This window comes from Chryseobacterium angstadtii (assembly GCF_001045465.1).
Lineage (GTDB): Bacteria > Bacteroidota > Bacteroidia > Flavobacteriales > Weeksellaceae > Chryseobacterium > Chryseobacterium angstadtii.
Genome location: NZ_LFND01000004.1, coordinates 230,686 through 288,356 on the forward strand (window position 1 = coordinate 230,686; position 57,671 = coordinate 288,356).

At 38.2% G+C, this 57,671-nt stretch carries 54 protein-coding genes and 1 riboswitch (2 of these 55 only partly in view); of the genes, 21 read left to right on the plus strand and 33 right to left on the minus strand.

What is annotated here, in order from left to right; translation table 11 throughout:
• Nucleotides 1-1,453, minus strand: partial view of a SusC/RagA family TonB-linked outer membrane protein gene (locus ACM46_RS14375; protein WP_048507370.1) — the 5' portion only. Its footprint begins 1,259 nt before the window's first position; the window shows 1,453 of its 2,712 coding nt (coding positions 1-1,453); the start codon lies at nucleotides 1,451-1,453; the stop codon falls past the left edge of the window.
• 326 nt (nucleotides 1,454-1,779) lie between these two features.
• Here ACM46_RS14375 and metG point away from each other — a divergent pair, with 326 nt between their 5' ends.
• Nucleotides 1,780-3,819: a methionine--tRNA ligase gene (gene metG / locus ACM46_RS14380; protein WP_048507371.1), complete on the plus strand. Its 2,040-nt coding sequence runs from the start codon at nucleotides 1,780-1,782 to the stop codon at nucleotides 3,817-3,819.
• Between the two features lie 85 nt (nucleotides 3,820-3,904).
• Entirely contained in the window at nucleotides 3,905-4,501 is a 597-nt protein-coding gene (locus tag ACM46_RS14385) for a hypothetical protein (protein ID WP_048507372.1), read from the plus strand.
• A gap of 169 nt (nucleotides 4,502-4,670) precedes the next feature.
• Here ACM46_RS14385 and ACM46_RS14390 read toward each other — a convergent pair whose 3' ends face one another.
• The 8 genes from ACM46_RS14390 to ACM46_RS14425 all read right to left on the minus strand — a co-directional run bounded on the left by ACM46_RS14390 (nucleotide 4,671) and on the right by ACM46_RS14425 (nucleotide 15,348).
• Nucleotides 4,671-5,375: a class I SAM-dependent methyltransferase gene (locus ACM46_RS14390; protein ID WP_048507373.1), complete on the minus strand. Its 705-nt coding sequence runs from the start codon at nucleotides 5,373-5,375 to the stop codon at nucleotides 4,671-4,673.
• A gap of 342 nt (nucleotides 5,376-5,717) precedes the next feature.
• Nucleotides 5,718-6,530 (minus strand): siderophore-interacting protein, encoded by an 813-nt coding sequence (locus ACM46_RS14395; RefSeq protein ID WP_048507374.1) that lies wholly within the window; start codon nucleotides 6,528-6,530, stop codon nucleotides 5,718-5,720.
• 104 nt (nucleotides 6,531-6,634) lie between these two features.
• Nucleotides 6,635-8,848 carry a TonB-dependent receptor gene (locus ACM46_RS14400; protein ID WP_048507375.1) on the minus strand — a complete coding sequence of 738 codons (2,214 nt, stop codon included), beginning with the start codon at nucleotides 8,846-8,848 and terminating at the stop codon, nucleotides 6,635-6,637.
• Between the two features lie 174 nt (nucleotides 8,849-9,022).
• Nucleotides 9,023-10,615: a hypothetical protein gene (locus tag ACM46_RS14405; RefSeq protein WP_048507376.1), complete on the minus strand. Its 1,593-nt coding sequence runs from the start codon at nucleotides 10,613-10,615 to the stop codon at nucleotides 9,023-9,025.
• A 242-nt stretch (nucleotides 10,616-10,857) separates the two neighbouring features.
• Entirely contained in the window at nucleotides 10,858-11,970 is a 1,113-nt protein-coding gene (locus ACM46_RS14410; protein ID WP_048507377.1) for an HlyD family secretion protein, read from the minus strand.
• A gap of 25 nt (nucleotides 11,971-11,995) precedes the next feature.
• Complete coding sequence (locus ACM46_RS14415; RefSeq protein ID WP_048507378.1) at nucleotides 11,996-13,306, minus strand: TolC family protein; 1,311 nt, start codon at nucleotides 13,304-13,306, stop codon at nucleotides 11,996-11,998.
• An 89-nt stretch (nucleotides 13,307-13,395) separates the two neighbouring features.
• Nucleotides 13,396-14,241 carry a helix-turn-helix domain-containing protein gene (locus tag ACM46_RS14420; protein ID WP_048507379.1) on the minus strand — a complete coding sequence of 282 codons (846 nt, stop codon included), beginning with the start codon at nucleotides 14,239-14,241 and terminating at the stop codon, nucleotides 13,396-13,398.
• Nucleotides 14,242-14,280: 39 nt separating this feature from the next.
• On the minus strand, nucleotides 14,281-15,348 hold the full coding sequence (locus ACM46_RS14425; protein WP_048507380.1) for a DUF2891 domain-containing protein: 1,068 nt from the start codon (nucleotides 15,346-15,348) through the stop codon (nucleotides 14,281-14,283).
• 150 nt (nucleotides 15,349-15,498) lie between these two features.
• On the opposite strand from ACM46_RS14425, the gene ACM46_RS14430 reads away from it, so the two are divergent.
• On the plus strand, nucleotides 15,499-16,392 hold the full coding sequence (locus ACM46_RS14430; RefSeq protein WP_048507381.1) for a DUF4349 domain-containing protein: 894 nt from the start codon (nucleotides 15,499-15,501) through the stop codon (nucleotides 16,390-16,392).
• Between the two features lie 74 nt (nucleotides 16,393-16,466).
• Here the strand turns inward: ACM46_RS14430 and ACM46_RS14435 are convergent, their stop codons facing one another.
• From ACM46_RS14435 to dnaA, 6 genes are all read right to left on the minus strand, one after another.
• On the minus strand, nucleotides 16,467-16,844 hold the full coding sequence (locus tag ACM46_RS14435) for a hypothetical protein (protein ID WP_048507382.1): 378 nt from the start codon (nucleotides 16,842-16,844) through the stop codon (nucleotides 16,467-16,469).
• Nucleotides 16,845-17,036: 192 nt separating this feature from the next.
• Nucleotides 17,037-18,836 (minus strand): lytic polysaccharide monooxygenase, encoded by a 1,800-nt coding sequence (locus ACM46_RS22840; protein ID WP_173426489.1) that lies wholly within the window; start codon nucleotides 18,834-18,836, stop codon nucleotides 17,037-17,039.
• Nucleotides 18,837-19,493: 657 nt separating this feature from the next.
• Nucleotides 19,494-20,192 (minus strand): SAM-dependent methyltransferase, encoded by a 699-nt coding sequence (locus ACM46_RS14445; protein ID WP_048507383.1) that lies wholly within the window; start codon nucleotides 20,190-20,192, stop codon nucleotides 19,494-19,496.
• 1 nt (nucleotide 20,193) lies between these two features.
• A complete protein-coding gene (locus ACM46_RS14450) occupies nucleotides 20,194-20,697 on the minus strand; it encodes a Cif family virulence factor (RefSeq protein ID WP_048507384.1) in 504 nt (167 codons plus the stop codon).
• Between the two features lies 1 nt (nucleotide 20,698).
• The gene (locus ACM46_RS14455; RefSeq protein ID WP_048507385.1) at nucleotides 20,699-21,148 is read right to left on the minus strand and encodes a low molecular weight protein-tyrosine-phosphatase; all 450 of its coding nucleotides are present in this window, start codon (nucleotides 21,146-21,148) and stop codon (nucleotides 20,699-20,701) included.
• 136 nt (nucleotides 21,149-21,284) lie between these two features.
• Nucleotides 21,285-22,739, minus strand: a complete 1,455-nt coding sequence (gene dnaA / locus ACM46_RS14460; protein WP_048507386.1) for a chromosomal replication initiator protein DnaA — start codon at nucleotides 22,737-22,739, stop codon at nucleotides 21,285-21,287.
• Nucleotides 22,740-22,875: 136 nt separating this feature from the next.
• Between dnaA and ACM46_RS14465 the strand changes: the two genes are divergently transcribed.
• The 5 genes from ACM46_RS14465 to ACM46_RS14485 all read left to right on the plus strand — a co-directional run bounded on the left by ACM46_RS14465 (nucleotide 22,876) and on the right by ACM46_RS14485 (nucleotide 28,310).
• A complete protein-coding gene (locus tag ACM46_RS14465) occupies nucleotides 22,876-23,286 on the plus strand; it encodes an acyl-CoA thioesterase (protein WP_048507387.1) in 411 nt (136 codons plus the stop codon).
• 92 nt (nucleotides 23,287-23,378) lie between these two features.
• On the plus strand, nucleotides 23,379-24,227 hold the full coding sequence (gene pheA, locus ACM46_RS14470; RefSeq protein ID WP_048507388.1) for a prephenate dehydratase: 849 nt from the start codon (nucleotides 23,379-23,381) through the stop codon (nucleotides 24,225-24,227).
• A gap of 380 nt (nucleotides 24,228-24,607) precedes the next feature.
• A complete protein-coding gene (locus tag ACM46_RS14475) occupies nucleotides 24,608-25,330 on the plus strand; it encodes a hypothetical protein (protein WP_048507389.1) in 723 nt (240 codons plus the stop codon).
• Nucleotides 25,331-25,442: 112 nt separating this feature from the next.
• A complete protein-coding gene (locus ACM46_RS14480) occupies nucleotides 25,443-27,656 on the plus strand; it encodes a DUF2339 domain-containing protein (protein WP_048507390.1) in 2,214 nt (737 codons plus the stop codon).
• A gap of 213 nt (nucleotides 27,657-27,869) precedes the next feature.
• Nucleotides 27,870-28,310, plus strand: coding sequence for a hypothetical protein (locus ACM46_RS14485; protein WP_048507391.1), 441 nt, complete (start codon nucleotides 27,870-27,872; stop codon nucleotides 28,308-28,310).
• A gap of 153 nt (nucleotides 28,311-28,463) precedes the next feature.
• Here the strand turns inward: ACM46_RS14485 and ACM46_RS14490 are convergent, their stop codons facing one another.
• Entirely contained in the window at nucleotides 28,464-29,741 is a 1,278-nt protein-coding gene (locus ACM46_RS14490) for a replication-associated recombination protein A (protein WP_048507392.1), read from the minus strand.
• A 102-nt stretch (nucleotides 29,742-29,843) separates the two neighbouring features.
• Between ACM46_RS14490 and yidD the strand changes: the two genes are divergently transcribed.
• Both yidD and lgt read left to right on the plus strand, forming a co-directional pair.
• A complete protein-coding gene (yidD, locus tag ACM46_RS14495) occupies nucleotides 29,844-30,095 on the plus strand; it encodes a membrane protein insertion efficiency factor YidD (protein ID WP_048507393.1) in 252 nt (83 codons plus the stop codon).
• 423 nt (nucleotides 30,096-30,518) lie between these two features.
• Nucleotides 30,519-31,385 (plus strand): prolipoprotein diacylglyceryl transferase, encoded by an 867-nt coding sequence (gene lgt, locus ACM46_RS14500; RefSeq protein ID WP_048507483.1) that lies wholly within the window; start codon nucleotides 30,519-30,521, stop codon nucleotides 31,383-31,385.
• A 192-nt stretch (nucleotides 31,386-31,577) separates the two neighbouring features.
• Here lgt and ACM46_RS14505 read toward each other — a convergent pair whose 3' ends face one another.
• Nucleotides 31,578-33,095 (minus strand): bifunctional ADP-dependent NAD(P)H-hydrate dehydratase/NAD(P)H-hydrate epimerase, encoded by a 1,518-nt coding sequence (locus ACM46_RS14505; protein WP_048507394.1) that lies wholly within the window; start codon nucleotides 33,093-33,095, stop codon nucleotides 31,578-31,580.
• A gap of 242 nt (nucleotides 33,096-33,337) precedes the next feature.
• Between ACM46_RS14505 and mscL the strand changes: the two genes are divergently transcribed.
• Nucleotides 33,338-33,718, plus strand: a complete 381-nt coding sequence (gene mscL, locus ACM46_RS14510) for a large conductance mechanosensitive channel protein MscL (RefSeq protein ID WP_048507395.1) — start codon at nucleotides 33,338-33,340, stop codon at nucleotides 33,716-33,718.
• A 52-nt stretch (nucleotides 33,719-33,770) separates the two neighbouring features.
• On the opposite strand, the gene ACM46_RS14515 is transcribed toward mscL, so the two are convergent.
• Nucleotides 33,771-34,730 carry a D-2-hydroxyacid dehydrogenase gene (locus ACM46_RS14515; protein ID WP_048507396.1) on the minus strand — a complete coding sequence of 320 codons (960 nt, stop codon included), beginning with the start codon at nucleotides 34,728-34,730 and terminating at the stop codon, nucleotides 33,771-33,773.
• A gap of 99 nt (nucleotides 34,731-34,829) precedes the next feature.
• Nucleotides 34,830-35,234 (minus strand): LNS2 domain-containing protein, encoded by a 405-nt coding sequence (locus ACM46_RS14520; protein ID WP_048507397.1) that lies wholly within the window; start codon nucleotides 35,232-35,234, stop codon nucleotides 34,830-34,832.
• 459 nt (nucleotides 35,235-35,693) lie between these two features.
• On the opposite strand from ACM46_RS14520, the gene idi reads away from it, so the two are divergent.
• The 3 genes from idi to gcvT are packed head-to-tail and all read left to right on the plus strand — an operon-like array spanning nucleotide 35,694 to nucleotide 37,763.
• Nucleotides 35,694-36,203, plus strand: coding sequence for an isopentenyl-diphosphate Delta-isomerase (gene idi / locus ACM46_RS14525; RefSeq protein WP_048507398.1), 510 nt, complete (start codon nucleotides 35,694-35,696; stop codon nucleotides 36,201-36,203).
• Between the two features lie 3 nt (nucleotides 36,204-36,206).
• The gene (locus ACM46_RS14530; RefSeq protein WP_241486019.1) at nucleotides 36,207-36,677 is read left to right on the plus strand and encodes a hypothetical protein; all 471 of its coding nucleotides are present in this window, start codon (nucleotides 36,207-36,209) and stop codon (nucleotides 36,675-36,677) included.
• 9 nt (nucleotides 36,678-36,686) lie between these two features.
• Complete coding sequence (gene gcvT, locus ACM46_RS14535; RefSeq protein ID WP_048507400.1) at nucleotides 36,687-37,763, plus strand: glycine cleavage system aminomethyltransferase GcvT; 1,077 nt, start codon at nucleotides 36,687-36,689, stop codon at nucleotides 37,761-37,763.
• 54 nt (nucleotides 37,764-37,817) lie between these two features.
• Here the strand turns inward: gcvT and ACM46_RS14540 are convergent, their stop codons facing one another.
• Nucleotides 37,818-38,006 carry a hypothetical protein gene (locus ACM46_RS14540; protein ID WP_048507401.1) on the minus strand — a complete coding sequence of 63 codons (189 nt, stop codon included), beginning with the start codon at nucleotides 38,004-38,006 and terminating at the stop codon, nucleotides 37,818-37,820.
• A gap of 181 nt (nucleotides 38,007-38,187) precedes the next feature.
• Here ACM46_RS14540 and ACM46_RS14545 point away from each other — a divergent pair, with 181 nt between their 5' ends.
• Nucleotides 38,188-39,939: an alkaline phosphatase D family protein gene (locus ACM46_RS14545; protein WP_048507402.1), complete on the plus strand. Its 1,752-nt coding sequence runs from the start codon at nucleotides 38,188-38,190 to the stop codon at nucleotides 39,937-39,939.
• A gap of 251 nt (nucleotides 39,940-40,190) precedes the next feature.
• Here the strand turns inward: ACM46_RS14545 and ACM46_RS14550 are convergent, their stop codons facing one another.
• Nucleotides 40,191-40,547, minus strand: coding sequence for an arsenate reductase family protein (locus ACM46_RS14550; protein ID WP_083997417.1), 357 nt, complete (start codon nucleotides 40,545-40,547; stop codon nucleotides 40,191-40,193).
• 99 nt (nucleotides 40,548-40,646) lie between these two features.
• Between ACM46_RS14550 and ACM46_RS14555 the strand changes: the two genes are divergently transcribed.
• The 4 genes from ACM46_RS14555 (at nucleotide 40,647) to ACM46_RS14570 (ending at nucleotide 45,194) form a co-directional block, all read left to right on the plus strand.
• Complete coding sequence (locus ACM46_RS14555) at nucleotides 40,647-41,114, plus strand: acyl-CoA thioesterase (protein ID WP_048507404.1); 468 nt, start codon at nucleotides 40,647-40,649, stop codon at nucleotides 41,112-41,114.
• A 57-nt stretch (nucleotides 41,115-41,171) separates the two neighbouring features.
• A riboswitch (Fluoride riboswitch) is annotated at nucleotides 41,172-41,239 on the plus strand.
• Nucleotides 41,240-41,270: 31 nt separating this feature from the next.
• Nucleotides 41,271-42,575, plus strand: a complete 1,305-nt coding sequence (locus tag ACM46_RS14560; protein ID WP_173426490.1) for a voltage-gated chloride channel family protein — start codon at nucleotides 41,271-41,273, stop codon at nucleotides 42,573-42,575.
• A gap of 221 nt (nucleotides 42,576-42,796) precedes the next feature.
• Nucleotides 42,797-43,675 carry a LysR family transcriptional regulator gene (locus tag ACM46_RS14565; protein ID WP_048507405.1) on the plus strand — a complete coding sequence of 293 codons (879 nt, stop codon included), beginning with the start codon at nucleotides 42,797-42,799 and terminating at the stop codon, nucleotides 43,673-43,675.
• A 583-nt stretch (nucleotides 43,676-44,258) separates the two neighbouring features.
• Nucleotides 44,259-45,194 carry a YeiH family protein gene (locus tag ACM46_RS14570; protein ID WP_048507406.1) on the plus strand — a complete coding sequence of 312 codons (936 nt, stop codon included), beginning with the start codon at nucleotides 44,259-44,261 and terminating at the stop codon, nucleotides 45,192-45,194.
• An 80-nt stretch (nucleotides 45,195-45,274) separates the two neighbouring features.
• Here ACM46_RS14570 and ACM46_RS14575 read toward each other — a convergent pair whose 3' ends face one another.
• From ACM46_RS14575 to ACM46_RS14615, 9 genes are all read right to left on the minus strand, one after another.
• Nucleotides 45,275-45,472: a hypothetical protein gene (locus ACM46_RS14575; protein ID WP_241486020.1), complete on the minus strand. Its 198-nt coding sequence runs from the start codon at nucleotides 45,470-45,472 to the stop codon at nucleotides 45,275-45,277.
• Between the two features lie 275 nt (nucleotides 45,473-45,747).
• Entirely contained in the window at nucleotides 45,748-45,933 is a 186-nt protein-coding gene (locus ACM46_RS14580; RefSeq protein ID WP_048507408.1) for a hypothetical protein, read from the minus strand.
• A gap of 144 nt (nucleotides 45,934-46,077) precedes the next feature.
• A complete protein-coding gene (locus ACM46_RS14585; protein ID WP_048507409.1) occupies nucleotides 46,078-47,319 on the minus strand; it encodes an MFS transporter in 1,242 nt (413 codons plus the stop codon).
• A gap of 76 nt (nucleotides 47,320-47,395) precedes the next feature.
• Complete coding sequence (rny, locus tag ACM46_RS14590) at nucleotides 47,396-48,964, minus strand: ribonuclease Y (protein WP_048507410.1); 1,569 nt, start codon at nucleotides 48,962-48,964, stop codon at nucleotides 47,396-47,398.
• 236 nt (nucleotides 48,965-49,200) lie between these two features.
• Nucleotides 49,201-49,488 carry a cell division protein ZapA gene (locus ACM46_RS14595; protein ID WP_048507411.1) on the minus strand — a complete coding sequence of 96 codons (288 nt, stop codon included), beginning with the start codon at nucleotides 49,486-49,488 and terminating at the stop codon, nucleotides 49,201-49,203.
• Nucleotides 49,488-49,790 carry a hypothetical protein gene (locus ACM46_RS14600; RefSeq protein WP_048507412.1) on the minus strand — a complete coding sequence of 101 codons (303 nt, stop codon included), beginning with the start codon at nucleotides 49,788-49,790 and terminating at the stop codon, nucleotides 49,488-49,490. The genes ACM46_RS14595 and ACM46_RS14600 overlap by 1 nt, the downstream gene beginning before the upstream one ends.
• 140 nt (nucleotides 49,791-49,930) lie before the next feature.
• Nucleotides 49,931-50,713 carry a type IX secretion/gliding motility protein PorT/SprT gene (porT, locus tag ACM46_RS14605; RefSeq protein WP_048507413.1) on the minus strand — a complete coding sequence of 261 codons (783 nt, stop codon included), beginning with the start codon at nucleotides 50,711-50,713 and terminating at the stop codon, nucleotides 49,931-49,933.
• A gap of 3 nt (nucleotides 50,714-50,716) precedes the next feature.
• Nucleotides 50,717-51,448, minus strand: a complete 732-nt coding sequence (ubiE, locus tag ACM46_RS14610; protein WP_048507414.1) for a bifunctional demethylmenaquinone methyltransferase/2-methoxy-6-polyprenyl-1,4-benzoquinol methylase UbiE — start codon at nucleotides 51,446-51,448, stop codon at nucleotides 50,717-50,719.
• A gap of 3 nt (nucleotides 51,449-51,451) precedes the next feature.
• On the minus strand, nucleotides 51,452-52,021 hold the full coding sequence (locus tag ACM46_RS14615) for a hypothetical protein (protein ID WP_048507415.1): 570 nt from the start codon (nucleotides 52,019-52,021) through the stop codon (nucleotides 51,452-51,454).
• Nucleotides 52,022-52,122: 101 nt separating this feature from the next.
• Here ACM46_RS14615 and ACM46_RS14620 point away from each other — a divergent pair, with 101 nt between their 5' ends.
• Entirely contained in the window at nucleotides 52,123-53,190 is a 1,068-nt protein-coding gene (locus ACM46_RS14620; protein WP_048507416.1) for a 3-oxoacyl-ACP synthase III family protein, read from the plus strand.
• 67 nt (nucleotides 53,191-53,257) lie between these two features.
• Nucleotides 53,258-54,463, plus strand: coding sequence for a metallophosphoesterase (locus ACM46_RS14625; protein ID WP_048507417.1), 1,206 nt, complete (start codon nucleotides 53,258-53,260; stop codon nucleotides 54,461-54,463).
• A 454-nt stretch (nucleotides 54,464-54,917) separates the two neighbouring features.
• Here the strand turns inward: ACM46_RS14625 and ACM46_RS14630 are convergent, their stop codons facing one another.
• The 3 genes from ACM46_RS14630 to ACM46_RS14640 form a co-directional block, all read right to left on the minus strand.
• Nucleotides 54,918-55,670 carry a polysaccharide deacetylase family protein gene (locus ACM46_RS14630; protein ID WP_048507418.1) on the minus strand — a complete coding sequence of 251 codons (753 nt, stop codon included), beginning with the start codon at nucleotides 55,668-55,670 and terminating at the stop codon, nucleotides 54,918-54,920.
• A gap of 81 nt (nucleotides 55,671-55,751) precedes the next feature.
• Nucleotides 55,752-56,720: an NAD-dependent epimerase/dehydratase family protein gene (locus tag ACM46_RS14635; protein ID WP_048507419.1), complete on the minus strand. Its 969-nt coding sequence runs from the start codon at nucleotides 56,718-56,720 to the stop codon at nucleotides 55,752-55,754.
• 106 nt (nucleotides 56,721-56,826) lie between these two features.
• Nucleotides 56,827-57,671, minus strand: the 3' portion of a protein-coding gene (locus ACM46_RS14640; protein WP_048507420.1) for a TonB-dependent receptor plug domain-containing protein. Its footprint extends 2,011 nt past the window's final position; only the last 845 of its 2,856 coding nucleotides appear in the window; its start codon lies beyond the right edge, outside the window; its stop codon occupies nucleotides 56,827-56,829.

Sequence of the window (57,671 nt, forward strand, 5' to 3'; positions counted from 1 at the left end):
ATCTTCCGAAGAAGGCCTGTAAATTAACATCCGGTTTAGAATCGGGATTATAGAAATTATTATCAGGATCCAGTCCGTACAAGAGGGTATTACCTGAGGATGAACTTACTTTATGATAGTTCTGGTACTCATATCCTCCCATCGCTTCGATGTTGAATTTTCCAAAAGTTCTGTTGTAGTTCAACTGCACGTTGGCATTTTTGTTCAAGATGCTTTCATCAGAATAGGAATCTTCTCCGTAGAAATCGAATATATTTTTAACGGAATAGTATCCGTTTCTAGAATACTTATTGGTAGTCACATGCCCATCCAGTTCTTTACTGTCCAGACCTGCATTGACAATCAATCTCATCTCCGGAAGGAAATGGAATTTGTAATCCATATTGATGTTTCCGAAAAATCTTTTGAAATTCTGAACATCATGTTTGTTCACAAGCATACTGACAGGGTTCGCAGTACCTGTTGGTCTGTTGGTCCCGGCAATCCATTCTCTGTATCCTCCGTAAGGGGAATTTGCATCATATACTGCCTGCGTCGGGTCATAAGAAAGTGCATTCTTTATAGCATCCTCGTTGGCTTTATTCTGAAAAGTATAGGAGTAAGTTCCTGTAATATTAAATTTAAGATGATCATCAAAGAAATTAGGACTTAATGCAAAATTGGCCGTAGTTCTTCTGAATCTGGAAGTCATCAGCAATCCGGAATTATCCATATTATCTACGGAAAAACGGGCCGGAACTTTTCCAAACAGGCTTCCTGACACGGAAGCATTAATATCTGAAGTTACTGATGTTCTGAAAATTTCTCTTTGCCAGTCCGTATCAGAATTTCCCAGTAAGTTAGCCTTTTCCGGGGCATACTGGTTGATGATACTTCTGAACTCATCTCCGGAGTACACTTTGATTTTTTTGGCGAGGGTATTTACCGTAGTAAACGCATTCAGTGAAACACGAAGTCTCTTACTTCCTTTCTTTGTTGTGATAAGGATAACCCCGTTTGAACCTCTGGAACCATAAATGGCTGTAGACGCTGCATCCTTCAGAATGGAAAAAGACTCAATATCATTTGGGTTGATTGTGGACAACGAGACTCCGTCCAGCGGTAAACCATCCACTACCAAAAGCGGATCATTGTTGGCATTCAGAGACGATCCTCCCCTGATCCTTATCGTAGCTTCATTTCCGGGTGTTCCCGACTGAGTAATCACCAAACCTGAAGATCTACCGTTGATGAGACCTTCCGCAGTAGTGACTGCCCCTTTATTAAAATCTGCTGTAGATAAAGCAGTGATGGAACCGGTTAAGTCTGTTTTTTTCTGTTTTCCATATCCAATCAGAACAACCTCTTCAATCTTTTTCTCCTTAGTTACAGAATCTTGTGTCTGCGCATGTATTATTGAACTGGCCAATAAAAAAGCAGGCGCAATTTTTAATACCGTAGTAAAATTTTTCACAATATCGTTTTTTTAGTTTCGTTTTAAAAAGCTGTGTTAACAGTTTTGCAATTTATAAAAAAATTAGAATTATTATAATATTATTGAAAATTTGGATAATTTTATGTAAATTATTTGACTATTTAAAACGAAACTTCTGTTTTACAGATCATTACACCAATATATGCTAAGCATAATACATGCTGAATATTAACATTTTGTTAAACATTTGTTTAACTAAACTTAACATGAAACCCTCTCATTACGGCGAAAAACTTATTATAAGGGAAGTTTAGACAGTTTTCGTGAGATAATGCTTATCTTTGCAGTTAAAACTTTACTATAAAATGTCAAACAGAAAGATGATTACGGCAGCTTTGCCTTATGCAAACGGACCGGTTCATATAGGACATTTGGCAGGTGTATATATTCCTGCGGATGTCTACGCAAGATTTCAAAGAAGATTAGGAAAAGAGGTAGCGTTTATCTGCGGATCGGATGAGCACGGGATTCCTATTACCATCAGAGCAAAAAAAGAAGGGGTAACACCTCAGGATATCGTGGATAAGTACCATGAAATCATTAAAAAGTCTTTTTCAGATCTGGGAATTTCCTTTGATGAATATTCCAGAACAACCTCTAAAAAGCATTACGAAACCAGCCAGGATTTCTTCAAAGTCCTTTATGAGAAAGGAAAATTTACGGAAGAGATTTCCGAACAGTATTTTGATGAGCAGGCCGGAGAATTCCTGGCAGACCGATATATTGTAGGAACATGCCCGAACTGCGGGAATGAAAATGCATACGGAGACCAGTGCGAAAAGTGTGGATCTACTCTATCCCCTTCAGAACTGATTAATCCGAAATCTATGTTGAGCGGAAATGTTCCGATCCTTAAAGACACCAAAAACTGGTATCTTCCTTTAAATGAATATGAAGATTTCCTGAACGAATGGATCATTGAAGGCCACAAAGACGACTGGAAACCTAATGTTTACGGTCAGGTAAAATCATGGCTGAATGACGGCCTGAAACCACGTGCCATGACCAGAGACCTGAACTGGGGAGTTCCTGTTCCGCTTCCAAATGCGGAGGGGAAAGTGCTTTATGTATGGTTTGATGCTCCTATCGGATATATTTCATTTACCAAAGAATGGGCAGAGAAGAACGGAAAAGACTGGAAAGATTACTGGCAGAGCGAAAACAGTGATCTGATTCATTTCATCGGAAAGGATAATATTGTATTCCACTGTATTATTTTCCCTGCGATGATGAAGGCTCACGGTGATTACATTATGCCGAAAAATGTTCCTGCATTCGAATTCCTGAATCTTGAGAACGATAAAATATCAACGTCGAGAAACTGGGCGGTATGGGCACATGAATATGTAGAAGAATTCCCGGGACAGCAGGATGTTTTAAGATATGCACTTCTTTCATCTGCTCCGGAAACAAAGGATAATAATTTTACATGGAAAGATTTCCAGACTAAAAATAATTCTGAGCTGGTAGGTATTTTCGGGAACTTTATCAATAGAGTTGCTGTTTTAATTAATAAAGACTTTGAAGGAAAAGTTCCTGAAGGTGATATTAATGCTCCTGAACTTGAAGAAATTAGTAAAAGAGCATCAGAGGTAAAAAATTTCCTTGAAAATTATGAATTTAGAAATGCTTTATCAGCATTTATGAATTTAGCTAGATTTGGGAATCAATATCTTCAAAATGAAGAACCTTGGAAAACAATCAAAGTTGATGTTGAAAAAACTAAACATACATTATTTATTGGGGCTCAAGTTGCAGTTGCATTAGGAAATTTAGCGGAACCATTCCTTCCTTTCACTGCTCAAAAAATCTACGATATATTCAATGTTGAACAACTAGATTGGACTTCATTAGAAAACTCGAAAGTTCTAATTGAAGCAGGACATCAGATTGTAGAGAAAGCACCACTTCTTTTCTCAAAAATTGAAGACAGCGTCATTGAAGCTCAGATTGAAAAACTAGAGCAGACCAAACAAAACAATAAAAAAACAAACCCTAACGCCAACCCTATGAAAGAAGAGATTTCTTTTGATGATTTTGCTAAAATAGACCTTAGAACAGCTACTATTCTGGAAGCTGAGAAAGTAGAAAAAGCTGATAAATTACTCAAATTTAAAGTAGATACAGGTGTTGATATCAGAACGGTTGTTTCAGGGGTTGCAGAAAGCTTCACTCCGGAAGAACTGATCGGTAAGCAGGTAATGATCTTACTGAACCTTGCTCCGAGAAAAATCAGAGGAATTGAGTCTCAGGGAATGTTCTTATTAACGACCAAACCGGACGGAAAACTATCTTTCGTAACACCGGATGACAGCAATGTAGAAAACGGTATTGAGATAGGATAAATAACAAAAAGTGAAATTATTTTTACCAGGTTTCCTGTTGTTGATTTTTTCTTTTATAAATGGTCAACAATCCGATGAAATTTGCATGCACTATCGCTTTGACGGCGATAGTGCTGTAGTTTATAGAGCAACGTATGATACTTCTTTCACGAATTCTCCACAGATTAATTTTTCAACTGAGAAAGATTCAATTAAGATATCTTACGGATACAAACTGATCAATCACCATACGGAAGATCCTTTAAAAGTAAGCTATTTCACAGACTTAGCTGAATTTAAAACTGATCAATTTGGAAATAAGCCGGTGAAAAAAGATTCTCTGAGTTTTGTTGAAAAACTATTCAATGTCAATCTTTTTCTGCCGGAATACAGCAGTAAGTGTGTAAAACCCGGAGAAACATGGACAACGGAGAATGATCTACATTCTCAATTGTACAGGAAAATCAAAAAGCAGTACCAGCTTATTGAATTTAATCAATCGGAGACTAAAATTAATTACAGTGTAAGCTATTATAAAGATGATGAAAATAATCCTGATAAGATGATAACAGGAATTTATACCATAGACACCAACAGTGGACTTGTAAAGGGAGCTGACTTCAATGTGAATCATCCCACAGAAGATTATCAATACAAAATGATTATTGAAAGAATTTCAAAATCTGAACCTGGAGTGAAGTAACATTTACGCAATTTATACATCAAAAAAAGACACATTATTTTATGTGTCTTTTTTATTTCTGGTGTGTTCTTAAAAGCTTGGTGTAAAATTTAATGTTAATATAAACCATTAAGAAAGAGTTTAGTTATTAAGAGATTGCTTCGCTTCGCTCGCAATGACGAGGGAGAGTTTACTTTTTGGTCAGTTTTGCCAGGTAAGAATCTTCATCCTGCATCACTTTTTCAACCTTAAAGCCGTTGTTTTCCGCGGCATTTTTCAGGGTTTTATAATCAAGATAGAGCCATTTAATAGGATCTTCGGATTCCCCTTTATAATGAACAATATAATCCAGTTCGCCATAATAACCGCCTGCCGGAATATATACACCGCCATCTTCATCACGGTCGAACATGTATAGAATGTCTGTACTGTCAATCAGGATTTGTCCGTTGTCATTCACTAAAGAATGCAGTTTCTGAAGATAGGTATCTATTTTTTCCAGGCTTTCAAAAATTCCTGTTCCGTTCATCAGAAGCAGAACGGTATCGAAGGTTTCCCCGGAAAAATTCAGCATATTTTCACATACTGCTTCTTTAAGTCCTCTCAGCCTGCAGACTTCAATAGATTTGGGTGAAATATCCAGTGCCAGTACTTCAAGACCTCTTTCATTCTGAAGATACAAGGCGTGAGAGCCGGCTCCCGCCCCAATGTCCAGCACTCTTCCCCGAGCCTGCTCAAGTGCTTTCTGCTCAAGATCGTTCATCTCATCAAAATCTCTGAAAAGATAGTCTACCGGAAGCTCATCCAGCTCCGAAATTGAAGTTTCAGTCTGCAGATCCTCAGGATTTTCATGGTGAAAATAATCCCAGACTGCCCTGCCCATTAAATCTTTCATTCTTGTCTTTAAAAGTGCAAAGATACGGGTTTCTGTGGGAAGGGTCAAGAGTTTCGGGGTCAGAGCGTTGGAGGGTTTTAGAGTAAATGAGTTTGAAAGAGGTTTTTAATTGCTCGTTTTTTAGTTGATCGTTGCTCGTTTGTAGTAATTAAGTTAATGAATTCAGTGTCTGATGTCTGATGTCTGAAATCTCATATCTATTATAAAAAATTCACTATTCACTTGCAAAGCAAAATTCACCATTGACATCTATCCCGTCTACAATCCACATAAAAAACCAAAGTTTAAACTACGGCCTACTCCCTGCAACCTGCTACCTATTATCTGCCACCTAAAACCTACCTACCCCATCGAATCTTTCTCCTTATGTCTATCCTTTTCCGACTCGTTTTCCGCGACCCCGGCTTTCCAGTAAGAATAGGCATTCAGTTCCTGTGAAGTCCAGTTTCTATCTTTTCTCAGGTACGTACGGATTTCTTTAACACTTGAAAACTCCGCTGCAACATAACCGAATTTAGTAGTATCCGGAATATTTATCCTTTTTACGGTATCTGCCATTTCACTGTTGAGATGTGGGGTCGCATTATGGAGCCATTTAAATTCAATATCTGCATTGGTTTTCAGGGGCTGCTCGTCTTCCTTTCCATGAACTTCAATGATGCAGACTCCTTTTGCGGTTTCGGGAAGGGTTTCCAACATGGCTCCCAGAACAGGGATTGCAGTAGCATCTCCTACAAACAGGTACCATTCAGCTTCGGGGTACATTTCTTTCGCCTCGGTCCTCATCATAATTCCCAGTTTTGTTCCGGCTTCTGCATCTCTTGCCCATTTTGAAGCAGGACCGCCGTCTCCGTGATCTACAAAATCAATGATCAGCTCATTTTTCTCAAGATCAATTCCCCGGTGGGTATAGGTTCTTACAGCCGGTGCCACTTCTTTCGGAGGATAAACCCACTGCCGGTTTTCATCCAGAGTCGGAAAATGGATCTCATCTAAACCTGCAGGAGGAACAGCAATTTTATTATTATCGCCAATCGTGGTATTTTTAAACAAGTGGGCTTCAGGAGAATACAGATACACCCTGATGTAATGATCCGTGATATACTCTTTTCTGGTCATTTCCGCTACAATGCGGCCTGTCTGAATTTTAGCCATACTGAAATTTTTAAGTTTGAATCCGGCCTCAGTTGATAATCAGAAGCCGGATCTGTTGTTATATGATGAATTTAAATCAAGGCTAAAGTGCTTTATTTAAATTATTAAAAATCAAATGTATAAGAAAGGTTGAATGTTCTTCCTCTTCCTTTATAATTAAACAATTCAGGAAGTCCGTAAGTAGAATATAAAACCTGGGAACGCTTGCTCCATATGGTCTGATAATCTGTATTGAACAGGTTCTGAATTCCTAAATTGAATTTCCCCCAATTGAAACGGTATCCTACCATCAGGTCTGAAGTGTTGTAGCCATCAATTTCATTTTTCAGATCATCCGTCAGCTTGAAATTCTGCAGGGACTGGAATCTGAATGACCAGCTTTTAACATTATACCCAATATAAGTCACCAATTTTGAAGGAGAGGCATTATAAATTTCCTGTTTCTTCCATTCGCCATTGTTGTCAACTTCTGATTTGATCAAAAGGCCACTGGCCCCGAAATAAACGCCATTGTTCATAGAGTAAGAAACCTCAGCTTCTATCCCCATATTTCTCAGCTTAAGGTCATTCACAAGAATCTGGAATGTCTTCCTGTCAACGGTAACCGTTTTATCCGAATTACTTAAGAAACCTGCGATCTGTCCTCTCAATCCGCCTTTATTGATACGATAACCCACTTCAAACTGGTTGGTTTTGATGGCTTGTAACGGCTGTTCTTTTACATTGATACTTGAAGTGACATCCCAGTTTGCCCCGTTCAGCTTATAAACACCAATTCCGTAATATTTCGAAGGGTCTGCCAGACTTACTCCCTGAGAAAATGTACCCCAGGCCTGATGCTGTTCGTTGAATTTGTACAGTAACCCTGCATTGGCCAGTGTTACATTGTAGGAACTTTCTCCACCCGGAATCGGAGAAGCAGAATTTCCGTACCCCATCGCTACCTGCGTCTGCTGCACCGAACCTACAAAATCATCTACCTTTACATTGATATTCTGATATCGGATTCCTCCGCTTAACTGAAGTTTGGGAAGGATATCATATTTGGCCTGAACATATCCCGCATAACTCTGCGAATGGTTGGTAGGATATCTTCCCAAGCTGTATTGGGTTTCGCTTACCAATCCACCGCTTGACATGGTTTTTGCCACATTATATACCGATTGGGTTCCTTCAAATTTTTCAAGATCAATGTCTACTCCATACGTAACATTCAGGTTTCTCCATGATTTGGATAATAAGGCTTTCAGACCGGAATAATAGGTATCCTGCTGTGAAGAAGACATGTAAGCGATACTTTTTTTGTCCTGTAAAGTAACATTTCCGGGGAAAGGGTAAAATCCTAACTTCTCGCCTCTTGTCGCTAACTGTACATACAGATCCTGACCGCCTAAAATATTGTTACCGTTATAAGCAACCGTTCCCATAAAGCGTTCGGTTCCAATGTTTTTATCGGATGAAAAACCGTCACGCATTTCAAGAAGCCCTGCATTTTTTGTTGTAAAAGCACTTAGATTCTCGCCCAGATAAAGGCTTCTGTCTCCGTTAAATTTAGAATTGTAATACTGAAGGGATGCCGTAATCTTATGCTTATTATTAAACTTATATCCTCCTGTTGCCAGTACATCAATTGACTGGTTGTACTGAAGATCGGTTTGTGTAATATCCGTTAAAACCTGTTTTTCATCGGCTCCGTACACTCCACCATTCTGCTGGTAAGCAATTCCCAGTCTTCCGAAAAACTTCTCTCCTTTTACTGCAATGGCCTGAGCTGCACGGAAATCATGATCATCTTTACCCATAAATCCGGTTCTTACACCCAGTTCTGTTTCACCGCTGATTCCTTTTTTAGGAGGTATTTTAGTGATGATATTAATGATACCGCCGGTTGCATTTCCTCCGTAAACAGAGCTGGCTCCGGAAAGCACTTCGATTCTTTCGATGTTAAATGGATCTATAGCGTCCAGCTGGCGGCTGATGGCACGGATGCTGTTCAATGAAATCCCGTCTATCATTACCAATGCAGAACGTCCTCTCATATTCTGTCCATAATTGGTTCTTCCCTGCGGGCCGATATCCATGCTTGGAATCAGGATAGAGAGCATTTCTTTGATAGGAACTCCGCTCTTTGCCTGTTCCTGAATTTTTTCTTTCTGAACCACCCACACTGTTCCCGGAATATCTGAGATCTTTGTTGGTTTTCTGGATGCAACAATCACTACATCGTCAATACCTTTAGAGGCTATAGAATCATTTGATGTTTGGGAAAATACAATTCCCGATGTCAAAAGACCTATGAATGCATACTGCTTTTTCATTCTTTCTACTCACATTTTTATAATCTGCCAAATTTAATTTTTATTTAGAAGTAATAAAAATAACAAGGTATGAATTTTTTCATTTTTATTAAAAAACATGTTCATTTATCTCTGAAAACGTAAGATCCCGGACTTCGCAAAGCCCAGGATCCTACTCATGAAAACAAGGTATCTTTAAACCGCAGGCCCGGCTGCGTCTTTTATCTCTTCCAACAATTTTTTTCTTTCGCGTAACCTTCTTCTGGCTATCACAGATTTCCCGCTGAGAACTCTGATGAATCTCAGATATCGGAATCTTTCTCTTCCGAAATGATGAGTGATTACATACAGCAATACCCCAAAACCTGCCCAAATAATATACCCAAAAATCTTTTTCCCTGAAATAATGACCGCATTAAGCTGAAGGGTTTTCATATTCGCTGCTAAAGTCTGCGGACTCACTGTCATCCCATCAATATACACCGCAAGATCTCCTATTGCCGTTATCTGAAAACGATACTGGAACCACGAATAGATGGCTGCAAAAAAGCCTACCGAAAGAAATGTTCTCCATACCAGGACCAATCCAATCGCCGCCAGCATATCCTCCATTTCAAGTTTATCCAGCGTGTAGAACCATACGGAAATAAATAATGAACACGTTCCATATCCCTTTAGAAACATTGGCAGATACCAGTTTTCGTAGTTGAATTCTAAAACCATTGAGAAGTACATTACCAATGCATAGCCCATCATGGCGGAAAATCCTGAGAAAATAAACATCTTCAACGGTATTTCTTTTTTGAACCAGAAAACTGCAACGATTCCTGCCAGAACAATCCCGGGAATCATGAGCATATTCAACCCTGCATTAGTCTGCTGATCATAGCCAAGAACTCCTACTGCAAAAGTATTCTGAAGAGTGGTTGTTCCCAGAAACATTCCCAGCCAAGACAACATAAAAAGACCGTGCTGTACATTGTTCCGGGTAAATATTTTAAATGATAAATAGGGTCTTTTTAAAGTAAACTGACGCACTACCAATAAAGCAAAACTCACAAAAGCCGCTATACTCGCATTCATAATATTCTTTGAATTCAACCAGTCCTGCTGCTTTCCGAAAGAAAATACATAAGCAGAAAACATAAATGCAGAAATAAACAGCAGAATACTCATCCAGTCAATATAATGAAGAGGAACTTTTAATGCAAAGTATTTATCGTGCATAAAAATCCAGTGTATCAAAGCGAGTATAAAGCACAATACCCCAATAATCACATAGAAATGCTGCCAGTTATAATGAATAGAAACTACCACAGCATAATAAGCGATTACCTGATTCATCACCAGCACGAAGGTGTAGAACAGTCCGTAAAACATTCCTCTGTTTCCGATCATCATCATCAAAGGAAGAAACAGTTCTATGGTTACCATCATCTTTAAAAATCCCGTACATAATGCTGTAAATATAAACACCATTGGTTGTGTGGCAGTTGCGTTGATGTAACTCAGCAACCCCAAAAGCACAAGAAGCACCGCCATTTTGTCTCTCACCTTGAATCTCAGCTTCATTCTGAGAACAATCGGCATACAGGCTCCCATACCGATAGTGGTGGCGTAATTCGCCCACATAAAATATTCTGTCATGGCTCCGGTACCGCTCACCAGATAGCTGATGTTTCCGGTATACACCCCGCCAATAGGCATCACCACTGCCAATAGCAATACAATAAGCAGCAGCTGTATGGGTTTGGGTACCCAGTCGTTGTATAGTCCTTTGTTGTACATGGATTTAGAGGTTAGATGTTAGAAGTTAGAAGTTAGAAGTTAGGGGTGGAAGTTAGAAGATGGGAGATGGAGGTTTTTCTTTGTCGTTATACTACTAAATTCCAAATAAGTTCTGTTGAAATAAGGTGAAATTATAAGAAAGGTACCGGAAGCTATGATCAGTCTTCATCAACTTCCCTTTTCTGACTTCCGGCTTCCTTTCTAAAAATCTTTCAATCATTTAATTTTTAAATCTTTCAATCCTAATTCACATTCACATTCATATTCATTCCCGCGCTGAGTTTTTCCAGATCTTCTCTTTTATTGGAAGTACTGAACTCTATTCTTACAGGGATTCTCTGCTGTACTTTAATGAAATTTCCCGTAGAATTATCTGTAGGAACACTTGAATATCTGGATCCGGTGGCTGCAGAAACAGCGGTTACGATTCCTTCAAATTTCTTTCCTCCCAGTGCATCGGCAGTCATGGTTATTTTTTCTCCGATCCTGATATGAGGCATCTGGCTTTCCAGGAAATTTGCCGTTACCCATTTCTGGCCGTTCAGTACGATGGTGGCTACCTGCTGTCCGGGCTGGATCAATTGGCCTTCAGAAATTGTTCTGCGTCCCATTATTCCGTCATAAGGTGCTGTAATGACTGTATATGAAAGGTTGATTTTAGCCATATCCAGAGCAGATTTTGTTCTTTTGATCTCTGCATCGTTAATTCCCAGCTTGCTTTTCACTTCAGTAGTGGAAAGATTGGCAGACTGCTTTTGATTAACCAATGTTTCATAAGCCGCTTTCTGGGCATCATATTCCGTTTTGATCTGATCATATTGTTGTCTGGTAACCGCTTCTGCAGAAAGAAGGTTTTTGTATCGGTTTAAATTCTGCTCGGCATTCCATAATCTTGCTTTTGCTCCTGCGATATTGGATTCCATTACACTTACATTGTTTGAAACGGTATTCACAGATGAGCTTGTGGCTGATCTTTGAGCCAGAGCGTTCTGATAAGCAGCTTCTGCCTGACCCAATTGAGTCAATATTTCATTTTTATCCAGAATAACCAGCGTATCTCCTTTTTTAACTTTCTGGTGTTCGATAAATTTAATGTCTTTGATGTAAGCAGAAACCCTGGTATTAATCGGGTTGATAAATTCTTCTACCTGAGCAGCTTCCGTGTAAGTCTTATCTCCTACATGAAAATATTCCCGCACAAGCCAGAAAAGCCCGAATCCTATGATTAAAAACACAACGGTATTTGAAATAATGGCTCTTATCTTATTTTTCCTGTTCTGTTTCTTTTTAACTGCTGCTCCCGACTGTGCCGGAGCAGGCTGTGTATTTTGAGTGGTTTGTTCCTTGTTTTCCATTGTTCCTGATTTTCAGTTTTAAAAATTAAAGGGTCCCTGCAGTTTTCAGCAGGTTATAATATTGATACAGCACATTGATTTCGGCATTGGCAAAATCCAGTTCAGACTGAAGCTTCTGATTCTGTGCATCAATCATTTCAGCCTGTACGGCCAGCTGATTTAAATATTTGGCTTCTGTAATCTTATAGTTTTCCTCTGCCAGTCTTTTTGCATCATCCAGGATATCAGCCTGCTGGATGGATTCCTGATATTTCACATAGGCTGCATTCACTGCCATATCTACATTTTGCAGCGTTAATGTCACTGCATCTCCGGCCTGATCTTTCTGTATTTCACCAAGCTTTACTTTCTCTTTGGTTCTGTATAAATTATCAATATTATAACTCAGTGAGACGCCAGCCTGCCAGCCTCCGGAATACATATCCAGAACAGGATTTCTTGTCGTGATCGGACGTTGCAAAGTATAACCTCCAAATCCGGCCAGCGTTGGCAACCGATCTGTTTTAATAATTTCGATATTTTTATCCGCAACATCCCTGTTTTTCTTAGCGGATTTCAATTGAGGATTGCTTGTATGAGCGAGATCCATATAATACTCCATTCCTAATCCTGATCCCTTATCCGCTACATTTTCTACAGGAACAATCTCCGTATCAGAGGGTAATCCTAAGGCAATATTTAAATTATAATTAAGGATCTTTTTATTATTGGTAAGGGTCAGAATTCCCTGATCCAGGTTCTTGATGGCCAATTCACCCCGTATGACTTCATTTCGGGTCACCATTCCCTGTTGGTAAAATTTCTGGATGTTTTTAAGACGTTCCAGAGCCAGCTTCTTATTGTTCTGAAAAACAGATTCCTGATTGACTGTTTTGTAAACATCCAGATAGTTGGAAATCACGAGAAATTTTACATCCTGTTTATTTTTTTCCAGATCCAGCTCAGAAAGCTGTTCACGCAACCCTGCCATTTCAACAGACTTATTCACCAAACCTCCTTTAAAGATCAGTTGAGTGGCCTGTACGGCATAAGAGCTTCCGTAATGAGGCATCGGAACATTCACGGAATTGGAAAAATCTTTGTCTATGGCTACAGCATCCCCTAAGTAAAATTGGCTTGTAGAAGCTGTAAGTGTCGGAAGTTTCTGAAGTTTTACAATATGGATATTTTGTTTGGCTATATCAATATTCCGTGCAGTTACCTTTAACTGCTGGTGATTTTTAACAGCCATATCGGCCACCTCACCTGCGGTCATCTGTTTGATCTGTTGAGAAAAAAACAACGCAGGAAATAGAGCTGCCATGAGTGACAGTGCTGTTTTTATGTTGTTTGTCATTGTACCTTGTTTTATGAAGGCAAAGTTACAACCACAGCAAAGTCAATCAAATGTTTGAATTTTGGAAAAAGATGTTCAAATGTAAGATTTTAGTTTTCGAACTGATGTCGGTACTGGCTCGGGCTTACTTCAAGATGCTTTTTAAAAAAGTGGGAAAATGAGTACTGATCGCTGAAGCCGAGGATAGAAGATACTTCGGAAACCGATTTATTGGAGGAGTTCAGCAGTACTTTCGCTTCATTCATAACTATTAAAGCAATAATCTGACTGGCTGATTTTCCTGTCACAGATTTCACCACGGAAGAAAGATGTCTGGTTGTAATCAGCTGCCGGCCCGCATAGAACTCAACCGTTCTCTCCGTAAGATGATATCTGGTAAGATCCGTGAGAAATACAAAAACTATTTCTTCCTGTCTGGACATCTGGTTCATAGAACTATTATCTTCTTTGGAAATAATGCCTGCCATCTGATAACAGAAAACGGAAAAGAGATGTTCTACCATTTCTTTTTTATACAACATATCAGTTTCAGAATCAAGAATATACTTCAGAAAATTGACGCTTTTCCAGACAATTTCCATTTCATTTTCGGGAAAAGCAACTCCCTTGTTCATCTGTTGGCGAAAATAACGATAGGTAATCAGTCTGTTGAATTTCAAAGATAATGCTGCGATAAATTCTCTTTTATAGGAGACCATTCTGGACTGAAAATCCTCACTTACAGAAACCATTTCGTACACCGTCTGAGGATCGGTTACCATAAACATATTCGCAGAAAGCTCCAGATCGCTGAAGTGCTGACGGAGCTTTATACTTCCTGACTTAATGAAAACAAAGGCAGGATAGTCCGGACGGAAGGGTTTATCCGCCGAAATTCTTTCGAAAATATTATGCTGGGTAAAAATTTCTACACCAAATTTTTCTAAGGCTGACATCACACAAATGTAGCCAATATATTCTGTGCTTACAATATTTTAGTCCTCCAGAGAATATACCGCAAAGCTGGCCAACCAGTGATCTCCGCCATAATTTCCCTGGAAGAGCAAAGGAAGTCCGTTAGCTAAAAATACATCCGCTGTTTTTTTGAAATTTTTCTTCAGAGGATGTCCGTCAGGCATTGCTTTTGATATTCCCTTCATACACCATGCTTTGGAAAAGGAAAGCCCAACAAGGTGAACGGTTTGATAGTCACTCAGGTCACTTACCACAGGAATTTTTTCAATATTCTCCAAACTTCTCTTTTCATAGAAATTATTCAACCACAGAACAAATTCCTTTTGCGGTAATACTCTTCTCATCAAATCTGCAATTTCAAGACTTGGAGAAAAGAAATCTGAACCGTCCGGTTCAAGATAAGCAGGTGTTTTCTGATCTTTTCCGTAAAAATATTTTGCTTTTTCCTTCAGCTGGTTCTCAAATTCCTTATCATTGTTTGCAATGGCCCAGTCGATGGCAAAAGCCAGTCCGAATGCCGTATTCGGGTGAACTCCTGTCCTATTGGGATAGGTCTGTTTGGGAAGATAAGCTTTCCATGACTGTAAGATCTTATCTGTTAATGGTTTTAAATTTTCATGCCAGATCTTAGCTTTAGGATGAGTCCAGGTGGTCAGTTCTTCATCAAGCTTTAGCAGCCACGCCCAGCCATAGGTTCTTTCAAAAGTGGTAGTCAATTGATACTTTGTGAAATAATCAGCTTCAGTCTGTAGATTTTCTTTACTTAACGAGTTGTCAAGAATTTTTTCAATGTCTTTTGCATTGGCAAGATTCGGTTTTGTCTTCAGCAGTCTTACCAGCATCCAGTGGCCGTGAACGGAGCTATGCCAGTCGAAACAGCCATAAAAACTGGGATGCAGATCTTTTGGAGTTAAAGGAACTTCCCCCGCATTATTGATGATATGTGCCGTTTTGTTAGGATATTCCTGATTGATACAATGAAGTGGTTTTTCTAATAATTTAGACGCCATTTCGTCGGTAAGTTTCGGAGCTTCCTGGGCATACATCAAAAATGGAGCAAACGCGAATGCTAAAAGACTTTTTTTCATTCATTAAAAATAGAAAATTATTTACATTTCAAATAGATTTAAAAGCGTATTAAAATAACCAAATCTCAAATATTTTAGATAAAACACAACAATTCATCACAAAACAGATATTTAAGCATAATATTTGATAAGATTCAATAAAAAATATTCATGAGAAACTTATTTTTACCTTTATGCATAGTTCTCCTTCTAAACAGCTGTGAGAAATCTGAAATGAAGCTTGATATTCCTTCTACCGTAGTATCTCCTGAAAAAGTGGCTTCTGCTGAATATGTCGTAGAAGAAACACCGCCACCCCAAGAAGTCTCTAAAGAACCTCTTTCTGATGAAAATAAACCTGCCCAGGTTTCTGTGTCTCCCAAAAAAATAGATACTATCGCTAAAAAGGTGATTAAAAACGGTACCATGAAAATTCAGGTGGGCGATATTAAAAAGGCCCAGAATCAGGTAGCAGGTATACTGAAGAAAAATAATGCTTATATCCAGAACGAACAGTTCCAGAATACGGATATGGATGACAATCTCGATCTGGTGATCCGTGTCCCGCATAAAAATTTTGATGCATTGATCAATTCATTTTCCGATGGTGTAGGATCTGTTCTCTCTAAAAATATTTCATCAGATGACGTCACTGAGGAATACACTGATGTCTCTATTAAGCTGGCCAATAAGAAGATTTATCTCGAAAAATACCGGGACATGCTCAGAAATGCTTCTACCACAAAAGATATGATTGAAATTCAGGAAACCATCCGTGAACTGGAAGATGAAATTGATGTAGCGGAAGGAAGACTCCGCTTCATTGACGATCGCGTGAATTACAGCACGCTGAATCTTGGTTTATACAAAGAAAAAGTAAGAAGTTCAGCCACCTCAAAAATTGGTTTCGGAAGCCGTTTTGCCGACTCTGTAACGGAAGGATGGAACAGTTTTGTGACTTTCCTGCTGGGAATTATTTCATTCTGGCCATTCTTATTACTGATTCCGCTGATTATTTTGATGTGGCGTAAATTGAAAGCATGTAAAAAGAAGCCGCAACAATAGGTTTCATAATACCCACTTCATAAAAAATCCGGACACTTTTGATGTCCGGATTCTTTATTGCATTATCTGGTAATTTAAGCATTAAAATGTTCTTTAACCGTTTCAAGCACCTGTTCATCTGACATTTTCTGTGCTGTATCCAATGTGATCGCAAGGTTTTTAAACTGGGCGGTATCATGAAGGTATTTTTTAAGTTCCTCCTGAATGGTTCCCGGGCCTGTAATATAAACCTCCTGAGAATTGGTCAGAAGATGTTCCACTTCTTTAAAAAATTTGACTTTATTAGTACGCTCCGCATTATGGGCTGCGTTTTCACTTGAGTTTCCATGTTGAATTTCTGCTTTTACAGGACTGCAAAGAAAAAATTTGAACGCGTTTTGTGCATCATGATTTTTTACTACAACAGCCTTTTCGGAATCAATCCAGATTCCTGCTAATTTCTTGTCTGACATAATTTATTTTTTGGTGTTATACTCCATATAAAACAAGAATGATGCAAAGGGATTGTTAAGGCCTGTTAAATGTTTTTATAGTGAAATTCTAGTTAGATTAATGGTCGATAGTTCCAATAGAATTTTTTTATACAGAAAAGCCACCTTCTGTGTAAAGGTGGCTTTCTTTTGATTATTTACATTATTTTAATTCTACTTTCTGACCGTTTTCATTACACTGCTTCCATCCTTATAAAGAATCTTCACAAAATAAATTCCGGCCGGAAGGCGGCTGATATTGATGCTGTTCTTCGAAGGCTTAACAGAAGAAAGTACCTGAAATCCGTGGGTATTGAATACATTTACTTCACTTATTTTCCCGTAATAACTTTCCGGAGCAAAATTGATCAGGTTATCAGAAACTATTACTGAAAGACCTTCTTCCATGCTGTTACGTCCTGCTCCCACACAATCCTGGCTTTCATTACAATCACTTACTACTTTCCAGACTGCATTGCTTCCCGGTGCTTCTCCCGGATTTGCATACCATTTATTTTCCCAGATCTTGCATGCATGGAATACTTTTGTTCCGGCAGCCGGATAAACCTTTGCAGGGTTGTACGGCTGTGATCCGCAGTAAGTAACGGGACCGCTGGAAGTACATCCGGGACCTTCAGTACAAACACTTACTTCTTCCCAAACCATATTGATCCCCGGAATTTCACTAGGATTTGCGTACCATTTATTTTTCCAGATTTTGCAGCCGTGGAATACGGTTGTCTGAGCTGTAGGATAAGCCTTAGCGGGATTATACTGCTGTGCTCCGCAATATAATTGATCGTTACCTCCCGGAATTTGTTTGGTTCTGATTTTTAATTCATTGCTGGCATCAGAAAGTTGATCATTCTGGGCCACAGCTTTTACAGTATAGCGGTATTCGGTATCCTGAGACAAGCCTGTACGCATGAAACTGGTCTGTACCGTTTCACCGACTTTAATTCCATTTTCAAATATCTGATAGTTTTTAATGCCCTGTGAGTGGCTAGAAGCCATCCACATCAGCGAAACAGAGTTTTCCGTCACTCCCATCGAATGTAGGCCGGATGGTGCTATTGGTAATTCGGGAAGATTATCATTATTTGTTTTTACCGTAAGCGGTGCGCTTTTTTGTGATGTCAATCCAGAGCTGCCTTTCGCCTGTACTTCGTAAGTGTAATTGGTATTCGCAGTCAGGCCGTTATCTTGAAATTCAGGGGTCGTCACATTCTGAACAGCCTGCCCGTTACGGAATACCGTGTATGAAACAGCATCTGCTTGTGGTGTCCAGCCTATTTTAGCTGAGAAATTGGTAACTCCTAATTTTGTCAGTCCTGTTGGAGTTGCTGGTGCAGTGATAGGTCCTCCTGTCTGTACATTCACATCAATAACGTTATAAAATGCATTAACCGTATCTGCGATATCCCAAACTGCAAGGATAATATGATATCCGGAACGGTTATTCGGAACGGTAATCTGATGGGGCACATTATCCTGTGGCGGCGTACCATTATGCACAATCTCTCCTATCAGTTCAAGATCCTGACGTTTAAGCGGTTGGTTCGGATCCCAACCTGGTTTCGTCATATAATAATGCCATTTCGCGGTTGCATGATACGCAGAATATTTCCAGATAAAAGTATTCACTCCGGCTGTGATATTTGTCTTTTTCCATCGATCGGCAGTCTGAAGATCCAGAACTGTATTGCCTCCTATGCTTCCATTGGCAGAAGCAATTCTCCCGTCTGCAGGCCCGAATGCGGGAAATCCTTTTTTGGCTTCCAGAGATCCGGGTTCGTTGATGACACTGCCATAAAGATTTAATGCCGCGGTATAACCTAATGTTGCTTTATCCAGGCTTCCCTGATATCCGCGTGAGGCGGGACTTAACACGTATCCGTGGGCAAAAAGATGGGTTGAGGAAAATAACAGCATACACAAGAATAATGCTGAGAAAAGAATTCTACATTTAATCATATTAATTATTTTAAGGTGTTTCTTGTAAGACCGATTGATGCTCATAAGATCATCCAGGATTTCATCATCTATTACAATATTTCAGAAGCCTGTTCTATCCTTCTATGGCATCATATCAACGATTAAATTTAATGAAATAAATTAAATTTAGCATTATTCAACATAAAATTAATATAAATAAATATAACACATCAAAATATTAAACAATAACCATATTTAAGCAATAATAAATTCTTTATTTAAAAATATTTCCAACATAATTTTCAAAAATTTAAATTTTGTAAATCATACACTTTGTATTCATTTTTGCCCTCCAATCCTCATAAAAAGCTAAAAGGTCAAGAAAATTATTCATGACCATGACTTTTGAAATCTAAGCTTTTTAAAACTTCTTTGTTGAAAAAGCGCAAAGGCACAAGAAAATCAAAGATTTTCAGCTAAGCATTCACGATGAAAAACCCAGCATTCAATTTTATCGGAAATAAAATCTTTGCGTCTTAAAAACGTATTTTTTATATCATTTGCCCCTTTGCGTTTTTCCAACTATAAAAAACACCATAAAAGTTCAAACAACTTCCCTGTAAAACATTGACACAAAACAACGAAAGAGCAAATAAGTTACCTGCTCTTTCATTTTATTGTATTGATAAACCACTACTATTTTCCTAATACGAATACAGCAGGGATTTTATGAAGTTCTGGTTTTGATTTTTTCCAGTCATTAATGGTTTTGGTCTGGATAAATTCATGCTCCGGATCATTGATATTAGCCGCAATACAGAGCTTGGTATTTGGGGATAAAAATTTAGTCAAATCTTCAAAAAGTGCATTATTTCTGTAAGGTGTTTCCATAAAAATCTGGGAATAGCCTGTCTGCTGCACAAGACTTTCCAACCGCTGAATCTGCTTTTTCTTTTCGCCTTTATCAATCGGAAGATATCCGTGGAATGTAAATTCCTGCCCATTGAATCCACTGGAAATCAAGGCAAGGATGATAGAAGAAGGCCCTGATATAGGAATCACTCTGATGTTTTTTTCATGGCACCATTTCACAATAAGGTTTCCGGGATCCGCTATACATGGAAGTCCCGCTTCAGAAAGCAATCCGAAATCCTGCCCCTGCAACATCAGGTTCTGAGCTTCTTTGATATCTGCATTTTCCGTGTATTTGTCCAGTAAAAACAGTTTCAGATCTGACTGTTTTTTTTCAGGTGCAAAGAATTTCACAACCTTTCTGGCCGTTTTTTCATTTTCCACAAAGAAGTAATCCGTCTGCATAATATAGTCTTTCAGAACGGGTGAAAAATGGGTAATAGAAGTATTTTCAGATAAATAAGCTGGGAGTAAAAAAAGCATTTTATTGTTTTTTAGTTCTTTCTTTGAGTGAAGGTTGAGGGAAATATCGGGTAAGATCCATAGAAAAGGTAACTGAAGTGATTTTCCATATTCCGTGGATTTTCATCAGGGTCCAGATTTCCTTTCCCCAATTTTCCATTTTCCCGTCATACCAGAAGCTGTAATCAAAATTAGCAGAAGCTACGGCTCCATCTTCAATGATTTTAATATTATCAAACTTTTCTTCCGATTTATCGTCTTTAAAGCCTCTGATAAAGGCTTTATAATCATCTGCAAAATAATATTCTGCTTTTGGATTTTTTTCCAGACGTTTAGCCTGGGTTTTATCGTTGTAAATTCCGGTCCAGAGCACAGGCTCCTGAAATAAAGAGGTAAATTTAGCTTCATCTCTGGTTTTGATACACTGCATAAAATCGTCCATGACTTTACGGATAGCCGTTTCATCCTTAGTCTGGGCAAACGAAAATTGAAAGCTTAGTAAAAGCAGGAAAAAGATGGTTTTCATATCAGGATAGAATTTTGTTCTTAATCACCTCGCAGCCTTTATCCAAAAGCTGGAAAACTTTTTCAAAATCTTTCATATCTCCCCAGTAAGGATCAGGGACTTCAGCATTTTCAGGCCCTCCGGCCGCTTCCAAAAACAACGACACTTTACGTTTCTGTTCTTCATTACGGGCCTTAGAAATCACATCTCTGTATACATCCACATCCATGCAGTAGATTTTATCAAACGTATCAAAATCCGCCTTGTTAATGGGCCTGGATTTTTGTTGTGAAATATCAATTCCGTGGTTTTCAGCGGTCTTTATGGATCTTTTATCGGGATGCTTTCCTTCATGCATGGAGATGGTTCCCGCAGAGTCCACCAAAAAGTCCGCAGGAAGCTTAGCCTTCATAATTCCTTCTGCCAGAGGGCTTCTGCAAATATTCCCGAGACAAACCATCAGTATTTTCATATGATTCTTTAAATTGAAAGATTAAATAATTGAATGATCCTAAAGATTTTAAGACCCTTTCATTAGGCACAAAACTAAATAAAAAATGAAGAATACAACTATTCTCCATTTCAATTTATTTAAATTAAATTATTTTCTATTTTTTGATTCTTTCAGCAAGATCTTTAACGTACTTCTTTACTTCTTTATCGATTTTAGAAACATCTTTAATAGTGTCACAAGCGTACATTACCGTTGAATGGTCTTTTCCGCCCATTTCTTCACCAATTTTTGTAAAGGTAGCATTCGTTAATTCTTTTGAGAAATACATCGCCAACTGTCTTGGAAGGGCAATTTCTCTTTTTCTTGTTTTGGAAAGAAGCTGTTCTTTTTTGATTCCGAAATAATCGCACACCACTTCCTGGATGTAAGGAATGTTGATAACTTTCTTCTGGTTGGCAGCAATCTTATTGATGGTATCTTTCAACAATTCAAGGCTCAGATCTGTTCTGTATACCGTAGAATAAGCAATTACTGAATTGATTACCCCGATAAGCTCTCTTACATTCGTTTTAGCTTCTGCGGCAAGGAAATCAAGCATATCGCCCGGAAGAACAATTCCGTCTCTGCTCAGTTTATCTACAATGATCTGTCTTCTTGTGGAAAGATCCGGAGATTTAATTTCGGCAGAAAGTCCCCATTTGAAACGGGAAACAATTCTTTCCTGAATATCCATAATATCAGCAGGCGCCTTATCCGATGTAAGGATGATCTGCTTTCCATTCTGATGCAGGTGATCAAAGATATGGAAGAAGCTGTCCTGTGTGGCAGACTTACCTGACAGGAACTGGATATCATCAATGATCAAAACATCAACCATTTGATAGAAGTTGGCAAATTCAGTCTGTTTATGGGCTTTCGCAGCAGAAATAAACTGCTGGATGAATTTCTCAGAAGACAGATAAAGAACTACTTTATCCGGAAACTGGTTTTTTACCTCCAAACCTACAGCCTGTCCAAGGTGGGTTTTTCCAACTCCATAGCCTCCGTGAAGGAATAATGGATTGAAAGCCGTTGCTCCCGGTCTTTTGGCAATAGATCTGGCTACTGTAGCTGCAAATTTATTACTTTCCCCTTCTATATAATTATCAAAAGAATAATCAGACTTCAGGTTGGAATCTATATTTACTTTTCTGATTCCCGGAACCACAAAAGGATTTACAATATTAGCAGAGAATCCCTGCGGCATTGTTTCCTGCATTTTTGGGGTAGGAACGCTTTTTCCCTTCATACTCATCGTCACTGGCTTTTCCTCTCCGGTAGGCCTGTTCTCCATGACAGAGTACCACAATTTCACTCCTTTTCCAAGATTTTTCTTCAGGGCAGCAGAAAGCAGGGATAGGTAATTATCCTCAATATATTCCTTGTAAAAATCGCTCGGCACTATAAGCGTAAGGTTATTGGCAACCAACGAAAGTGGCTGTACCTTATCGAATAGCATGTCGAAGGATTTCTCAAGCTTCTTTAGATCAGAATTATCTTCAGCTGCGTTCAAATTATCCCGCATGAACTGAAGGCACTTCTGCCATATCATCATTAAATTTTCATCCATATTTATGCCCCGATTAATTCTTTGTTAGTACTTTTTTTAGAAGGAAGACAAAGGTCCAATTTTTTCTTTTTAAAAAAAAATATTGCAGGTATTGATTATTTAAAAATATATTTGTATGCATAAATAGCGACTAAAAATGATACACACAACACGCTCAATACGAGTACGTTACGGAGAAACAGACCCTATGAAATATGTGTACTACGGCAACTATGCCCAGTACTTCGAAATTGGCAGAGTAGAACTCTTCCGAAGCATAGGAATCTCATACGATGAAATTGAAAACCAAGGAATTTGGCTGCCGGTTTCAGACTACAAAATTAAGTATATCCGTCCGGCATTGTATGATCAAAATTTAGAAATCCACACTTATGTAAAAAAAATACCCAGTGTAAGAATTGAATTTGAATATGAAATTTTCAACGAAGAAAAGGTAAAAATCACCGAAGCTTCCACTACTCTGTTTTTTCTGGACGCCAAAACAAATAAAGTGATGAGATGCCCGGAGTTCCTGATGAAACTTATTGAAGAGAACTGGAAGAGTTAAAAGAACCTGACAAGCGTCTCCGTTTCTAAACTAATTTGCATCTTTGCACTTCCAATTTAATTTTTTATTACCCACACGCATATACAATACCTATGAAGATCGCATTTCTGGGCCCCCATGCAAGCTTTACACAACTTGCGGCCACACAGCTTTTCCCTAATGAAGAACTCATGCCACAGGCTAATATTTTAGACTGTTTTAATGCCGTAGAAAAAGGAGAAGCCGACAAAGCAGTCGTTCCTCTGGAAAATTCTATTGAAGGAACGGTTTCCATGACGCTGGACTATTTGTATAAAACACCATCCATCAAAATAGAAGCTGAAGGCGTTATGCCTATTGCCCACCATCTGATGATTCATCCGGAAAACAGCGTGGAGGATCTTGAAAAGATTTACTCACACCCACAAGCCCTGGCTCAGAGCTTTCATTTTCTGGATACCCAATACAAAGAGATTACAAGACAGGACTTTTCTTCTACTGCAGCAGCCGCAAAATACGTTTCTGAAAACAAAGATCAGAAGATTGCCGCTGTGGCCAATCAGTTTGCTGCGAATCTGTACGGACTGAAAATCGTACACAGGAATATTCAGGATTTTGAACAAAACCATACCCGTTTTATTGTGATTTCAAAACAGCAGACTCCTTACCACAACGAAAATCTTGAAGTTTTGGGTGAAAAGTCCGGAATGCTGGTCAATCTTCCTGAGGACCATCCCGGCGGGCTTCACCAGGTACTTTCCGTTTTTGCATGGAGAAAGATGAACCTCAGCAAAATTGAATCCCGAACTCTGAAAACAGGGCTTGGCAACTATTTCTTCTTCATCAACGTAGTAGGAAAATGGGAAGATGTTTTACACGGAAATGCTCTTTTGGAGCTTCAGTCAATCCAGGCCGAAGTAGATTTTTTAGGAAATTATAAAGAATTTTTACTAGAAAGTTAAAAAAAATATTCACTTTATTTACATAACACTGTCCCCAAAAGGCAGTGTTTTTTTATGGATTATACTTACGGTAAAAGCGTTCAAAATATAGGTTTCTGACATAATTACCACAACATATGTCACAAAACAGGACAATATCTCTTCATTCAAAATACTAAATAATTCCTTTTAATGTGATATATAAAAATAATTTAGTTACATTTACGCCAGATAACATTTCTAAAATAAAGACCAATAAAGGAATTACGAAACAATATTCGATTAAAAATAAACATATGTTTAAATTATTCATACAATTAACAATATATATTTAAATAAATCACAAACAGGGCATGATTTTTGCATTGTTTATAGACAAAAACTAACTAAAAAACTTACTCATGAAAACCAAAATCTACAGCTTACTTTTAGCTTTATCCGTCGTTCCCCTATTTTCCCAAGTTGGAATAAACACTTCTACCCCAACCGCAGCACTGGATGTGAACGGAACATTGAAAATTCGTGATACCCCGATGACAACTGCACTGCCCGGGTATGAAATCATGGCACTAAACCAAGGCACATTTCAGGTTGCCAAAGTAGATCCACAAGTCATCATAGATGCTGCTACACTAGCTTCCGGTACCAATACTTCCGTATACTCCGCAAAGAAGACCACTGGTATCACCTTGCTGAGTTTAGGTCTTTTTCCTACGGGATTCAGGGCTGTTAACTTTTTAGCTGCTGAAAGATTAGTAGGGAGCGCTGCTTTATTCTCTGATACCGACAACACGTATACGATCCCTTCAGATGGTACCTATAATGTGGGATTTACTTTCCGTTACGGTTCAGGACTTCAGGCTGCCATTCTTACCAACACTCCCGGAATTGGAATTTTTAGAAACAGAGCCGGAGTGGGAACTCTTATCGACAGCCGTTCATTCAGCGGTCTTACCGTTCCTCTTGTTTTAAGTTTAACCATTTCTGAAAGTACACTTAATTCTCTTTACAATTTTCAGGCGGGAGATAAGATTTCTTTCGGACTTACAGGATCTTCTGCGCTGGACGTAGGTTTATTGGGAGCCAGTGTGGGATCTTTCTACATTTATAAAGTATCAAATTAATCAATAACATTATTTAATCACTCTGCACGGTTAATCCATCACATTCCCTGTGGTGGATTAATTTTTTACCCCGTTACGAACATTTATTCTATATTTGATAAAAAACCGGAGAATGAGTGAAGTTTTATTAGTCATATTCATTACAGTTATTATTTTTTTAATCTTCAATAATCTTAACGGTAAGATCCGAAGATTGGAGAAAGAAATTTCTGATTTACATTCTAAGATCAACAATCCTCAGCAAAATACCGTATCCCAGCAGCAAAACACAATTGCGGAAGAAACCGGAATCTCTGCACAAAATCCCAGCATACCAATCCATGAGGAAATCAGGACGGAAGAAATTCCCACACCCCCTCAGAAGGACTGGCTGGGCCCTGTTTTTGACTTCTTAAAACAGAATATCCTGACCATCATCGGTATTTTCACCCTGGTTCTCGGAATCGGTTATTTTGTAAAATATGCCATAGACAAAAACTGGATAGGAGAAACTGCGAGAGCCGGAATTGGTCTGGCGGCAGGAGCCGGGATCATGCTGACAGGTCATTTTCTTCGTAAAAACTATGCTGTTTTCTCCTCTATTATTACGGGGGGCGGAATTGCTGTTTTATATTTTACCACTACGATTGCGTTCCGGGAATATCATCTGTTTACTCAGAATACGGCTTTTATTATTACCATTCTGATCACTTTCGCTTCTATTGTTCTTGCGTATTATTATAAAAGTGAAGTCTTGATTATTTTTGCGCTGCTGGGTGGTTTTTCGGCACCGCTTATGGTCAGTACAGGACAGAGTAATTATCTTTTTCTTTTTATTTATCTCACCCTTCTGAATATCGGTATGCTTGCAGCCTCCATTCTTAAACACTGGAAAAGTGTGGGATGGACTGCTTATTTTTTTACAAGTCTCTATCTTTTCAGCTGGACTTCTGAAAAGGCTGAGTTGCTTTGTATTGCGTTTTACATCATCAGCTATATTATTTTTTACATTTTTGCCCTTCAGGATTATATCAAAAAGAATGTTCTTTCCTCCTGGGATACTTTAATGTTGGTCCTCATTAATTTTTCCAGCATTATTGGTGTGGTGTATATATTTAATACTTTAAAATATGAGCCGGTTATCATCTTCCCTCTTCTTTTTGCGGTACCGAATGGCTTACTTGCTGTTAAAGAATATGGTAAGAGAAGTTTCGGGTTCAGCTATTCTATCTTCATAGCACTTACCATCAGCCTTATTACATTGGCAACAGCTTTTCAGTTTAAGGCTCATCTTATCACAAGTGTATGGGCTATCGAAGCTTCACTCCTATTATATATATGGAAGAAAAGCGGACACAAAATTTTCAAGACCTGCTTTTATATTCTGTTTCCTTTGGTCATCATTTCCCAAATTATGACCTGGACTGAATATTTCAAAGAAAGACAAATGGCCGTTGTATTTAATCCTGTATTTTTAACCAGTCTTGTGACTATCGCTACTACTATTGTGAATCTTTTTCTTCTGAAAAAGATCAACGAAACCCGAAAAGAGAAGGATACTTTCTTTGAAAATGTCTTTGCAATAGTAAGCTATGGTGTTATTTATATTGCCCTGCTTCTGGAAATCGTTTATCATATTTCAGATATGCCGTGGGCAGCTATGTTGAGTATAGGTCTTTTATTTAGTATCTATTATATTTTTGTGCTCATGCTGCTAAGGAAGAAACTGGATATTGACAGTAGTGTTCAAACGGGACTTATTTATCTGTTTCTACTGCTGATTGTGTTTAATTCATCTTTTTCATCTTCAGAAGTTGTTAACGCCGTTTTACAGAAAAAGCTTTCCTTCAGTTTTTACTGGGTGCATCTTCTTCAGTGGATTCCCTTTATTTATATTCTCCGAAATACAGCCTTTATACCTGATTTTTACAAAACAGAACTGTCTTACTGGATTATTTCAACTACCCTTGTCGTAGCTGTCAGCTGCGGATTTTACCATACGTATACAATAGCTTCCGTGGAGGACATTTCAAATATCAACAGGACAAAGGAACATTTTAATATTCTTTATCTTCCTATTATATGGGCTATTCTGGCAAGTCTCTTTATTTATATCAGCTTAAAAAAGAATATTCCGGAATACAGCAGAATTGGTTTTGCACTCCTGGGAATTATGGTTCTCAAACTCTACTGCTATGATGTATGGCAGATGGATAATATTTCAAGGATCACAGCATTTATAATATTGGGAGTCATTTTACTGCTGAGCTCATTTACTTTCCAGAGGCTGAAGAATATCATTAAGAATATGGTAGACAAGAAGGAGGAAGAAGGAGGAAGAAAATGAAAGTAAAACCTGATAATAATTTTCATCATCAATAGCGTAGCTGCAGCACAAAAACTAGTGTAAAAAAGATGATTATATATCGTTTTTTAAAATTAAAAATATGCAACAAAAGTTTTTATTTCTAAGTATTATTTAAAATATCGTAAAATTTAATCCACATTTTATAAAAAATAATTATATTTATCCAGTTTTTAACAGTTACATATTCTGGTTATGAAAAAAATACTCTATTCTTTTTTAATCTTATCATCTGCAGCCTTATCTGCTCAGAAGAGTTCTTCTGTAAAGTTTGCTGTAGCCAATGATGTTGTAGGAACAGTGGGCATGTTCAATGCGAGAAAAGCCATCGTTCAGAGCTCAAGTGTTTATAAAAGTCCTGCCGGGCTTCCTCAAGGACTAAAAAAATACAGTTTCCTCGCCGATAGAGGCCTTACGGAAGTTAAAATCAAAAACGGACTTGATGGTCTGGACAGAATTTCTCTTGCACAGCTGAACTCACAATACGGAATTCCTGAAAGCAATCCTGTATTGATTGAAGGATATGAATTCACCGACACCAGCCTAAAAATTTACGGAGACATTATTGGTGCCACAGAAGTGAAGGATTACAATGGTAAAAAAACTGTATTTCTTACTGTAAACGACATCAAATAATTGATTGACAACTATATTATGATAGAAGGATACCACAACGGTATCCTTTTATTATTTTCTGAATATGAAATAAAACGTTCTCTGGCAACTATCCTTGTCAAGGTTTTGAACCTTAACAAGGATAAACGAGGGTAAAACTTGGTCTCAGCTTATTTAATATCTGTTACTCCATTTTTTCTTGAGTTCTTCGTAAATCTTCTTTTCAGTAGCATTACTACCCGGCTGATACAATTTTGCATTTTTGATTTCCTCGGGTAAAAAGTCTTGTTCTACGAAATTCCCTTCATAAGAATGGGCATATTTATATTCCTTACCATAATCGAGATCTTTCATCAGTTTGGTAGGAGCATTTCTGAGATGAAGCGGCACAGGAAGGTTTCCGGTCTGTTTCACCAAAGCCAGCGCATCATTGATCGCCATATAAGTTGAATTACTTTTTGGAGAAACCGCAAGATAAACTGCCGTTTCACTCAATATAATTCTGGATTCCGGGTTTCCGATGACATTCACTGCCTGGAAGCAGTTGTTGGCAATCACCAGAGCATTCGGATTGGCAAGCCCGATATCTTCTGCCGCAAGAATAAGCATTCTCCTGGCGATAAATTTAATATCCTCTCCGCCTGCAATCATCCTCGCCAGCCAGTACACAGCACCATTCGGGTCTCCTCCGCGCATCGATTTTATAAATGCGGAAATAATATCATAATGCTGTTCGCCGTTTTTATCGTAGAGCGCCATTGTTTCCTGCAAAACTTCCAGAACATCTGCATTGCTGATTTCCTTTTTATCTGAATTTTTATACTGATTAAGAACAAGTTCCACAGAATTGATCAACTTTCTGGCATCTCCGCCCGAATACTGGATAAAGGCTTCTTTTTCATTAATTTTAAAAGCGGTTCCTTCATCTTTATTATACCTTTCCGAAGCCGTATCAATCAGATCTTCCAGCTTTTCATAGCTCAATGCTTTCAAAATATAAACCTGACTTCTTGATAATAGTGCGGATACCACTTCAAAACTTGGATTTTCTGTGGTAGCTCCTATTAAAACAATCCAGCCTTTTTCTACCGCATGCAAAAGTGAGTCCTGCTGAGACTTATTGAACCTGTGGATTTCGTCTATGAACAAAATTGGAGATTTTCCGGAAAATAAATTCTGCTTTTTGGCATCTTCAATTACATCACGCACATCTTTCACTCCGGAAGAAACTGCCGAAAGCTTATAAAACTTCCTCCCGGATTTTTCCGAAATAATTTCTGCCAGAGTGGTTTTTCCTGTTCCCGGAGGCCCCCAAAGGATCAGTGAATTCAAAGTATTATTTTCGATCATTTTTCTGATCGTGCCTTTTTCTCCGGTAAGATGTTCCTGCCCAAGAACTTCATCTAAAGTTTTGGGTCTTAATTTTTCGGCTAAGGGAATATTTTGGCTCAAGATAATTCGATTTTTATGATAAACGGATCCAGGAACTAAGTCGCTGAAACTTCTAACAAAATTAAACTAATTTTAAATTTTTTACCCTATTTTTGCATTGTTTTGAAACTTACATTCAATAAAATCATTAGTTTTCCTTTGGTAATTTTGATCAAATTTTACCAATGGTTTATCTCGCCCCTGCTTCCCAAAAACTGCCGTTACGAACCTACATGCTCCCATTATATGGTGGAAGCTCTGCAGGTACACGGCATTTTCAAAGGATTGTGGCTGGGAATACGAAGAATTTCAAAATGTCATCCGTGGGGAGGCAGCGGTTACGATCCTGTACCTCCGAAAAAAATAAATCAATAACAAACTATTAAATCAATAGAAATGAGTAACCTATTTTTCAGAATTTATCTCGTCTTATTTGCGTTTATCACACAGTTCGCATTGGCTCAGGAATATCCGGGAGGTTTATCTGACGGAACTCTGAAAGTAAACGGAGCAGATATTCCGGTAAAAATCTATTCTACCACAGAGGTAATTAACCTCAACACTTTTCCGGAGAAAAATACAGATAAAAATGTTCTGGTCATCTTTAATGAATCCAATTTCGAGCCTGCTTATTTCGATTCCGGTGTCTCGACTTTAGCGAAATACAAGAGCTTACAGTATCAGTTTTTCGATAAAAACTTCAAACTGATTGACGGCCCGGCTACTCAGGACAATATCACCGATTTTAAATATGCAATCAAGTCAGCCAAACCTATTACGGGGTCTGAAACGGTGGCTTTGGAAACTCCTTTCAAAATCTGGGATCCATCTAAAGGTATTCAGCTGGGACCTGTTACGCTGCATTTCTATAGTTTAATGTTCGTTTTTGCTTTTGGTTTTGGGTATATTTTAATGCTTAGAATCTTCAAAATTGATAATGTCAATCAAAAATATCTGGAGCCCCTTTTCACCTGGACGCTTATTGGAACAATCCTGGGTGCAAGATTAGGCCATGTTATTTTCTATCAGCCGGAATTGTTCAAAGAAGACTTCTGGAGTGTATTTTTACCAATCAGTACAAAAAACGGGTTTAAATTCACAGGATTTTCAGGTTTGGCCAGCCACGGTGCAACTATCGCGCTAATTTTCACTACACTATATTATTCCTTTAAAATCATTAAGAAAAATCCATTCTGGGTATATGACAGAATTGGAATTGTGGTTGCTTTAGGAGGTGCATTTGTAAGAATCGGTAACTTTTTCAATTCTGAAATCGTAGGAAAAGCGGTTGATCCTAATTCTCCTCTTGCCATTCTTTTCCCACAGCAAAGCAGTGAATACGGCCCTACAGTTCCCCGTTATCCGGGTCAGCTTCTTGAGGCTGCTGGTTATTTTCTACTGTTCATTTTACTATGGGTATTATACAGAAAAACAAACAAAAAATATCAGCAGGGATGGTTATTTGGACTATTCTTCATTATCCTTTGGGCTGTAAGATTCTTTGTAGAATTCCTGAAAGAGCCTCAGGGTGATGAGTTCATCCAGATTGGCGGACTGAATACAGGACAGGTACTTTCTATCCCGTTCATGATTGCAGGAGTGGTTATTATGATTGTTTCTAAAAAGTTTAAAATTACTCAGGCTGAAAACGAAAAGCCGGAATAAATAAGAATAAAAAGACAAAAGGGCAAATAGGCAAAACAGCTTATTTGCCCTTTTTCTATTTAACTTGAGTTAGGAATAACAGTTAAGAACAAAGATTCTAGACTTCAGATTTCAGACATCAGATTAAACTAGCAAAATTATTAAGTTTAAAACTCCCAACCACTCTGACTCTCAAACGCTCAAACTCATATCTTACAATTTCATCCCCGTTCTTCTGTTCAGTTCCTCAAAAACATCTCCAAACGTATTAATCACATCCGTAGCAAGCATGGATTCTTTGGAATATTTTTCCGCAGCCAGATCTGCAGCTCTTCCATGAAGCCAGACTCCCATTATACAGGCTTCTTCCTCAGAATATCCCTGAGCAAGGAATGACGCCAGAATACCGGTAAGAATATCTCCGCTTCCTCCTTTGGCAAGTCCTGCGTTTCCGGTGATATTATAGAATACATTCCCTTCCGGTGTAATAATTTGGGTATGATGATCTTTCAGTACAATATAGATATTCAGTTCGGCTGCTTTTTTGTGGGCTAATTTTAACCTCTCAAAGGAATTTTCCGTGCTTCCGAAGAGGCGTTCAAATTCTTTGGGATGTGGCGTTATAATAGATCTCTGAGGAATCAGGTTCAGGTTTTGACGATCTTTTGAAATGATATTCAATGCATCAGCGTCTAAAACTACAGGTTTTTTATAACTTTTTAGAAAAGTCAAAAGCCCTTCCGCCGTGTTTTCGTGGGTTCCCAGTCCCGGCCCAATACCGTACACCGAATCATCTTCTGATTCAAAATTTTCCAGCCATTCTTTCCCTCCTCTGATGAACATGGCTTCGGGACATGAGGTTTGTAATATCTCATACCCGCACTGCGGAGCCATTACAAAGGTGAGGCCCGCTCCTGTTCTTAATGCAGATTTCGTTGCCAACACCGCTGCCCCTATTTTCCCGTAGCTTCCTGCGGCTATGGTTACCTTTCCATAGGTTCCTTTATGTGAAAAGTCTTGTCTGGGTTTAAAAATCCCATCAATAACTTTTTCATCAATGACAAAACTGTTTGTAGCTTCTGTTTTTTCATATCTTTCATCTAAGCCAATATCCAGAATAACCACTTTTCCGGTATACTTTCCTGTTTCAGGGTGAAGAAAAGTCTTTTTCCAGCATTGAAAGCTCAGTGTGTAATCTGCTTTAAAAACGACATGATCAGTCTCGTGTATATGGTCTGCCGAAAGTCCGGAGGGAACATCAACTGAAATTTTAATACAGTTTTTCTCATTCAATACCTCAACCAGTTCTTCAAAGATTCCTTCCAAAGGCCGGGAAAGGCCTGTACCGAACAAAGCATCAATAACAACTGTCTTGCTGTCGAAGTTATAGTCATCTGCTTCTTTAAATTCTCTGACAGAAATTCCGGAAAGATCCCGGAGTCTTTTTAAGTTCACTGAAGCATCATCTGAGAACTTTCCTTTGGGATAACGTACAAAGATATCTACATCAAAACCTTTTGTATAAAGGATTCTTGCCATCGCTAATCCATCTCCGCCGTTATTTCCGTAGCCACAGAAAACGGCAATTTTTTTGTGATTTTTACAGTTTTCTGAAATCCAGCCGGATAAGGCTTCCGAAGCTCTTTCCATAAGCTGTATGGAGGAAACAGGCTCATTGGATATCGTAAACCTGTCCCAGCCACGAATCTGTTCTGCAGTGAATATTTTCATAAGAAATGTCGAATTTTTAACCAAATTACAAAAGTTTTCTTTTACAGCTTATCCTTGTCATAAAAATACACTTCCCATATTATCTCTATAAAATATTTAATTGAAACAACAGGTTCACTGAAAAACCATATTAAACATAAAATATAATTCAATCTTTACTGAGTAAAAAACACTAAAAAGTAATGTTTTTTACATTTTTAAATTATATTTTTGTGTGTGTACTAATTAAAAAAATATAAATTATGGGATTTATTAAGGAATTTAAAGACTTTGCTTTTAAAGGCAATGTAATTGACTTGGCTGTCGGTGTAATCATCGGTGGGGCCTTCGGAAAAATTGTTTCCTCATTGGTAGAAGATGTTATTACGCCTCTTTTACTTAACCCGGCTTTGAAAGCTGCAGGTGCTGAAAACATTTCAAAACTTGCATGGAATGGAGTTACTTACGGTAATTTTCTTTCTGCGTTGATCAGTTTTCTTTGTATCGCTATGGTACTGTTCTGGATTATCAAGGGCGCCAACAAGCTCTCTAAAAAAGAGGATCCTGCACCGGCCGGACCTACTGCAGATCAGCAATTACTAACGGAAATCAGAGATCTCCTTAAAAGTAAAAATAACATATAAAACAGAAGCACCTCAAAATAGAGGTGCTTTTTGTTTTTATTGGGTTCAGCTGTTACTGAATCTGTAAAATACTCGAAATCTGTTCTGCCAGGGAAAGACCTATTCTATCCTGAGCTTCCAATGTAGATGCACCTGTATGCGGCGTCAGAGAGATTTTGGAATGGTTCAGTATTGCTTTAGAAGGAGTAGGCTCATTGATGAAAACATCCAATCCTGCAAATTTCACTTTACCGGAATCCAATGCTTCAATTAAAGCTGCCTCATCAATAACTCCTCCTCTTGAGCAGTTCACTATGGCAACACCGTCTTTCATCATATCAAACTCATTTTTACCGATCATATAGCCGTCTTTCTGAGCAGGAACGTGCAGTGTTATAAAATCTGAATGTTTCAGAACGTCCTGAAGCGGCTCAGTTTCTATATCTACATTGATAAATTGGTTATTGTAGAATTTAACTTTAATACTTGCTTTACCCACATTATTATCAGCAGCAATCACTCTCATCCCAAGACCAAGAGCTATCCTCGCCACTTCCTGTCCTATTCTTCCCATTCCTACAATTCCGATGGTCTTTCCTCTTAATTCGATCCCTGCTGTGTATGCTTTTTTAAGGCCGGCAAATTCCGTATCTCCTACTAAAGGCATTTTCCTGTTTGAGTCCTGAAGAAATCTCGCCCCCGAAAACAGGTGCGCAAAAACAAGCTCCGCTACAGATTCTGAAGAGGCAGAAGGAGTATTGATCACATGAATTCCTTTTTCTCTTGCATAATCCACATCAATATTATCCATTCCTACACCGCCACGCCCGATAATCTCAATCGAAGGACAGCTATCAATAATATCTTTTCTTACCTGTGTGGCACTCCTTACCAAAAGGGTACGGATTTTATGCTCGTTAATGTAATCTACCAAAAACTCCTGCGGAACTTTTGTAGTGATCACTTCAAAACCTTTCTCAGCCAGTGCATCAATCCCGGATTGATCCAGCCCGTCATTTGCTAAAACTTTCATAAATACAATTGATATTAAAAGTGAAAAGATTTAAAAATTAAAGAATTTTCAGTGCGTACACTTTTATCATTTAATTTTTAAATCTCTATATATGTTTCCTTAATCTTCTTTGAAAACTTCAATGGTTACCTGCTTTTCTACAAGGTCTGTAAATTTTCCTTTGTAGCGTGTAGCTCTTACCAGGTGATTGTCTATCCAGTGATAATTGCCTCCTCTTGGTTTTCCGCAGAGTACGCTGTGGTATTTGAAGCCATGCTTATCCAGCCAATCGATCGTAATTTGTTTCAGGTTTTCTGTTCTTGAAGTGAAGAAGCAGATCTGGTGTCCTTCATCATACCATTTATTCACCGTTTCAAGGGCGTCAGGATAAGGTTCGCAAGTCACCATTCTTTCTGGTTCTTCATTCGGAACATCATCTGTTATGGTACCGTCTATGTCAATTAAATAATTTTTTACCCCGTCCTTCAGAATCGGACTTAAATGCTCTTTGTATTCTAATTCCATCACTAATTATTAAGATGTAAAGTTAGGGTTTTTATCAGTAAATGAAGCATTAAACTTGGTTTAAGTTAAAAATTTACTATAAAAAACTATTTAATGAATAAAAAAAGTAATTTATTCGTTTTTTAAATTATTCTGATTAAAAATTTTCTTTTTTACCATTTTATTCCCGTAATTGATCAAAATTAAGCAGCATTTACTCTAGTCTTGACCTACATTATATGGTACTCAAGTTTGAACTGATGTATATTTTATTTTTTAACCACAGATGACACGAATTTTCACAGATGATTATATTTCTTGCTTTAGATTAAATGATCATAGAGCACTTTACTTTTTAATCAGGCTCAGCTGAGGATTCACAAATAAGCAGCTTTGCTTTTTTACCTTTCGCCCACTCCAAGAATATGATGTTTCTTCAAAAATTTTCAAAATACATTTATTAGGCTTACATTTGTAGAAATGGAAGAATTTGTAGTTTTAGTAAATCCTGAAGATGAAGTTTTGGGTCTTATGGAAAAGCAGCAGGCTCACATCAATGGTCTTCTGCACCGTGCTTTTTCCGTCTTTTTGTTCAACAGCAAAGGAGAGATGCTTCTTCAGAAAAGGGCATCCGGAAAATACCATTCTCCCAATCAATGGACCAATGCCGTATGTTCTCATCCAAGAGAAGGTGAAACTTATCTTGAGGGGGCTAAACGCAGACTAAAAGAAGAATTAGGAATTGAAACCGAACTTTCGGAAAAATTCAATTTTATTTACAAGGCAGATGTTGGCGGCAGTCTCTGGGAGCATGAACTTGACCACGTATTTACAGGAAATTATGAATCCGATTTCAATTTAAATAAGGAAGAAGTGGAAGAAATAAGATTTATTTCCATGAAAGATCTTGATGAGGAAATGGTTGAGAACCCGGAAAATTTTACGGAATGGTTCAAAATTATCCTCGAAGAATATAAACACCATTTTTAATTGATGAAAAAAATACTGCTTGTATCTGCATTTCTATCGGCAGGTTTATTTTTGGCCCAGAAAGCAAAAGTTTACGAAAGCCCCGGCTACTCTATCAATGTTCCTGAAGGCTGGAAATCTACCAATGACAGCGATATTGTGAATATTTTCCCGACCAATGAGGTGGGAGCCATTACGATTTCTGAATACCATGGCCTGGAACTTCCGAAAACGGAAATGAAAAAGTTTATTCTGGCACTTTATCAGTCTGCAGATCCGGAAAGTAAGATAAAAGAATCCAAAGGTAAAAAAGGATATACAGAATATTTTTACGAATATTTTGATGAAAAAGAGAAATTGTTCTGGATTACCCGGGCTTTTCAGAAAGACAAAGATCTGTATCTTGTGGCTATCAACTGTGGCCAGAAATTCTGGAACGGAAATTATATGAGCTTATTCAACGAAACTTTTAACAGTTTTAAAATAAAGAAATAAAAATTAAATATGAAGAAAACAGCCTTATACGATAAACACGTTTCTTTGGGCGCTAAAATCGTACCTTTTGCAGGTTTTGAAATGCCTGTGCAGTATTCCGGTGTAACGGAAGAACATTTTGCGGTAAGAGAAAAAGCAGGATTGTTTGATGTTTCACACATGGGTCAGTTCTTTATTGAAGGACCGGGAGCTAAAGATCTTTTGCAGTTTGTAACAACGAATAATGTAGATGCTTTGGAAAACGGAAAAGCTCAATATTCCTGCCTTCCTAATGAAAACGGAGGAATCGTGGACGATCTTATTGTTTACAAAATGGAAGACGATAAGTATTTTGTAGTAGTGAACGCGTCAAATATCGAAAAAGACTGGAACCATATCTCAAAGTACAATACATTCGGTGCCAAAATGACGAATGCTTCTGATGATATGTCTTTATTGGCTGTTCAGGGACCAAGAGCTACAGAAATTCTTCAGAAACTTACAGAGACTAATCTTTCTGAAATTCCTTACTATAATTTTGCTGTAGGAAGCGTTTCCGGAGTTAACAATGTGATTATTTCAAACACAGGTTATACAGGAAGCGGCGGATTTGAAATCTACTTCAACAATGAAAATGCCGAGCAGCTTTGGGATGCCATCATCAATGCAGGTGAAGCGGAAGGAATTGTTCCGGCCGGACTTGCTGCAAGAGATACTTTAAGGCTGGAAAAAGGATTCTGTTTATACGGAAACGATATTGATGACACGACTTCTCCTATTGAAGCAGGATTGGGATGGATTACAAAATTTGATAAGGATTTTGTCTCTAAAGATACATTCGCCAAGCAGAAAGAGGAAGGCGTTACCAGAAAACTGGTAGGTTTTGAACTTCAGGACAAAGGCGTTCCAAGACATGATTATCCGGTAGTGGATGCAGAAGGAAATGTAATCGGGAAGGTAACTTCCGGAACACAGTCTCCTATGAAAAAGATAGGTTTAGGACTGGCTTATGTAGACAAGCCTCACTTTAAACTGGGTTCTGAAATCTTTATTCAGGTGAGAAACAAGAATATTCCTGCCAAAGTAGTGAAAGCTCCTTTCGTATAATATTCCTGAACATATAAATTAAAAGAGGCTGTAGTTGTACAGCCTCTTGTGTTTTTAATGGCAGAAACAGCAGATGGATCTGTCCGGATTACATGCGTCTCCTCTTCCCGGTTTGTTGGAAATAACACCGCCGGCCGGCCCACAAAGGGTAAAGCAGTTAACAGGTAGAACTTTTGTTCCTCCATTAATTTCCTTCAATGCTGATCTGTTAAGAATCTTTGTTTTTAAAAAGTTTTTTGTCATGATTATAATTTTTTGGTAATCATAAAGATAAGTATTTAATAATTAATCACACAATGTAGATTATTTTACATTAATTTCATTAATCTCAAAGAAATATTGGTTAAATAATCATAATTTATAATTAAAACTGAGTTAATAGACTTATTCTCCTAATTATCTTTTTTTGCAAGGAAAAAAATTGATGGAAAATAGCAACTCAATCAACAGACGAAAATTTCTTAAACATTCATTGATGGCTGCGGGAGGGATCCTTATTGCGCCTTTAATTGAAAGCTGTACCAATGACGATTTTACTGACACTGAAAATGCTCCGGGTGATCTTAAAAATTCCGGATTTGCAACAGGTGTAGCCAGTTTTGATCCCTCAGAAACAGGAGTGATTATATGGACGAGGTATTCCACAGGTATTGATGCTCAAATTACCTGGGAAGTGAGCAGAAACAACAGCTTTACCGACATCGTGAGGAAAGGACAGGCCAATGTAACTTCAGTGAATGACTTCACCGTTGCCGTGGATGTGCAGAATATTCCTTCGCATACCAAATACTATTACAGATTTTACAATATTAAAACCAAAGAAAGCAGCGTCACTGGAGAAACCCTTACTTTACCCTCAAAAACGGATTCTGTGAATGAAGTGAAGATGGCCGTGGTTTCCTGTTCCAATTTTCCGGCAGGACTTTTTAACGTGTATGGAGCCATAGCTCAATCTGAAGCGGATGTGGTGGTTCATCTCGGTGATTACATCTATGAATACGCTCCGGGACAGTACGGAACCAATCCTTACACCAATCAGCTGGGAAGAGCCCATCAGCCTGCAAAAGAAATCATCAGCCTCGACGATTACCGTGAAAGATACAGACAATACAGAGGAGATAAGAATCTTATGCTGCTTCATCAGAAGAAACCTTTTATCTGTGTTTGGGACGATCATGAATTTGCCAATGACACCTATCAATCCGGAGCGGAGAATCATCAGCCCAATGAAGGAGATTTCCAGGCCAGAAAGATGTCTGCATTCCAGGCTTACAGCGAATATATTCCTTTAAAAACAGGAAAGAATCTTAAAATCTACAGAACTTTCAACTTTGGAAACATCGTTTCTCTTTATATGATGGATACGAGAGTAATTGCAAGAGACAAACAGCTTGAATACTCAGATTATCTGGATGCCGCCGGAAACTTTGACCAGGCAAGATTCAAAGCCGATTTCCTGAGCCCGGGCAGAAAACTGATCGGAACGGAACAGATGTCATGGCTGGCCTCCCAAATCAATTCAGATACGGCAAAATGGAAAGTACTGGGGCAGCAGATCTTAATGACCAAAATGATGGTTCCGGCAGAAATGCTGATGCTTTTAAACAGAATTCTGGCAGAAATAAAACAATACGGAAGTGCACAGCCTGCTACCATGTTGCTTCTTAAAACCACAATTTCTCAGCTCATTGCTCTTAAAATGAGACATATGCAGAATGATCCTACCCTTACTCCACAGGAAATTGCAAGAATCACGACCACTTTACCTTATAATCTGGATGCGTGGGACGGATATTTTATAGAAAGAGAACAGCTCTACTCTATTCTTGCCGGGAAAAATGTTGTGGTGCTCGCAGGTGACACCCATAATGCTTGGTTGGGAAAACTTAATGATGCACAGGGAAATTTCATCGGAACAGAATTGGCTTGCAGCTCCGTATCTTCTCCCGGTCTGGAAGGCTATCTGGGAATTACATCCGATCCTACCCAGACAATAGAGCTGGCTCATGCTTTTTCGGTGCTTATAGATGATCTGGAATATGCCAATCTTTACAAAAGAGGATATCTGCATGTGAAATTTACTTCCGGAAGTTCTCAGGCAGAATGGAAGTTTGTAGACAATATTGTTTCGGAAACTTATACAACTGTGACTGAAAAAACGCACACGATCACATAACAAGGTCCTTGTTTTCAATATTCATGCTAGCTGAGGCTCAGGTCAAGGTTGAGGTTGAGGTTGAGGAAATTAGTAACTATTTACCCTTGTCAAGGTTTTGAACCTTGACAAGGGTTTTTCTTTAACGGACAAAAGAAATGCTATATCCCGAACTCAGTTTAGACAAAAAAAAGCTGCAGATTATTCCACAACTCTTTTATTCAATGTTCCGTTCTGCTGAGCAGATGTAAGATCTTATTTTAGTCAGCTTTTCAGTCTTCTACTCCGAAGAATTCTCTCAGGGCTTCTACGTTTTTTTTGTCATTTCCTACAAATATTTCACTGTCTGTAAGGAAAACCGGACGTTTCAGAAAAGTATAATGATCCAAAAGAAGTTCTTTGAAGTCTTTTTCCTGAAGAGACTTCGTATCAAGGCCTCTTAATTTAATCTGGGTAGATTTTTTACTGAATAAAGCTTCGTACGATTTTGTTTTTTTATACATGGCAGCCAGTTCTTCCTTTGTAACCGGCTCTTTCTTAATTTCACGGAGTTCCCAGTCTGTAAGGTCAAACTGTGCTAAAATCTTTCTGCATGTATCGCATGTATTAAGATAGAATACTTTCTTCATTATTTTTTTAATATTTTAATCGGTTAAATTCTGTTCAAAATTAGGATTTAATCTAAAATTCTGGAAATTATTAAATAACTTTATTAAAATTTTATAAAGATGCAGAACAAGCCTATCACTTTTCAGTTTATTTCAGAGCCTTCGGATGTGAATTATGGGGGAAATGTACATGGAGGAAGCGTCATGAAATGGATCGACCAGGCAGGCTATGCGTGCGCCACGACATGGAGCGGGAATTATTCCGTTACCGTTTATGTGGGAGGGATCCGTTTTTATGAGCCTATTAAAATCGGTGAAGTCGTAAAAGTAGATGCTCAGGTCATTTATACCGGATCATCCAGCATGCATATTTCCATTAATGTTTTTTCAAGAAATCTGAAGCAGCCTACTTTCGATAAAAAAACACATTGTATCATTGTTTTTGTGGCGGTAGATGAAAATGGAAAAAAACTTCCTGTTCCCAAATGGATTCCTGAAACTGAAGATGAGAAGCAAAAGGAACAATACGCAAAACGTTTAATGGAGCTAAGAACACAGATTGAAGATGAAATGAAACCTTTTCTGTAGAAATAGTCAATTTTTTACAACAAAGCATACCAATTCACGAAGAATAGGTATATTTGTACCACAAAAGGAAATGGTGCTCTTCCTTACCCAACCGCTTTACAGAAGCTGATGACGCCTGATTAAGAGATTATTAACCAATAACTGATCAGGATTATTATGTCAAAAAAAGAACGTACACTACGCAGAAAAACAACTTTTCATACCCGCTATTTCTTCAGAAAATACCCTGCTCTGCCTTATATTTCAAAATGGCTGTGCATCAGTATCATCATTGGCGCTTTAGTGGGAAGCGCTTCTGCGGGGTTTTTACAGTCTCTGGAATGGGCCACTCATTTCAGGGAAAGTCACATCTGGCTTATTGCCCTGCTTCCTTTGGCTGGGCTGCTTATCGGGCTTTTATATTATTATTTCGGAAAAGATGTGGAAGCTGGAAACAATTTACTGATTGACAACATTCATGATCCGAAAGAAATTATTCCATTCAAAATGGCTCCATTTGTTTATCTGGGAACTATTGCAACTCATCTGTTCGGAGGTTCGGCAGGGCGTGAAGGAACGGCTATTCAGATGGCAGGCGCTATTGCCGATCAATTAAGCAAAACTTTTAAACTTGATAAAGAAGAAAGAAGAATTCTGCTCATCTCTGCCATTGCAGCAGGTTTCGGATCTATTTTCGGAACCCCGTTAGCAGGTGCGGTATTTGGACTTGAAGTTTTCCTTATCGGAAGAATACGGTACAATGCTATTTTCCCTGCTTTTGCATCGGCAATTCTTGCAAACCAGGTCACCAATCTCTGGAATGTTCATCATACCCATTATCATATCAGCATTATCCCCCAACCGGAGTTTTTCCCAATTTTGTACAGCATTCTTGCAGGAATCGCTTTTGGACTTTGTGCCGCAGCTTTCAGCAGGATCATTCATTGGGCGGGTTCTTTGTTTAAATCTAAGGTCCAATATCCTCCATTACGCCCTGTAATCGGCGGAGTGATTATTGCACTGGCTGTTTTTGCCATGGGCAGTACAAGATATATTGGCCTGGGTATTCCGGTGATTCTGGAATCTTTTGAAAAACAGCTTCCCTTATATGATTTTGCTTTAAAAATGATTTTCACCATCGTTACTTTGTCGGCAGGATACAAAGGTGGTGAAGTGACTCCTTTATTCTTCATCGGAGCAACGCTGGGAAGTGCCTTATCCCTATTTATTCCGCTACCGTTCGGACTGCTTGCAGGAATGGGATTCGTAGCCGTATTTGCCGGAGCTACCAATACTCCGCTAGCCTGTATGTTGATGGGAATCGAATTATTCGGAGCCGAATCCGGAGTATACGTTGCCATAGCCTGCGTAGTTTCTTATCTTCTTTCCGGCCACCACAGTATTTATACCAAGCAGAAGATCGGTGAGGCGAAAAACAGAAGGTATGAAAGCGATCAGGAGCGGTCTATTTCTGATTTGTAGCGGGGTGCGGGTTTCGAGTTTGACGAGGTTCGGGATACGAGTTGCTAGTTGCCAAGTTGACGGCGCGCGTAGTAGAGCTTAGCTTTTTACAAATAGAATATTTTAGAATCTGAGTTAGTTTATAGAAAATTTAAAATTCCTTAACCCCAACCCGCAACTAGCAACCCGCACCCCGAAACCCATATATTTTCACTAAATTTGTGATTATAAGTTCCTGCATCATGTTTGATTACAGATTAAAAGTTTTTCACACAGCAGCTTCAAGGCTGAATTTCACGAAAGCTTCCGAAGAACTTCATATTTCACAGCCTGCAGTTACCAAGCATATTAAAGAAATTGAAAATCAGCTTGGCACAAAACTGTTTGACCGAAAAGGAACTTCTGTGCAGCTTACCCAAAGTGGAAAGATTTTATTTGAATATGCAGAAAAAATCAGGAATATTTACCGTGATCTTGAATTTGAAATCAGTCAGGTTAATGAACAGCACAGAGGAAAACTAATTATCGGAGCCAGCACCAGTGTTGCACAGTATGTTTTGCCTGAAATACTGGCGAAATTCAATACCTATTACAGGGATATTAAGATTGAGTTGATTACACACAACACGGAAATTATCTCGGATCTGTTGAAAGAAGGAAAAATTGATTTGGGAATTATCGAAGGGGAATCTCAGTCTTCGTTTTTCGACTATAAAATATTCAAAGCCGATGAAATTGTTCTGGCTGCAAAAACGGATCATCCACTGGCCCATAAAACTTTAAGCTTAAAAGATCTTTATGACTTAAACCTGATTTTCCGGGAACAAGGTTCCGGCACACTGGAATATATCCAAAACCGTTTGAAGGAGAAAGGGATCAATATTGCGGAACTGAATACGGTTATGCAGCTGGGAAGCAGTGAAAGCATCAAAAATTATCTTTTACATTCAGACTGTATGGCATTCCTGTCTATCAGCAGTATTTTGAATGAATTAAAAAACAATACCCTGGCTATTGTAGACATCCGGAACTTCAGTATTGAAAGAGATTTTCATTTTATCCTGCCCAAAGGAGAACAGTCGGAAATGATTAAGCTTTTTTTGAAGTTTGTGAGGAGTTAGGGAGTAGGTGGCAGATAGCAGGTGGCAGGGATTAGGTTATAGTTTGAAGCTTTGGTCTTTTGATTTGGATATTGAGAGTCGAGAGTCAAGAATCAAGATGTCAGACACCGGATTTCATACATTTGTAATGGTGACTTCGAGGACCTCAGCCACCACGGATAGGGGCTTTCATGGATTAAAATTCAATTAACATGTTCCCAACTCCGCGAACTTCAAACACCCAAACTATCAAACTATCAAACCCTCAAACTTTCTTCCCCGTATCCCGTATCCCGTAACTAACTTTAAGTTGTAGAATCAATGCTTTAGATGTCGGATTTCAAACATTTATAATGGTGGCTTCGAGGGCCTCAGCCACCACGGATAGGAGCTTTCATGAATTAAAATTCAATTAACACGTTCCCAACTCTTCAAACACCCAAACTCTCATACCCTCAAACTCTCTCACCTCGAAACCCGAAACGCGAAACGCGGAACTCAGACCCTGAACACCATAACCAAAAGTTATCCTTCATAATAAAATACAATTTAATTCGTAATACTATATTTCGGAATTTTGGAGTCTTATTTCAACCTTTATCTTATGAAAGATTTTCTCCAAAATGAAACGTTCCGAAAAGCTGTTTTTATTATTCTGGCCGTATTATGTCTGACTCCTTTGATATCTTCTCCCCTAGCTTTGGCGCTGGGCTTCTGTTTAGCTGTTTTGATTGGCAATCCGTTTGAAATGCATCTGCACCGGTATATTCACCTGTTGCTTCAGATATCCATTGTGGGTCTGGGTTTCGGACTCAAGCTAGATGAAGCGCTTCAGGCAGGAAAAACAGGTTTCTTTTTAACGATTATCAGCATTATAACCGTGATGGTTCTTGGCTACATTCTTGGCAAGCTATTTAAACTTGAAAAAAAACTCTCTTATCTGATCTCTGCCGGAACAGCCATTTGCGGAGGAAGTGCCATTGCCGCTGTCTCTCCTATTATAAAACCGGATACAAAAGAAATCTCTTTGGGACTTGCCATTATTTTCACCCTGAATTCCGTGGCTCTTTTTGTTTACCCCGCTATGGGACATCTGTTACAACTTTCTCAGGAGCAGTTCGGACTTTGGTGTGCCGTAGGAATTCATGATACCAGTTCCGTGGTAGGAGCTGCCGGAAAATATGGAAATGAAGCTTTAAAAACGGCAACTACTGTAAAACTCGCCCGCGCTTTATGGATTATTCCGGTTTCTGTCATCACCATGTTTATTTTTAAGAATAAAGAATCTAAGATCAAGATCCCGTGGTTTATCGGATGGTTTGTCCTTGCTATATTACTGAATACTTATTTTCCTGTTTTTAGCCTTTTCAGCAGCTCTGTGACGGCTGTTGCAAAATCAGGGCTGAATCTTACGCTCTTCTTTATCGGTTCTACACTTTCCATCAGGACTTTAAAAACGATTGGAATCAAGCCGCTGGCGGTGGCTGTTATTTTATGGATTACGATAAGTGTGGGAAGCCTTTTATACATCATCAGCTAAATAACAAAAACCTTTTGGAAGGTCCCAAAAGGCTTTTGCGTATTAAATGTGGAAATGTTTGTTTTTAGCTAAAATCAGTTTTAGATCGCCGCCTCACCACAAGTATATACCTGCGGGCAAGCAATATACTCAGAGCAATACCACGGTCCTGTAACAGAACCTGAGCAGCTGCATCCGCATAGAGAGTAATCAGGTTTTCCGATGTTTACGGAACCTTCCCAGCTTCCTCCTGAGATGTTTTTAAGGTCTTCTTTTCTTAATTTTTTAGCGTTTTTCATAAAGTTCATGTGATTTAGTTTTTTAGATGAAACAATATAGTTGAGTTACCTTTCAAAGTTAAACAAATATTAATTATTCGCAACATAATTTATCATGAAATTTAATAAAGCTCTGATTTTATTGTAATTATTAACCTAATAAAGAAATAATGGTTAAAAAAAAACTTAAACAATATTATTATTATATGAATCCAGGATGGTGATTATGGAGCAGGTAATAAAAAATAAAAACCTTTCAGAAAACTGAAAGGTTTTGTTTAATGAAATGTTTTTCATCAACAGGTTATTACCTGCAGACATTTTTTATACTTTACACAATATGACGGACCTGTTACTGCTCCTGTACAGCTGCATCCACATTTTGAAAGATCCGGGGTTATTGCGTCTCCCACACCTCCTACGATGTTTCTGAGATCATCTTTTTTTAACTTTTTTGCTTTTTTAAAAATTTCCTGTGACATGATGTTTTGGTTTTAATTAAACAATAGAATTAAATCTGATTCATCTCAAAAGTAAACAAATAATAATTATTTAAAGCACAACAAAATGTTAATTCGTTCATTTAATTACACTTAAATCAACATCAACTTTTGTCAGAACTATAATTATTCCGTGAATTCAAGGTCTTTATTATGGGTTTCGGAAATGGTGAGGGACGAATAAAACGCCAATCCAAATACAACGACTCCAACCACCGCCGCACTGATGATTACGGTAAAATTATTTTTCAGGAGATCAAATGCCAGAATCATCACCGGTACCAGGCCTCTCACCATATTAGGAACTGTAGTAGTAGCTGTATTTCTGATATTGGTTCCGAACTGTTCCGCCGCCAGGGTAACAAACATCGCCCAATATCCGGTACCTAAGCCCAGCCATACGCAAAACATGTAGTACTTTGTTTCTGTGTCTGTGTTTCCAAACAACATAATTCCTACTCCAACCAATGTGAAGAGCAGCATATAAAATATCGCCATTTTCCGGGATTTTAAAGCATGCGAAATAAAACCACTCAGCAAATCACCGACAGAAATCCCTACATAAGCCCACATAATGGCTTTTCCGGGGTTCAGGTCTTTTATTCCTAATTCAGGGGCAAACTGGTTGGCTAAAACAGCCAGAATCCCTATACAGTACCAGGTTGGTAGTCCTACCGCTATACATTTTATATATCTGGTAAAACGTTCTTTATTGGTAAAAAAGGAAAGAAAGTTTCCTTTTGAAACATTTTTATGTTCAATATTCTTATAAATTCCCGATTCTGAAACACTTATTCTTAATATCAACAGCAGAATTCCCATTACCCCGCCAATGATGTAGGAAATATTCCATCCTCCCGCCAGTTCTACGGTGAGTTGAGCTACTACAGCACCCATTAATCCAAATCCGGCAACCACAGAGGTTCCGATTGCTCTGAGATTCTTCGGCAGGCTTTCAGAAACGAGGGTAATTCCTGCTCCAAGCTCTCCGGCCAGACCTATTCCGGCAATAAACCTTAAACCGGCATATTGATAGGCCAGATGTTCTTTTGGAAAATAAGGCAGAAAACCGCAGGCTATATTCGCCAGAGAATACACTAAAATAGAACCAAAAAGTACCGACAACCTTCCTTTCTTATCTCCGAAAATCCCCCAGAAAATCCCTCCGATGAGGAGCCCTACCATCTGGCAGTTCAGAATAAACGTTCCGTCTGTGTCCGGATTGAGTCCTAATGCTTTTAAACTTGGAATTCTCACGATCCCGAATAAAAGCAGATCATAGATGTCTACGAAATAGCCCAGGGCAGAAATAATCACAGGAATAGAGAAGATGTACTTCAGGTTTGAAGACAAAGATGTTTTTTCCATTTATTTATGTTTTGATAAAAATAAAAAAACCTTCCAATAAATTGAAAGGTTTTTTAAAATATTTTTTTATTATTAATTATCTCGCAATATTCACGGCTCTGGTTTCTCTGATTACCGTGACTTTTACCTGCCCCGGATATGTCAGTTCGTTCTGGATCTTTTCGGAGATATCGTAAGAAAGCTGGTTGGCTACTTCATCGTTCACTTTTCCGCTTTCTACCATTACTCTAAGTTCTCTACCAGCCTGAATAGCATATGCACTTGATACTCCATCGAAGCTTAATGCTGCAGATTCAAGGTCTTTCAGTCTCTGGATATAAGATTCCAATACCTGTCTTCTTGCTCCCGGTCTTGCTCCTGAAATGGCATCGGCCACCTGAATGATCGGAGATAATAATGATTTCATTTCAATTTCGTCGTGGTGAGCTCCGATGGCATTCACTACTTCTGCATTTTCACCGTATTTTTCAGCCCACTGCATTCCCAGCAAAGCGTGAGGAAGTTCAGATTCCTGCTCAGGAACTTTACCGATATCGTGTAAAAGACCGGCTCTTTTGGCTAATTTTACGTTCAGTCCCAGTTCAGCAGCCATTGTAGCAGCAATATTCGCTACTTCTCTGGAGTGCTGTAAAAGGTTTTGTCCATACGAAGAACGGTATTTCATTCTTCCTACAATCTTGATCAATTCAGGGTGTAATCCATGGATTCCTAAATCAATAATGGTTCTTTTTCCTACTTCAATGATCTCTTCTTCAATCTGCTTTCTTGTTTTCTCCACTACTTCTTCGATTCTTGCCGGGTGGATTCTTCCATCCGTTACCAATCTGTGAAGGGATAATCTTGCAATTTCTCTTCTTACCGGATCAAAACATGAAAGAAGGATAGCTTCCGGAGTATCATCAACAATAATTTCTACCCCTGTTACTGCTTCTAAAGCACGGATGTTTCTACCTTCTCTACCGATAATTCTACCTTTTACCTCATCAGATTCAATGTTGAATACAGATACGGAGTTTTCAATGGCCTGTTCAGTTCCAATTCTCTGGATAGTCTGAATAACAATTTTTCTAGCTTCATTCTTCGCGTTAAGCTGCGCTTCTTCCATGATGCCCTGAACGTGTGCCTGAGCTCTTGTTTTGGCCTCAGCTTTCATGGTTTCTACCAATTCTGCTTTTGCCTCTTCTGCCGTATAATTGGAGATTTTTTCCAGGATCTCTACTTTTTTGGTAGTAGCTACATCCAGTTCCTGTTGTTTTCTGTCTAAGATTTCATTTTTCTTAGCATAATCTGCAATCTGCCTGTCCAGGTCTTTTTCAAGTTTACCTGTTTTGCTGAGCTCATCATTTAATTTGTGCTCTTTGTCTTTGGTTCTTTTTTCAATCTCCTGTATTTTTTTCTCACGAGACTGAATATCTGCATCGTGTTGAGATTTCAGTTCCAAAAACTTTTCTTTGGCCTGCAGGTTTTTTTCTTTTTTTATGGATTCAGCTTGAACATTTGCTTTTTCTATAAGGTTTTCGGCATTTTTCTTTGCATCATCTACAATAAATTTTGCCTTCGTGTTCAGCGAGCTTTTAGAGAAAATAATCCCAATCACCGCCCCTATCACTAAGCAAATAACGCCGACTATAATGGCTGTTGTCATAATATATATTGAGTTTTAATTGTCTTACACTTATCAAATATCTAAATAAAAAAAACCTACAACAATTCAGGGATTGAGAGTAAACTCCTAATCAACACGATTTGAACTGATTTCCACTGTCTGTAATCCGGGAGACCCGGCACGCCATTCAGCGGACATTTGCTCGGTAATTGTTTAGCGTTGAGTTTACCTTAAATGTGTTAGAATTATTGTAGGCAGTCTGGTGGGAAAAAAATCTATTTCCCAGTTTCATTCAGCGACTGATTAATTTTCACTAATCTTTCGTTGGTAGAATTTATATTTTTTTCGTAGTTAAGAGAAACAACTTCGGCATTGGTTCCCAGTTTCAGGGCACACATCGCCAAAGCATCCTGCTTATCTCTTACATCGAAGTTCTGTTCAAAATCTTTAATCATATTTTCAATCTGCTTTCCTACCTTACGCAGAGTTTCCTCTTCTGCTGCCGGTACGTTCAGCGGATATACCCTTCCTGCAATGTTGATGGTTATTCTTCTTACCTCCATTATAATCCACTGTTTTGAAGCTGCGCAATACAGAAGTCAATTTCTTTTACCAATCTGTTGATATGGTTTTTCATTAACCTGTTGTGTTCAGGATTTCCTGATATTGCTGAATAAAGTTTTATATTTTTTTGTTCTTCTGCTAATACCTGATTTCTTCTTCTTTCCTCATCATACTTCGTTTTCAGTTCTTCATGCTCAATACTTAGCTCTGAGAATCTTTCAGTAAGATTTTTATAATTCTTTTGTAAAAGCAAAATCTTTTTCTCTAATTCTGAAAAATTGTTTTCTAAATCTTGAAGCATTTCAGGTTTTGTATATTCTAACTAATAGCAAAAGTAAAAAAATAATAACAGTAACAAAAATAAAAGTCTCTATATTTTGATTAACTACAAAAAAAGGAGCTGCAAATGCACCTCCTTTCGTATTTTAAGTATCTATTTTTTTATTCAAATTTCAGAACGAACATCACTGCTCTTGTCTGAATGGTAGACATTGCCGTTGCCCAATATGGAGGCGTAGTCGCATTATCCGCTACTTTCTCGTTGTTCATGAAGAATGTTCCTCTGATAGCCGGAGTAAGTTTAAATTTATTGAAATAAAACTGAATTCCCATTTCTGCAGACCAGGCAAAATTGTGCGTTGTAGATCTGAAAACCTGCTGCATGTTGTCATCTTCTGAATCTGAGTTAGACTGAAGGTTCACTACATAGTTTACCCCTGCAGCAATATAAGGTCTTGAATTGTACCATCTCTGTCCGTGAAGTTCAAGTAATACAGGAATATCTACCAATGTAGATTTGATTTCTCTTACTCTGTCTTTCTCAGTTAAAGTCATTGGAGTAAAAGGAGGGTTAGTCAATGTTCCGGCAGCATACTGGTCATTGGACTGGGTATTAAAAGTTAACTGTCTCTGAGCAAATTGTAAACCTGGTTCCATTCTTAAATCCAGATAGTCATTCAATCTCCACTTGGCGATCAAACCGGCTCCGAAGCTGTAGCTTTCTCTGGATTTAACGAGATTCTGGTTACCTTCCGAACCATATCTTGGATGTAGGACGATACGGTAGTCCAGCCTGTTGCCGTTTAAATAAAAACCCCAACTGAATTTCTGCTCGTCAAAGTCTTCCAACTTATCCATTCTGTTTCGGGTTCTGAATTGTGCATCTGCAAAAACTGCAATATTGACTGAGGCTAAAACCAGTGCTCTTAATAGAAATTTATTCATAGGTTACTTTGTTGCTTTATAAATTGTGGCTATACCTAAACTTAGCTTTTTATATTCTACTTTCTTAAATCCTGTATCTAAAAGAATTTGTTTCATCTTTTCCCCGAAAGGAAAAGCATTTACAGAATCCGGAAGGTATGTATATGCCCTATTATCTTTGGAAACCAGTCTGCCGATGGCAGGTAATATATTTTTGAAATAAAACATATAAAATGGCCCTAAGAACCCCTCAACCTTTGAAAACTCCAGTATATAAACACTCTTGTTATCTTTAACTACTCTTCTTAACTCTGCTAAACCTTTGGGAAGGTTTTCAAAATTCCTTACTCCAAATGCAACGGAAACAGCATCAAATCTATTGTCCTCGAACGGTAAATTTTCTGCATCTCCTTTTTGCATGGAAATTTTGCCGTCTAATTTAAGTTTTTTTATTTTAATAACGCCAACATTTAGCATTTGTTGTGATAAATCTAAACCAATTACTTTTGCGTTGGTTCCTTTTTCAATGGTAATTGCTAAATCTCCCGTTCCTGTAGCCACATCCAGCACTTCCTGCGGATTGTCTTTTTTCATCATTTTCACCAATGTATTTCTCCATAAAACATCAATTTTCATAGATAAAACATGATTCAGAAGGTCGTACTTCGGTGCAATATTGTCGAACATATCCTCTACCTGGCTTTTTTTAGTAGCCTCAGAATTGTAGGGAGTCACTTTGGTAATATCTTTTGTCAAAACTTAAAACTTGTAATATTCTTTGTAATAATTTAGGAAATCCTGCTTTCTGAAAATCTTTGATCTGGATTCCACTTTTTGGATATTTTTGATCACTTTATCGTAATCTTCATCTACATTATAATAAAAATCTTCCGTGTAAAGCTTGTTGAAACGCTTTGCACCTCCGAAATAATCTTTTCCGTCTATTGTAATTTTGTCCAGTGCCAAAAGTAATGAATCTTTTTTAAGATTGTAGCCATAATATTGATCATTAATATAATAATCCTGATGGGCAATATTCAGCAATCCACGGATTTTATTTACTTCAAAAGCGGAATCGTAAAGCATTTTTTTATTCTGATCGAAAACTTTAATAGAATTTTTACCCTTATTAATATCCACATGAACGGACTGTCCTGCTGAAATAATTCCTTCGGATCCGTTATTGATTTTAAAATAATAAGTATTGGGAGTAGGGTTATCTACTATAAAATAATTTTTCTTGGCTAAAAAAAAGAAGTAGACCCCAAAGGCAAGGATAAACACCACAGCAGCAATAAGTAAGCCTTTTAAGGACGAGTTGTTTTTCATACGATTGTAAAGTACAATTTTTGCAAATTTAATAATATTTTTAATTCTCCGTTATTAATATTAATTATTAACTTTGCATCTTTAAAAAATCATATAAACGAATGCCGAATACGATCATTATTGGTTCTGGATCCTATATTCCTAACAGAGTTATTGGTAGAGACTATTTTATGAATTCTGAGTTCTATACAGAAGACGGGGTAAAGATTGAAAAACCTGCAGAAGAAACCATTGCGAAGTTTGTAGAAATTACTGAAATTGAGAACAGGAGATTCATAGATGACCACCTTTCCAACTCACAGATCGGTTACGAAGCCGCAAAAATTGCTCTTGAAGACGCCAAAGTAGATGGCGAAGAACTGGATTACATTATTTATGCAAGCAACTTTGGGGAAGTTACTGCAAACGGCTATGCTGACTTTATGCCAACAATGGCTGCCAGAGTGAAGAATAAACTAGGCATTAAAAACAGAAAATGTGTAACCTACGATATGCTTTTCGGTTGCCCGGGATGGGTAGAAGCCATGATTCTGGCCGATAACCTGATTAAAGCCAAAACAGCCAAAACCATTCTGGTAATTGGTGGTGAAACATTAAGCCGTGTAACAGATCCTTACGACAGAAACAGAATGATTTTTGCAGACGGTGCCGGAGCGGTAGTGGTAAAAGCTACTGACGATGAAAACGTAGGAATTATCTCTCACAATACCATTTGTGACAACGGTCCTGAACTAAATTATCTGGCCAACGGTCCTTCGATCAATAAAGATGCCGATCAGACCCGTTTATTTGTAAGAATGCAGGGAAGAAAAATCTATGAATACGCTCTTAAAAACGTACCCGTAGCGATTAAAGAAACCATTGAAGATGCAGGACTTTCTATTGAAGATATCGACAAGATTTTAATTCACCAGGCGAATGCCAAGATGGATTATGCAATGATTGAAAGACTTCATAAGCTTTATGATGTGAAAGATTACGACCATTCTATCTCTCCTATGACTATTCAAGACCTCGGAAATACGTCTGTAGCAACCATTCCTACCATGTATGATTTAATATTTAAAGGAAAAATGGACGGTCAAACGTTTAAAGAAAAAGGTAACATTGTGATGACTTCGGTAGGTGCCGGAATGAACATCAATGCTATCGTTTACAGATTTCCTTAAAAATATTTAGTTAACATAAAATATTAAAAGCACAGGGAATTATTCTTTGTGCTTTTTAAATTGAATTATGCAGAGAAATTTTTTGATCATTACCGCTATTTTTTTATTCCTGGAAGTATATATTTTCCAGGCTATACGGACATTAACTGATAATTTCTGGATCCGTCTCGGATACTGGGTCGTCTCTTTAACGGTTTACGGAATTTTCGCGTATGAAATCTCTCATTTCCAACGGTCAGACCGAAGTACAGCAAGGGCTCAGATTATGATTTCCCTGTTTCTGATCTTTATCCTCCCTAAAATTTTCATCGTTCTGTTTTTATTAATTGATGATATTTTCAGAACGGGAAGCTATTTAATCGGCTTAACACAGCCAAGAGAGAACTTTTTTCCGGAAAGAAGAAAATTTCTGAGCATCGTAGGTCTGGGTCTTGGAGGCGTCCTTTCTGCCCTTTTTATCGATGGAATTACGTTTGGAAAATACAGGCACACCGTAAGAAGAATCAAGGTGAAAATTCCAGGGCTTTCGAAAAATTTTGAAGGTTATAAAGTGATTCAGATCTCCGATGTTCACAGTGGGAGCTTTTCAGACCCGTCAAAACTTCAGCATGCTATTGATCTGATTAATGAACAAAACCCGGATCTTGTGCTTTTTACAGGAGATATGGTGAATAATATTTCTGATGAATTCAAACCTTTCATTCCTTTATTTTCGAAAATAAAAGCCAAAGACGGCAAATTAGCAGTACTTGGAAACCACGACTACGGCGATTACGTAACATGGGCTTCCCTTGATGCCAAAAAGAAAAATCTGGACACCCTTATCGACTATGAAAGACAGGCCGGTTTTGATATGCTGAGAAACGAACACAGAGTGATTGATAGAAACGGAGAAAAGCTATACATTCTCGGTGTTGAAAACTGGGGTTTAAAGCCATTTCCTCAATTCGGAAAGATTGATGATGCTTTAAAAGGCGTACCGGAATCCGCTCCGAAAATCTTGATGAGCCATGATCCTACCCATTTCGATTATGTAGTTAAAAAACACCCGGGAAACATTCATTTGACCCTTTCGGGACACACTCACGGAATGCAGTTTGGTTTAGATCTGAAAAATGTAAAATGGTCACCTGTACAGTACCGCTATCCAAAATGGGCCGATCTTTACGAAAGCGAAGGAAAAATGCTGTATGTCAACAGAGGTTTCGGGGTATTGGGATATCCGGGAAGAGTTGGAGTATTGCCTGAAATTACGTTGTTTGAGTTGAGCTAAGAGTTACGGGATCCGAGATTCGGGGTTTGAGAGTTCGAGGGTTTGAGAGTCTGAGTGTTTAAAGTTGGTGGAGTTTGCAAATCTGTTAATTGAATCTTAATTCATGAAAGCCCCTATCCGTGGTGTCTGAGGCCCTCGAAGCCACCATTACAAATGTCTGAAATCTGACATCTAAAATCTTTTTTGATTCTACAACTTAAAGTTAGTTGCGGGATACGAGGTTCGGGGTGAGAGAGTTTAAGAGTTTGAGAATTGTCGGTGCTAATTCTTAATTGCTAGTTATAAATCTGAAATCTGAAATCTGGTATCTGATATCTTAAGTCTTGATTCTTGGCTCTTGACTCTTGACTCTTGACTCTTGACTCTTGCTTCTCAATATCCCAGTCAAAACACCCAAGTCTCAAACTACATCACAATCCCTAATCCCTGCAACCTACTACCTAATATCTGCCACCTAAAAAATATAATCCTTCATCCGCGACGTCGCCATATCATGCTCATTCACCCAGGTAAGGAGGGTATCGAGTTTGTCTTCCATTTTTTTCCCTGAAAAGAGGCTTCTGTAAAACGGAATATCAAAGCGGTATTTTTTAAAATCGGTGAACTGCCAGGAATTAAGATAGATCAGGACAAAATCATCATTCTTCAGGGTTTCAAAAACCATACTCTGATAATAGTTCATCGGCAGGATCTGGAATACAAAATCATTATACGGTAGCTGGCTGTATGGTGAAATACTTTCGGGTACAATACTCAGTCCATTTTCTTCATTGATTTCAGTATCTCTTTTCAGTCTTTTGAACGGAAAAAGAATATCTGCATTATCAATATTGGAGACGTAATTAAACTCGAGTGATTTCAAATCTTCCTGAGCCAGTTTAAAATCTTTCTGCCTGATTCCTCTGATCTGTTTTTCCAGAAGATCCTGAATATTTTTTTTCACTTCTTCAATTTTCTGAAGATCTGAATTCAAATTATAAAAAGCAATTTCATGCCCTTTGGATGAAATTGCTTTTATTAAATTCTGCAGTTTTTCTGCTATGGAAATCTCCACAAAAAAACTGGCTTTTATATCATGGATATCTAAAATCCGAAGAATAGCTTTTGTATTATCTTCTGTGATCTTCAGTCTTTCTTCATCAGAAATTTGAACGCTGTTTTTGGCGTCAGCCTCTATATTTAAGATGTTAAAAGTTAATAAAATCATTTAAATTTAATTTTAGATAGAATTTATAATTAATTAAAAATCAGATGTTAAAATAAAATTTATTTAAACATCAACTTTAAGTTATTGATTTTTATTCAATTTCACTTTAAGATTCTTAATCATATCCTTAGACATTTCAGAAATTCCGAAATCATACGTCAGTCCCCAGTCTTTTTTCGCTACAGAATCATCAATAGATGCCGGCCACGAATCTGCAATAGCCTGTCTGAAATCCGGTTGATAATCAATTGAAAAATCCGGAATTTCTTTCTTGATTTCTTCAGCCAGTTCTTTCGGTGTAAAAGACATTCCTCCTAAATTATAAGACGAACGAACGGTAAGACTTTCCTTCGGAGCATCCATTAATTTCAACGTTGCGTTAATGGCATCATCCATATACAACATTGGCATTCCTGTATCTTCGGAAATGAAGCTGGTGTATTTTCCTTCTTCTATTGCTTCGTAAAAAATCTCAACGGCATAGTCTGTAGTTCCTCCACCTGCAGGAGTCTTCCATGAAATAAGTCCCGGATATCTGATACTTCTTACATCTACCCCATACTTATCGAAATAATATTCGCACCATTTCTCTCCTGCCATTTTAGAGATTCCATATACCGTGGTAGGATTTAAAACAACATCCTGCCCTACATTATGTTTTGGAATTCCTTTCCCGAATACCGCAATTGAACTTGGCCAGAAGATCTTTTTAAGAAGCCCTTCTTTTGCCATTTCACAGAAATGAAGAAGAGGTTCAAGATTCAGTTTCCATGCAAAAATGGGTTGCTTTTCTGAAGTCCCGGACAAAAGGGAAGCCAGATGGTAAACTGTAGTGATCTCGTAATCTTTAATGACCTGTCTCACCAGCTGAGTATTGGTAACATCCATTCTTTCATAATGTCCGGCAGCTGTAATTCCTTTCTGCCATCTGTCCAATCCTGAGGCTACTACATTTTCAGCTCCGTGAATCTCAACAAGTCTGTTCGTCAGTTCGGTGCCGATCTGTCCCAGAGCACCTGTAATCAATATTCTTTCCGTATAGGATTCCATTTTTAAATATTTTTTTTAGAGTTGTACAAAAGTAAAAAAATCGTGCTTAACATAATGAAAAAGGCATGTAAAAACATGCCTTTTTCATAAGCCTCCAAAAAAATGATTAAAAGCTAAGATTCGCTCTTACAAAAAGAAACCGTCCATTCATCCCAAACTGAGAAGTATTTCTGGAGTAAACAAACTGGTTTTGATTGGTAAGATCCACAGGAACAGGATTCAACACGTAGGTCAAATTACCGGAACTATCCAGCGCCGGAGTCTTCACTACAGTTGGCCCGTAATTTTTATCGGGATAAATATCGAATAAATTATTAGCCCCGATTGTCAGCCTGAAGCTGTTACTAAATTTAAATCCTACAGATAAATCCGTAATCACCTTTCCTCCCCAAACAGGGTGTTCCGTAGCAACTGCCTGCCCGTTGATGATTTCACCGCTTATAATGCCGTCTCCATTAGCATCCATCGCGTTAGGATCGGTAACTTTTCCGAAATAGACATTCCTTAAAAGAATACTGAACCTACTGATCTCCAAAGCATTATTAAGAGAAGCCTTAAACCTCGGAACAGCCTCTTCAAGATATATTCTGCTAGATTCTGAGTAATAACGGTTAATTTGTCCAGCCTTGATCAAAGCATCCGAACCATGAATATCTCCTACTCTATTCGTTCTGGATACCGTAACCGCCAAATCTGAATTTAAAGAGAATTTCTCAGAGAGTTTAGCCCGGTGAGAAATTACACCTTCCAAACCTTTGGTCTGGGTATCAATGGCATTGGCGAAAAATGTAGCAGCATTGGCATTGGCCTGGTCAAAAAGGACCTGAAGGTTTCTTTCCGGAGTTCCATCCGCATAGTTCCCAGAAGGTCTGGAAAACTGATCGGTAAGAACTACCCTATTTTTGATTTTAATATAATATCCGTCAACGGTAAAAGTAAGATTAGCACTAG

Bases quoted from the DNA above. Each gene is read 5' to 3' on its own strand.
- rny (WP_048507410.1), bottom strand. From the start codon at position 48,964: ATGACAACAGCCATTATAGTCGGCGTTATTTGCTTAGTGATAGGGGCG.
- ACM46_RS14625 (WP_048507417.1), top strand. From the start codon at position 53,258: ATGCAGAGAAATTTTTTGATCATTACCGCTATTTTTTTATTCCTGGAA.
- ACM46_RS14540 (WP_048507401.1), bottom strand. From the start codon at position 38,006: ATGACAAAAAACTTTTTAAAAACAAAGATTCTTAACAGATCAGCATTG.
- ACM46_RS14530 (WP_241486019.1), top strand. From the start codon at position 36,207: ATGAAAAAAATACTGCTTGTATCTGCATTTCTATCGGCAGGTTTATTT.
- ACM46_RS14435 (WP_048507382.1), bottom strand. From the start codon at position 16,844: ATGTCAGACAAGAAATTAGCAGGAATCTGGATTGATTCCGAAAAGGCT.
- ACM46_RS14570 (WP_048507406.1), top strand. From the start codon at position 44,259: ATGAAAGATTTTCTCCAAAATGAAACGTTCCGAAAAGCTGTTTTTATT.
- ACM46_RS14390 (WP_048507373.1), bottom strand. From the start codon at position 5,375: ATGAAAGATTTAATGGGCAGGGCAGTCTGGGATTATTTTCACCATGAA.
- ACM46_RS14600 (WP_048507412.1), bottom strand. From the start codon at position 49,790: ATGCTTCAAGATTTAGAAAACAATTTTTCAGAATTAGAGAAAAAGATT.
- ACM46_RS14465 (WP_048507387.1), top strand. From the start codon at position 22,876: ATGATACACACAACACGCTCAATACGAGTACGTTACGGAGAAACAGAC.
- ACM46_RS14565 (WP_048507405.1), top strand. From the start codon at position 42,797: ATGTTTGATTACAGATTAAAAGTTTTTCACACAGCAGCTTCAAGGCTG.
- ACM46_RS14400 (WP_048507375.1), bottom strand. From the start codon at position 8,848: ATGAAAAAGCAGTATGCATTCATAGGTCTTTTGACATCGGGAATTGTA.
- ACM46_RS14635 (WP_048507419.1), bottom strand. From the start codon at position 56,720: ATGGAATCCTATACGGAAAGAATATTGATTACAGGTGCTCTGGGACAG.
- ACM46_RS14545 (WP_048507402.1), top strand. From the start codon at position 38,188: ATGGAAAATAGCAACTCAATCAACAGACGAAAATTTCTTAAACATTCA.
- ACM46_RS14415 (WP_048507378.1), bottom strand. From the start codon at position 13,306: ATGACAAACAACATAAAAACAGCACTGTCACTCATGGCAGCTCTATTT.
- ACM46_RS22840 (WP_173426489.1), bottom strand. From the start codon at position 18,836: ATGATTAAATGTAGAATTCTTTTCTCAGCATTATTCTTGTGTATGCTG.
- ACM46_RS14485 (WP_048507391.1), top strand. From the start codon at position 27,870: ATGAAAAAAATACTCTATTCTTTTTTAATCTTATCATCTGCAGCCTTA.
- ACM46_RS14475 (WP_048507389.1), top strand. From the start codon at position 24,608: ATGAAAACCAAAATCTACAGCTTACTTTTAGCTTTATCCGTCGTTCCC.
- porT (WP_048507413.1), bottom strand. From the start codon at position 50,713: ATGAATAAATTTCTATTAAGAGCACTGGTTTTAGCCTCAGTCAATATT.
- ACM46_RS14520 (WP_048507397.1), bottom strand. From the start codon at position 35,234: ATGGAATTAGAATACAAAGAGCATTTAAGTCCGATTCTGAAGGACGGG.
- dnaA (WP_048507386.1), bottom strand. From the start codon at position 22,739: ATGGATGAAAATTTAATGATGATATGGCAGAAGTGCCTTCAGTTCATG.
- ACM46_RS14480 (WP_048507390.1), top strand. From the start codon at position 25,443: ATGAGTGAAGTTTTATTAGTCATATTCATTACAGTTATTATTTTTTTA.
- ACM46_RS14410 (WP_048507377.1), bottom strand. From the start codon at position 11,970: ATGGAAAACAAGGAACAAACCACTCAAAATACACAGCCTGCTCCGGCA.
- ACM46_RS14430 (WP_048507381.1), top strand. From the start codon at position 15,499: ATGAGAAACTTATTTTTACCTTTATGCATAGTTCTCCTTCTAAACAGC.
- ACM46_RS14550 (WP_083997417.1), bottom strand. From the start codon at position 40,547: ATGAAGAAAGTATTCTATCTTAATACATGCGATACATGCAGAAAGATT.
- ACM46_RS14505 (WP_048507394.1), bottom strand. From the start codon at position 33,095: ATGAAAATATTCACTGCAGAACAGATTCGTGGCTGGGACAGGTTTACG.
- idi (WP_048507398.1), top strand. From the start codon at position 35,694: ATGGAAGAATTTGTAGTTTTAGTAAATCCTGAAGATGAAGTTTTGGGT.
- ACM46_RS14395 (WP_048507374.1), bottom strand. From the start codon at position 6,530: ATGGCTAAAATTCAGACAGGCCGCATTGTAGCGGAAATGACCAGAAAA.
- ACM46_RS14425 (WP_048507380.1), bottom strand. From the start codon at position 15,348: ATGAAAAAAAGTCTTTTAGCATTCGCGTTTGCTCCATTTTTGATGTAT.
- ACM46_RS14515 (WP_048507396.1), bottom strand. From the start codon at position 34,730: ATGAAAGTTTTAGCAAATGACGGGCTGGATCAATCCGGGATTGATGCA.
- ACM46_RS14615 (WP_048507415.1), bottom strand. From the start codon at position 52,021: ATGAAAAACAACTCGTCCTTAAAAGGCTTACTTATTGCTGCTGTGGTG.
- ACM46_RS14555 (WP_048507404.1), top strand. From the start codon at position 40,647: ATGCAGAACAAGCCTATCACTTTTCAGTTTATTTCAGAGCCTTCGGAT.
- ACM46_RS14580 (WP_048507408.1), bottom strand. From the start codon at position 45,933: ATGTCACAGGAAATTTTTAAAAAAGCAAAAAAGTTAAAAAAAGATGAT.
- ACM46_RS14445 (WP_048507383.1), bottom strand. From the start codon at position 20,192: ATGCTTTTTTTACTCCCAGCTTATTTATCTGAAAATACTTCTATTACC.
- ACM46_RS14620 (WP_048507416.1), top strand. From the start codon at position 52,123: ATGCCGAATACGATCATTATTGGTTCTGGATCCTATATTCCTAACAGA.
- ACM46_RS14630 (WP_048507418.1), bottom strand. From the start codon at position 55,670: ATGATTTTATTAACTTTTAACATCTTAAATATAGAGGCTGACGCCAAA.
- metG (WP_048507371.1), top strand. From the start codon at position 1,780: ATGTCAAACAGAAAGATGATTACGGCAGCTTTGCCTTATGCAAACGGA.
- gcvT (WP_048507400.1), top strand. From the start codon at position 36,687: ATGAAGAAAACAGCCTTATACGATAAACACGTTTCTTTGGGCGCTAAA.
- ACM46_RS14385 (WP_048507372.1), top strand. From the start codon at position 3,905: ATGCACTATCGCTTTGACGGCGATAGTGCTGTAGTTTATAGAGCAACG.
- ACM46_RS14450 (WP_048507384.1), bottom strand. From the start codon at position 20,697: ATGAAAACCATCTTTTTCCTGCTTTTACTAAGCTTTCAATTTTCGTTT.
- ACM46_RS14595 (WP_048507411.1), bottom strand. From the start codon at position 49,488: ATGGAGGTAAGAAGAATAACCATCAACATTGCAGGAAGGGTATATCCG.
- pheA (WP_048507388.1), top strand. From the start codon at position 23,379: ATGAAGATCGCATTTCTGGGCCCCCATGCAAGCTTTACACAACTTGCG.
- ACM46_RS14575 (WP_241486020.1), bottom strand. From the start codon at position 45,472: ATGAAAAACGCTAAAAAATTAAGAAAAGAAGACCTTAAAAACATCTCA.
- ACM46_RS14420 (WP_048507379.1), bottom strand. From the start codon at position 14,241: ATGTCAGCCTTAGAAAAATTTGGTGTAGAAATTTTTACCCAGCATAAT.
- ACM46_RS14455 (WP_048507385.1), bottom strand. From the start codon at position 21,148: ATGAAAATACTGATGGTTTGTCTCGGGAATATTTGCAGAAGCCCTCTG.
- ACM46_RS14405 (WP_048507376.1), bottom strand. From the start codon at position 10,615: ATGTACAACAAAGGACTATACAACGACTGGGTACCCAAACCCATACAG.
- ACM46_RS14560 (WP_173426490.1), top strand. From the start codon at position 41,271: ATGTCAAAAAAAGAACGTACACTACGCAGAAAAACAACTTTTCATACC.
- ACM46_RS14585 (WP_048507409.1), bottom strand. From the start codon at position 47,319: ATGGAAAAAACATCTTTGTCTTCAAACCTGAAGTACATCTTCTCTATT.
- mscL (WP_048507395.1), top strand. From the start codon at position 33,338: ATGGGATTTATTAAGGAATTTAAAGACTTTGCTTTTAAAGGCAATGTA.